Source organism: Butyrivibrio sp. VCD2006, from assembly GCF_000423925.1.
Classification (GTDB): Bacteria; Bacillota; Clostridia; order Lachnospirales; family Lachnospiraceae; genus Butyrivibrio.
In genome coordinates, this window is the sequence record NZ_AUIX01000034.1 from 1 (window position 1) to 57,671 (window position 57,671).

The 57,671-nt window shown below is 40.7% G+C and carries 46 protein-coding genes, 1 other RNA gene and 1 pseudogene (1 of these 48 running past the window's edge); 3 read left to right on the forward strand and 45 right to left on the reverse strand.

The window, feature by feature from the left end:
- The first annotated feature begins 144 nt into the window (after positions 1-144).
- Both G586_RS0111780 and G586_RS0111785 read left to right on the forward strand, forming a co-directional pair.
- Positions 145-1,620 (forward strand): nicotinate phosphoribosyltransferase, encoded by a 1,476-nt coding sequence (locus G586_RS0111780; RefSeq protein ID WP_026527916.1) that lies wholly within the window; start codon positions 145-147, stop codon positions 1,618-1,620.
- Between the two features lie 239 nt (positions 1,621-1,859).
- Positions 1,860-2,216 carry an endonuclease domain-containing protein gene (locus G586_RS0111785; protein WP_026527917.1) on the forward strand — a complete coding sequence of 119 codons (357 nt, stop codon included), beginning with the start codon at positions 1,860-1,862 and terminating at the stop codon, positions 2,214-2,216.
- A gap of 170 nt (positions 2,217-2,386) precedes the next feature.
- Here the strand turns inward: G586_RS0111785 and G586_RS0111790 are convergent, their stop codons facing one another.
- Positions 2,387-3,364, reverse strand: a complete 978-nt coding sequence (locus G586_RS0111790; RefSeq protein ID WP_026527918.1) for a glycoside hydrolase family 43 protein — start codon at positions 3,362-3,364, stop codon at positions 2,387-2,389.
- Positions 3,365-3,767: 403 nt separating this feature from the next.
- Here G586_RS0111790 and G586_RS0111795 point away from each other — a divergent pair, with 403 nt between their 5' ends.
- Entirely contained in the window at positions 3,768-4,643 is an 876-nt protein-coding gene (locus G586_RS0111795) for an AraC family transcriptional regulator (RefSeq protein WP_026527919.1), read from the forward strand.
- A 71-nt stretch (positions 4,644-4,714) separates the two neighbouring features.
- Here G586_RS0111795 and ffs read toward each other — a convergent pair.
- The 44 genes and pseudogenes from ffs to G586_RS25005 form a co-directional block, all read right to left on the reverse strand.
- Positions 4,715-4,814: signal recognition particle sRNA small type (gene ffs / locus G586_RS25635), an RNA gene on the reverse strand.
- Between the two features lie 145 nt (positions 4,815-4,959).
- A complete protein-coding gene (locus tag G586_RS0111800) occupies positions 4,960-5,733 on the reverse strand; it encodes a response regulator transcription factor (protein WP_026527920.1) in 774 nt (257 codons plus the stop codon).
- A 72-nt stretch (positions 5,734-5,805) separates the two neighbouring features.
- On the reverse strand, positions 5,806-7,575 hold the full coding sequence (locus G586_RS0111805; protein ID WP_026527921.1) for a cache domain-containing sensor histidine kinase: 1,770 nt from the start codon (positions 7,573-7,575) through the stop codon (positions 5,806-5,808).
- A 239-nt stretch (positions 7,576-7,814) separates the two neighbouring features.
- Entirely contained in the window at positions 7,815-8,696 is an 882-nt protein-coding gene (locus G586_RS0111810) for a carbohydrate ABC transporter permease (RefSeq protein WP_051204757.1), read from the reverse strand.
- 1 nt (position 8,697) lies between these two features.
- Positions 8,698-9,585: a carbohydrate ABC transporter permease gene (locus G586_RS0111815; RefSeq protein ID WP_026527923.1), complete on the reverse strand. Its 888-nt coding sequence runs from the start codon at positions 9,583-9,585 to the stop codon at positions 8,698-8,700.
- Positions 9,586-9,685: 100 nt separating this feature from the next.
- A complete protein-coding gene (locus G586_RS0111820; protein ID WP_155834119.1) occupies positions 9,686-11,092 on the reverse strand; it encodes an ABC transporter substrate-binding protein in 1,407 nt (468 codons plus the stop codon).
- A gap of 148 nt (positions 11,093-11,240) precedes the next feature.
- Positions 11,241-11,813 carry a hypothetical protein gene (locus G586_RS0111825; protein ID WP_026527925.1) on the reverse strand — a complete coding sequence of 191 codons (573 nt, stop codon included), beginning with the start codon at positions 11,811-11,813 and terminating at the stop codon, positions 11,241-11,243.
- A 211-nt stretch (positions 11,814-12,024) separates the two neighbouring features.
- Positions 12,025-13,134 carry a radical SAM protein gene (locus G586_RS0111830; protein WP_051204758.1) on the reverse strand — a complete coding sequence of 370 codons (1,110 nt, stop codon included), beginning with the start codon at positions 13,132-13,134 and terminating at the stop codon, positions 12,025-12,027.
- A gap of 39 nt (positions 13,135-13,173) precedes the next feature.
- Positions 13,174-13,722, reverse strand: a complete 549-nt coding sequence (tadA, locus tag G586_RS0111835; RefSeq protein ID WP_026527927.1) for a tRNA adenosine(34) deaminase TadA — start codon at positions 13,720-13,722, stop codon at positions 13,174-13,176.
- A gap of 75 nt (positions 13,723-13,797) precedes the next feature.
- The gene (locus G586_RS0111840; protein WP_026527928.1) at positions 13,798-14,889 is read right to left on the reverse strand and encodes a PucR family transcriptional regulator; all 1,092 of its coding nucleotides are present in this window, start codon (positions 14,887-14,889) and stop codon (positions 13,798-13,800) included.
- A gap of 86 nt (positions 14,890-14,975) precedes the next feature.
- Positions 14,976-16,421 carry an Ig-like domain-containing protein gene (locus tag G586_RS24995; RefSeq protein ID WP_051204759.1) on the reverse strand — a complete coding sequence of 482 codons (1,446 nt, stop codon included), beginning with the start codon at positions 16,419-16,421 and terminating at the stop codon, positions 14,976-14,978.
- Positions 16,422-16,542: 121 nt separating this feature from the next.
- Complete coding sequence (locus tag G586_RS0111850; RefSeq protein ID WP_026527929.1) at positions 16,543-17,652, reverse strand: ABC transporter ATP-binding protein; 1,110 nt, start codon at positions 17,650-17,652, stop codon at positions 16,543-16,545.
- A gap of 541 nt (positions 17,653-18,193) precedes the next feature.
- Positions 18,194-18,904, reverse strand: coding sequence for a YesL family protein (locus G586_RS22830; RefSeq protein ID WP_051204760.1), 711 nt, complete (start codon positions 18,902-18,904; stop codon positions 18,194-18,196).
- 99 nt (positions 18,905-19,003) lie between these two features.
- Positions 19,004-19,942: an alpha/beta fold hydrolase gene (locus G586_RS0111865; protein WP_026527931.1), complete on the reverse strand. Its 939-nt coding sequence runs from the start codon at positions 19,940-19,942 to the stop codon at positions 19,004-19,006.
- Positions 19,943-20,058: 116 nt separating this feature from the next.
- Complete coding sequence (locus G586_RS0111870; RefSeq protein WP_026527932.1) at positions 20,059-21,969, reverse strand: hypothetical protein; 1,911 nt, start codon at positions 21,967-21,969, stop codon at positions 20,059-20,061.
- A gap of 16 nt (positions 21,970-21,985) precedes the next feature.
- A complete protein-coding gene (metG, locus tag G586_RS0111875; RefSeq protein WP_026527933.1) occupies positions 21,986-24,043 on the reverse strand; it encodes a methionine--tRNA ligase in 2,058 nt (685 codons plus the stop codon).
- A 320-nt stretch (positions 24,044-24,363) separates the two neighbouring features.
- Complete coding sequence (locus tag G586_RS0111880) at positions 24,364-25,239, reverse strand: methionyl aminopeptidase (RefSeq protein WP_026527934.1); 876 nt, start codon at positions 25,237-25,239, stop codon at positions 24,364-24,366.
- A 141-nt stretch (positions 25,240-25,380) separates the two neighbouring features.
- The gene (locus G586_RS0111885) at positions 25,381-26,982 is read right to left on the reverse strand and encodes an O-antigen ligase family protein (RefSeq protein ID WP_035773163.1); all 1,602 of its coding nucleotides are present in this window, start codon (positions 26,980-26,982) and stop codon (positions 25,381-25,383) included.
- Position 26,983: 1 nt separating this feature from the next.
- Positions 26,984-28,861, reverse strand: a complete 1,878-nt coding sequence (locus tag G586_RS0111890) for a polysaccharide biosynthesis protein (protein WP_026527936.1) — start codon at positions 28,859-28,861, stop codon at positions 26,984-26,986.
- Between the two features lie 96 nt (positions 28,862-28,957).
- Positions 28,958-30,163 carry a UDP-N-acetylglucosamine 4,6-dehydratase gene (locus G586_RS0111895; protein ID WP_026527937.1) on the reverse strand — a complete coding sequence of 402 codons (1,206 nt, stop codon included), beginning with the start codon at positions 30,161-30,163 and terminating at the stop codon, positions 28,958-28,960.
- A 104-nt stretch (positions 30,164-30,267) separates the two neighbouring features.
- Complete coding sequence (locus G586_RS0111900; protein WP_026527938.1) at positions 30,268-31,878, reverse strand: hypothetical protein; 1,611 nt, start codon at positions 31,876-31,878, stop codon at positions 30,268-30,270.
- A gap of 18 nt (positions 31,879-31,896) precedes the next feature.
- On the reverse strand, positions 31,897-32,478 hold the full coding sequence (locus G586_RS25000; RefSeq protein ID WP_026527939.1) for a hypothetical protein: 582 nt from the start codon (positions 32,476-32,478) through the stop codon (positions 31,897-31,899).
- 49 nt (positions 32,479-32,527) lie between these two features.
- Positions 32,528-33,238 carry a hypothetical protein gene (locus G586_RS0111910; RefSeq protein WP_026527940.1) on the reverse strand — a complete coding sequence of 237 codons (711 nt, stop codon included), beginning with the start codon at positions 33,236-33,238 and terminating at the stop codon, positions 32,528-32,530.
- A 15-nt stretch (positions 33,239-33,253) separates the two neighbouring features.
- Positions 33,254-34,672, reverse strand: a complete 1,419-nt coding sequence (locus G586_RS25640; RefSeq protein ID WP_242832008.1) for an AAA family ATPase — start codon at positions 34,670-34,672, stop codon at positions 33,254-33,256.
- Positions 34,673-34,950: 278 nt separating this feature from the next.
- Entirely contained in the window at positions 34,951-35,169 is a 219-nt protein-coding gene (locus tag G586_RS0111920) for a hypothetical protein (protein ID WP_026527942.1), read from the reverse strand.
- Between the two features lies 1 nt (position 35,170).
- Positions 35,171-36,592 (reverse strand): IS1634 family transposase, encoded by a 1,422-nt coding sequence (locus G586_RS22840; RefSeq protein ID WP_155834121.1) that lies wholly within the window; start codon positions 36,590-36,592, stop codon positions 35,171-35,173.
- A 103-nt stretch (positions 36,593-36,695) separates the two neighbouring features.
- Positions 36,696-36,977: a hypothetical protein gene (locus tag G586_RS0111930; protein WP_026527943.1), complete on the reverse strand. Its 282-nt coding sequence runs from the start codon at positions 36,975-36,977 to the stop codon at positions 36,696-36,698.
- 23 nt (positions 36,978-37,000) lie between these two features.
- Positions 37,001-38,050, reverse strand: coding sequence for a transposase (locus G586_RS26995; RefSeq protein ID WP_242832009.1), 1,050 nt, complete (start codon positions 38,048-38,050; stop codon positions 37,001-37,003).
- Entirely contained in the window at positions 38,051-38,434 is a 384-nt protein-coding gene (locus G586_RS0111940; protein WP_026527944.1) for a helix-turn-helix domain-containing protein, read from the reverse strand. It abuts the gene before it with no gap.
- Positions 38,435-38,553: 119 nt separating this feature from the next.
- Positions 38,554-38,646, reverse strand: a pseudogene (locus tag G586_RS27640) (glycosyltransferase); the annotation flags it as partial.
- Positions 38,647-38,676: 30 nt separating this feature from the next.
- The gene (locus G586_RS0111945) at positions 38,677-39,726 is read right to left on the reverse strand and encodes a phosphoribosyltransferase family protein (protein WP_207640724.1); all 1,050 of its coding nucleotides are present in this window, start codon (positions 39,724-39,726) and stop codon (positions 38,677-38,679) included.
- Between the two features lie 191 nt (positions 39,727-39,917).
- Complete coding sequence (locus tag G586_RS22850) at positions 39,918-41,162, reverse strand: DNA-protecting protein DprA (protein ID WP_051204761.1); 1,245 nt, start codon at positions 41,160-41,162, stop codon at positions 39,918-39,920.
- A 78-nt stretch (positions 41,163-41,240) separates the two neighbouring features.
- A complete protein-coding gene (locus tag G586_RS0111955; protein ID WP_155834123.1) occupies positions 41,241-42,566 on the reverse strand; it encodes a hypothetical protein in 1,326 nt (441 codons plus the stop codon).
- A gap of 122 nt (positions 42,567-42,688) precedes the next feature.
- Positions 42,689-42,976, reverse strand: a complete 288-nt coding sequence (locus tag G586_RS0111960; RefSeq protein ID WP_081674338.1) for a leucine-rich repeat protein — start codon at positions 42,974-42,976, stop codon at positions 42,689-42,691.
- 107 nt (positions 42,977-43,083) lie between these two features.
- Complete coding sequence (locus G586_RS0111965; protein WP_026527948.1) at positions 43,084-44,025, reverse strand: GDP-L-fucose synthase family protein; 942 nt, start codon at positions 44,023-44,025, stop codon at positions 43,084-43,086.
- A 22-nt stretch (positions 44,026-44,047) separates the two neighbouring features.
- Positions 44,048-45,139 carry a GDP-mannose 4,6-dehydratase gene (gmd, locus tag G586_RS22855; RefSeq protein WP_051204762.1) on the reverse strand — a complete coding sequence of 364 codons (1,092 nt, stop codon included), beginning with the start codon at positions 45,137-45,139 and terminating at the stop codon, positions 44,048-44,050.
- 204 nt (positions 45,140-45,343) lie between these two features.
- Positions 45,344-46,219 carry a helix-turn-helix domain-containing protein gene (locus G586_RS0111975; RefSeq protein WP_035773165.1) on the reverse strand — a complete coding sequence of 292 codons (876 nt, stop codon included), beginning with the start codon at positions 46,217-46,219 and terminating at the stop codon, positions 45,344-45,346.
- A gap of 145 nt (positions 46,220-46,364) precedes the next feature.
- Complete coding sequence (locus tag G586_RS0111980; RefSeq protein WP_026527950.1) at positions 46,365-51,236, reverse strand: InlB B-repeat-containing protein; 4,872 nt, start codon at positions 51,234-51,236, stop codon at positions 46,365-46,367.
- Between the two features lie 130 nt (positions 51,237-51,366).
- Positions 51,367-51,765: a MaoC family dehydratase gene (locus tag G586_RS0111985; protein WP_035773167.1), complete on the reverse strand. Its 399-nt coding sequence runs from the start codon at positions 51,763-51,765 to the stop codon at positions 51,367-51,369.
- A gap of 32 nt (positions 51,766-51,797) precedes the next feature.
- Entirely contained in the window at positions 51,798-52,586 is a 789-nt protein-coding gene (locus G586_RS0111990; RefSeq protein WP_026527952.1) for a GNAT family N-acetyltransferase, read from the reverse strand.
- A gap of 12 nt (positions 52,587-52,598) precedes the next feature.
- Entirely contained in the window at positions 52,599-53,816 is a 1,218-nt protein-coding gene (locus G586_RS0111995) for an ATP-grasp domain-containing protein (protein WP_026527953.1), read from the reverse strand.
- A gap of 51 nt (positions 53,817-53,867) precedes the next feature.
- Positions 53,868-55,685, reverse strand: a complete 1,818-nt coding sequence (locus G586_RS0112000) for an aminotransferase class I/II-fold pyridoxal phosphate-dependent enzyme (RefSeq protein ID WP_026527954.1) — start codon at positions 55,683-55,685, stop codon at positions 53,868-53,870.
- Between the two features lie 58 nt (positions 55,686-55,743).
- Positions 55,744-57,201, reverse strand: a complete 1,458-nt coding sequence (locus G586_RS22860; protein ID WP_051204763.1) for an oligosaccharide flippase family protein — start codon at positions 57,199-57,201, stop codon at positions 55,744-55,746.
- Positions 57,202-57,225: 24 nt separating this feature from the next.
- A protein-coding gene (locus tag G586_RS25005; protein WP_051204764.1) for a LicD family protein crosses the window boundary here: on the reverse strand, positions 57,226-57,671 show its final stretch. The gene runs 472 nt beyond the window's last position; only the last 446 of its 918 coding nucleotides appear in the window; the start codon falls outside the window, past its right edge — the gene reads right to left on this strand; its stop codon occupies positions 57,226-57,228.

A 57,671-nucleotide genomic window follows, 5' to 3' on the forward strand; every position in this document is an offset into this window, starting at 1 on the left:
TATTATTTGTCAAAAAACAATCTCAGACCGCGTGATTCAAGGGTTTTAATTGGTTTAGTTTATGGTATTTCGATGACTTAATTTGTGGTATGATTGGTCATGGAATTGTTTTCCAAAAAAACTATATAAAAGAAGGAATTTGGTATGGACAGACAAAATCTGACACTATTGACAGACCTGTACGAGCTTACCATGATGCAGGGCTACTTCAAAAACAAGTCCCAAAATGAAACCGTAATCTTTGACGCCTTTTTCAGAACTAATCCGTTTGGCGGCGGTTATTCAATCATGGCCGGACTTGAGCAGCTTATCAACTATATTAAGGAGCTGCACTTTGACGAGGAGGATATCGACTATCTCAGAAGCGTCGGAATCTTCGATGAAGATTTCCTCGATTATCTGCGTGACTTCAAGTTTAGCGGAGACATCTATTCCATTCCCGAAGGAACACTTATTTTCCCCAGAGAGCCTCTTGTTAAGGTTATTGCACCTATCATGGAAGCCCAGCTTATTGAGACAGCAATTTTAAATATCATAAATCACCAGTCACTTATCGCTACCAAGGCAGCAAGAATCTGCTATGCAGCTGAGGGTGACGGAATAATGGAATTCGGACTCAGAAGAGCGCAGGGTCCCGATGCGGGAACCTATGGCGCACGAGCTGCAGTTATCGGCGGCTGCGTAGGTACCAGTAACGTTCTTTGCGGTCAGCTCTTTGACATCCCTGTAAAGGGCACGCATGCTCACAGCTGGATCATGAGTTTCCCCGACGAGTACACAGCTTTCAAAACCTATGCAAAACTGTATCCTTCAGCTTGCATCCTTCTTGTTGACACATATGACACCTTAAAGTCAGGTGTACCCAACGCAATCCGCGTATTCAAAGAGATGAAAGAGGAGGGCATCGACCTTTCCTTCTACGGAATTCGTCTCGACAGTGGTGACCTTGCTTACCTCTCCAAGGAAGCAAGAAAGATGCTCGATGAAGCAGGCTTCCCTGATGCAGTTATCTCCGCATCCAACGACCTGGACGAGTACCTCATCTCATCACTTAAGACTCAGGGAGCAGCCATCACCTCATGGGGTGTCGGAACACACCTCATCACTGCTAAGGACAATCCGTCCTTCGGCGGCGTTTACAAGCTCGCTGCCATCAAGGGTGACGACGGTGAGTTTATCCCCAAGATCAAGCTCTCCGAGAATTCCGAGAAGATCACCAATCCCGGAAACAAGAAAATCTACCGCATTTATGAAAAGGCGACAGGCAAGCTTAAGGCCGATCTCATCTGCCTCGAGAATGAGACCTTTACAGAAGATAAGCAGCTCCTTCTCTTTGATCCCTTAGAACCCTGGAAGAAAACCCTTCTTCCCGCCGGCAGCTTTACTTTAAGAGAGATCATGGTTCCCATCTTCAAGAATGGTGAATGTGTCTACACATCACCTAAGACCATGGACATCCGTGAATACTGCCTCAAGGAGCAGGATACCCTCTGGGAGGAGACACGCCGTCTCTTCAATCCTCACGAGGTTCACGTAGACCTCTCCAGACGCCTCTATGACACCAAGATGAAGCTCCTGGACCAGATGAGCGGACTGGATATGACTAATGTAGAAAATTAAAAGGAAGCCAAGCGAGCAAACTCGCTTGGCTCTTAATTTACCCCATCCCAAAGGGATGGGGATTTATCACCTCCCCCTAGGATATACCCCAAATACCAATACATAAAATACTCACATGCCTTCCCCCTGGGGGGCGCAAATCGTCCGGGGGACGATTGCTCTGCGCCGACCGAAGCGGAGCGAAGACAAGGTGGCACGAAGTGCCGGATGAGGGGTCCAATTTTTCACAGGAGAACCACATGCCTCAAAACTATAATCCCAATCTCAAAAAATATTCTCAAAGCCTTCGAAAGAATATGACAAAGGAAGAACGTCATTTATGGTATGACTTCTTAAAAACTCTTCCTCTTACTATAAATAGACAAAAATCTATAGGTCCTTACATTCTTGATTTTTACTGTGCAAAAACAAAAACCGGCATTGAACTTGATGGTTCACAACATTTTGAATCTAGCGGAATACAATCTGATAAAGAAAGAGATCAATATTTTAAAGAATTAGGAATACAGATTCTTAGATATTCAAATTTGGATATTAATAAAAATTTCGATGCTGTATGTGAAGATATAGCGAGGAAGTTGGGTGTGATAAAGTAGGTCTATTGTATAAAGGGCCCCTCATCCGGCGCTTCGCGCCACCTTCCCCCCAAGGGGAAGGCTTTAAGGCCGCATGGCCCGGTCTTGTCCGGGCCTTTAATTCAAGGTTGCGCCGCCAAGGCGCAATTACCTATTAAATAAAAGAAATGCGCCATAAAGGCGCATTTCTTTTACTTGTGATCATAAGGCTGTATTGTCTCAATAGTTCCATCCTCTGCGATGTTGAGCTTTGTATACTTCACGCAGCGGCGGTGGTTGATGCCACCTGACAGCTCGCAGTCATGGTAGAAGAGGTACCACTCACCATCAATCTCAAGAACAGAGTGATGTGTTGTCCATCCGATAACGGGCTCCATGATACGTCCCTTGTAGGTGAAAGGTCCGTACGGGTTATCGCTTTCTGCATAGCAGAGATAATGAGTTGTTCCTGTGGAGTATGAGAAGTAGTACTTACCATTAAACTTATACATCCAGGGATCCTCGAAGTATCTACGATCCTCATCACCGGCAAGAAGAACCTCACCGTTCTCGTCAAGAATCTTGACATCTCTGGGCTCTTCAGCAAAGGACTTCATATCTTCGCTCATAAGTGCAACCTTGGGGAATACTGCAGGCTCATCCTTAGCAGGCTCTGTGCCGTTGGGATCGAACTCACCGGTTCTGTACTTCTCAAGCTGACCTCCCCAGAGACCACCGAAGTATACATAAATCTTGCCATCATCATCCTTGAAAGAGCAGGGATCGATACTAAAGCTTCCCTCTATGCACTTCTCCTCAGGCTTGAAGGGGCCTTCTGGCTTATCACTCTCAGCGATTCCGAGTCTGAAATTACCTTCATGATCTCTTGCAGGGAAAACAAGATAATACTTTCCATTTGTATAAACTGCATCAGGAGCCCACATCTGGTCTCTTACCCACGGTACATCGTGCATACTCAGTGCCACACCATGGTCTGTAACGTCTCCGCCTAATTTATCCATAGAGAGGATGTGATAATCCTCCATCTGGTACTCATCACCGTTGTCATTGTCCTCTCCGTTGTGAGGAACATCGTGTGACGGATATACATAAATCCTTCCGTCAAACACGTGAGCCGAAGGGTCGGCTGTGAAAATATGTGTAACTAAGGGCTCTCTTTCTTTGCTCATTGCTTACTCCTTTAAAATTATTCTTCATATGGCGCACTTCGCCACCATTTTCTACAAGAAAGATTGTTTTGGCATTTCTTGATATTTCAATTATTGACCTTAATTACGATATCACAGACTGTGCTTTGATTTCTTTTCAATAGTTGTTACCTGCTTGTCAATAATTGCCTTAATTATTTAAGTTTCCTTGACCACAGCTTCAAATGCGGGCGTTCATCAATTAAATTTTTATGCATTTTCCACAACCGCCACACAGTGAAAAGCAATATTTGATACCTAAAGCGCAAGTTTTGATAGTTCAAAAGAGCACATTTTTGTAATAGAATAATCTCTATAATTAACAAATATTGCTAAAGCAATATTTGTTAATATCCTGTAATGATTGGGGGAGGGGAACGACCACATGATTGAAACATTAAACGGACTGGTCGAGACAGTTAACTTCAAGCAAAGTACTTCCATCAAACTTTATGATAATGATAAATACGAAGATTATCCGCCTCACTGGCATGCAGCAATAGAGATCATTATGCCCACGCGCAATCTCTACTACCTTCACTGCGCAGGGGAGGATATTGTACTAAGAGAGGGCGATATCATCATCGTTTGCCCGGGATGCATCCATTCCATCAAGGCTCCCGAGGAGGGCCAGCGCATAATTTTTCAGCCCGATACCACTGAGCTCAGATTCATGCACGAGGTCGAGGCACTTATAAACCTTATGTCTCCTTACATTGTCGTGACTCCCGAGGAATATCCTCAGATACATGGCAGAGCGAGAGACCTTCTTCTGGAGATTAATACGATTTATGAAAAGAACGGATCATTTTCAGAGGTTGATATCTACTGCAAACTCCTTGAGTTTTTATCTCTTATCGGGAAAAACTTCGTGAGCAGCAAGCGCACGGAAGACGTTTCTGAATATGCCCGTGGCGATGAGTACTTCGAGAAATTTATCGAAATTTGCGATTATCTTCAGGAGCACTGCTCCGAGGATCTTACCTTGGATGATATCGCTGACAGAAGCGGCTTTAGTAAATTCTACTTCTCAAGAAGATTTAAGCAGTTTACCAATGTCTCCTTCTACAAGTACGTTAATCAGAAGCGTATTGCCAAGGCTGAGACTTACCTTATGGATCCCCGCAATTCGGTCACAGATGTGGCGCTAAACTGCGGCTTCCCGTCACTGTCTTCGTTCATTAGAATGTTCAAGATAATCAAGGGATGTACACCTACAGAATTCAGAAACATGTATTGGTGTGGAAACAACGCAACCTGAGCATCAACCCACAGGCCGTTTATCATGACGAATAATAATGAATAACGGTCTTGTAAAGGATACACGCAGGGCGGAACTAGGCGACCTTACAACACATGAGAGATTCCGCTTAGTGCTGCTTCGTTCCCGACCTGACACGGTTCGCAGGCTCTCATTGCATAAGACCCAATCCCGCACGAGCATGCACCCGTTACAAGACCGTCATTTATCAATAATAAGCATATGATGCTACATTGTCAACTTTTGTTTTATTGAGCTATTCTGACCTCCCTCGGTAAAAATCCGTCAGAATAGCTCTTTTCCTTTATTTGTCATCTCATGAACTCTTCTGGCATTTTTCCAAAACATAATCCGAATAGCTCATTCCAACATACTTTTTAAAACAGCGTCCGAAATAATTAGGATCAGGAATCCCGACCTCTGCTGCCGTCTGATACATTTTATATCCAAGTCCCGCATATTTTATGGCTTTTTTCATGCGCAGGTCAGTTAAATACTTCGCAAAATTCTTCCCTGTATCCTGCTTGAATTTGCGGGACAGATAGCTTGCACTAAAGCCAAAATTCTGGGCGACAAAAGCAAGATTAAGCTTCGGATCCGTGATATTATCATGCACATACTTCTTGATAAGCTCAGTGGAATCTGCTTCTCCAACCGCAAAATCCGCATCATCACCGGAAAATTCTTCATCAAAATCAGACGCTGACGGAAGCATATTATCAAGCTTTTCCTTTGCTCTCTCAAGAACCTTGGTCACCTCTGCGCGCACCATAGGCTTTAACATGTAGTCAAAAACCGGCAGGCTGACACATTTTCTCGCATATTCAAACTGATCCAAAGCCGTCATTATGATGATAATAAGATTGGGATACCTCTCGGTAGCCGTCTCCGTGAACTCAATTCCATTCATGAAAGGCATTGAAATATCAACAAAAGCAATATCCGGCTTTAAATCATCAATAATATTTATTGCCTCTATTCCGCTGGCAGCCTCACCCACGACCTCCATATCGAGGCTCTTATAATCAATTGCTGCTCTCATAAGTTTTCTTGCCGACTCTTCGTCGTCAATAATCATAACCCTATACATAACTCTCCCCTATATCTCATATAAGCTGCCTATACCTTAAGCGCTTACCACCTTGAGCCTCTTTGGCTCTTTCTACGCACCGACGTGCATCATATCAGGAATAATGAACTCAACCTCCGTGTATTCGCCGATTTCACTTCGTATCCTGACCACGTCCTCTCTCCCGGTGTAATACCTCACTCTCTCTATTGTACCCCATAATCCGAAACTACTCGAGTTTTGCTCATATGTATTACTCTTCGATGTAAGGATCTTCTCAATCTGCTCTTGATCCATTCCGACTCCGGTATCCCTCACGATAAGATGCAGCTCACCATCCTCAAGTCTCGCCGTTATCTTAATTGTACCCTTTTCACCCTTCATTCGGATACCGTGATATATACAGTTTTCAACCATAGGCTGCAGAATCAGTTTAGGAACAATAAAGCTCTCGGTGTCCTCACTTATATCATACTCATCCTCAAGAATATCACCATACCTGAGCTTTTGCAGCGACAAATAATCCTTAACTATGCATATCTCCCTGGATAGTGGAATCTCCCTATCTCCCTTACTAAGGAAGTTTCTGTAAAAGCTACCCAACGTCTCCAGGGCATCGTGCACATTTCCGGCACCCGCATCAAGAGCCATGAATCCGATAGTCTCAATGGAATTATATAAAAAGTGCGGCTTTATCTGCTCCTGCAAAACGCGCATCTCAGCCTTCTGAAGGGTCTTCTCCTTTTCCACAAGCTCATCAAACAGCTCATTAACATGGTCTATCATGCTGTTGTAATCGCCCTCCAGCATATTGAATTCACTATACGGAACCTCAACATCTATCTTCTTAAGCTCTCCGGAGCGCTTGTTTCTCTCCATGGCACCGGATAGCTCAAAGATGGGATCTGTGATGTTTTCTCTTATGAAAATGGCAACAAATATCGCAAGTGCTGTGAAAACAACCAGGAGGAAAAGCAGAATATACAGCATTCTGAAGGGAATTCCCTCATTTCCATAAGGCGAAACGCGAAGAATCACTATGGGAAGCTCGCCAACCTTGCATCCTGACAAAAGGACATCCTCGCCCGAGAGCCTGATATTATGGTGTACAATTTTCGTTCCAAGGAATTCCTCGCCAAAATATTCTGCATAACTGCTGTTTCCCGCAAGAAAAGTTCCGTCACTTCCTAAAATACAGATATTATTATAACCAAGGCTGTTTAGCATATTCTGGAACACAGCCGTTGAAATATTCATCATCAAAAGGCCTGTTCTCTTCTGCGTATCTATATCATTTATTGCTCTTCCGATCGTGACAACTGACCTGCCATCTGCCTTCTCCGCAATCCCGCAGCTATTAAGGGACACAACCGCGCTTCCGCGTCCTTCATAGATTTCTCTGCTCCAGGAGTCAGTATTCATCAGCTCATAGTCGTAATTGTAGGTAAACCTGTTGGTGGCCACCATGATCATATCTTCCCTGAAGACCATTACAGAATCCACACCCTCAGTGGCATTTAAGATATCCATGATACCGTATCTGGCATCATTTATCATTCCTATATCCACCTTAGGCTCCTCGGCCCTTAGAAAATCGATAACCCTTGACTCAATCATTATGAGCCTGGACATAGAAGTATATTTTTCCATGTCAGAAACAATATTACTCGAAAGAGTCTTAAGGACATTGTCGGAATCTCTTATTCCATAATCACGCCGCTCTCTCTCAGTAATTATAGTTGTTGAAATTAGGAATGATGCGATTGCAACAAGAACCACTTCAAAGATCAGCTTCTTTAGACTTAAAGAAAGCGATACTTCTCCCCTATTCTTTTTTAAAAATCCCCAATTAAAGTGCCTCATACCTTTACCTCTTTAGCACCTTATTTTATCATGAAAAAAGACCTCTGAGTATAGAGGGCTTCTCCAACTATCATCATCTACCGTTTTCTTCTTTTCTAGTTAGTAATTCGTCTGAAAAATACGACAAAGGATGTGATGCACAGAGCACATCACATCCCAAGCCTAACAATTCATTTCATTAATATATTAACTCTACCACAAGATATTAAAGGAGATATCCGGCAGCAGAGCAATACTCATTAACCCTTAACCGCACCTGCGATGAAGCTTGCCTGAATCCTCTTAGAAAGGAACAGGTATGCGATCAATGTAGGGAATGTTGCGATAACAAGCGCAGCACCGATAGGTCCCCATTCTGTCGTATGCTGTCCTGAAAGAGCCTTGATACCTACAGGCAGAGTTCTGTGCGTGGAATCAGATATAAATACGTTTGCAAACATGAACTCATTCCAGCACTGAAGGTATGAATAAACACCTACAGTTGATACAGCCGGCTTCATAAGAGGCAGGATAATTCTGAAAAATGTACCGAATAATCCGCATCCATCAATTCTTGCAGCCTCATCAAGTGCATAAGGAATCTCTGACATGAAACCTGTGCAGATAAGGATTGCCATTGAAAGCGAGAATGCTGCGTAAGGAACAATAAGTGTTGAATACTTATTGAGCCAGTGAAGATTTGACAGCACTACATATACCGGTACGATTGATGCCTGGATCGGAATAGTCAGTCCAAGCATGAAAAATGCATTTGTGAGCTTTGCTCCCTTCCACTTGATTCTTGTGATCGCATAGCAAGCCATCATAGCTGACATTATTGAAATTGCAATCGCAATAGTGGTTACAAACAAGCTGTTAAAGAAATACAGGCCCATGTTTCCGGTTCCCATGGCTGTTGCGAAATTGGACCACAGCCACTCTTTCGGAAGGCCGATTACATTTGAACCAAAAATCTCGTCATTGGATTTTAATGCAAATGTAAACATGAAATATATAGGAAACAAATTAATGATAGCCCAGATAAAAAGAATAATATCCGAAAAAATCTTAAATGCCGGGTTTGTTTCCTTAAGTGTATAGCTTTCAGTTTCTACTGGTGCATTAGCTGTTAAACTTCCCATATCAATCTTCCTTTTCCCTAAATGCTGCACTGATCAAAAGCGCAAAAGCAAAGCACAGAATAATCAGCATGACAGAAATCGTACTTCCCATTCCGTATCTGTTTCTTAGGAACAGCATATTTTCCAAAAGGGTACTGGGTACCTCTGTGGACTGGAACGGGCCACCCTCAGTAAGGATTCTTACAAGGTCATAGGTCTTAAGTGAACCTGTTACCGCAAAGATAACACTTACTCTTATGATGGGCTTAATGATCGGAATTACCACGTATCTATCGACCTGCCACTTTGTAGCACCATCGAGCATTGCTGCCTCTCGAAGATCCGTATCAACGCCCTTAACTCCTGCATACATGAGCAGCATATGATATCCAACGTACTGCCAGACTGTAGGAACTATGATACTACCAAGAGCAGTTTTTACATCTCCGACCCAGACATGCTTTAAATTACCCATATTTACTGCATCGAGGAATCTGTTCAAAAGACCGTAATCCGGGTTGTAGATTTTAAGCCAAAGCTGACCGATAACTACAGTTGAAATCAGAACCGGCATAAAGAATATGGATAAGTATACTCTCTCTTTAAGGCTCTCCCTTCTTCCAAGAAGAAGCGCCAACAAAAGCGCAAAGGGGAGCTGAACAAAAACTGAGAAAAATGCCAGAATTAGCGAGTTTTTAAGTGATGTCATAAACTTGATCGAGCCATTGGTAAACAACTCGATGTAATTGTTAAAACCAATAAATGTACCCTCGGAAAATCCATTCCAATCGTACATACTTCTATAAACCGACATCGCGATAGGTGCGATAAGAATGCTCACGAACAGGAGCAATCCCGGAAGAAGAAATATAAAAATTGCGAAACCCTTTTTAAAACTTTCTTTTTTCATACACTAACCTTCCCAGAAAAAATTGATCCTCCCTGCCTTCCAATATTCTTCAGAAGTCAGGAAGGACCAATTAAAGTCTAATCCGACTTAATACTTTTTATTACTGGATATCCTTAGCAAGACCTTCAATGAACTGCTTACCATCGAGGAGGCAACCATAAACCTGATCTACATATGAAAGATATGTGTTAGCAGAATCAGCTGTCATAGCTGTATCACCAAAGAGTACCATTGTGTCTGCATTAGCAACGATGCCTGCAACTGTCTGTGTAAGCTCGTTTACAGAACTTGTGTCGCCATAAGGTGTCCATGCAGGAAGTCCGCAACCATCAAGGTAACCATAGTGGCAGATAAGCTTACCAAGCTCGAATGCATACTCAGCAGCTTCCTCAGCGTGCTCAGAAGATGCAGCAACAGCAAGTGTATCTGAAGGTCCACCGATGAGCTGTCCAAGCTTAGCCTTGTCAGCATTGATTACAGGGAACTCACTAACCTTAACCTTGTCCTTGAAATCTTCGTTAGCAGCGAAGTCTGCACAGTTCCATGTTCCGTTCATGTAGAATGCATACTTGCCAGCCATGAAGTTGTTCTTAACTTCGTCGTTTGTAAGACCGATTCCTGAAGGATCGAAGTAACCATTGTTTACAAGACCCTGGAATGTATCTACAGCATCAGCAACGTCCTGGTTATCCCAAGTAGCCTTACCAGCGAAGATCTCGTTAAGTGTATCAGCGCCTGCGCTCTTCTCGATAACAGACTCAAGATACTCAGTTACACACCATGTCTCTTTACCAGCACATCCGAAAGGAATGATGCCTTTTTCCTTAAGAGCGTCACAGCAAGCGATGAACTCGTCATATGTTCCGGGAATCTCATCGTAGCCAGCTTCCTTAAGAAGATCCATGTTTGCGAAAAGACCAACGATGTTCATTGTAAGCGGCACACCGTAGTGCTTTCCATCATAAGTTGAGTTGCCCATCATAACTTCAGGGAGCTCACTCTTGTAGTTCTCATAAGCATCGTCAAGGCAGTAAACCTTACCAGCCTCTACGAAATCACCAAGGAATGCGCATGACCATGTAAAGAAGATGTCAGGCATTTCGTTAGCGGATACAGCAGCCTTAATCTTTGTCTTGTAAGACTGGTTCTCAAATGCTTCCCATGTAAATGTAACATTGGGATACTTCTCAGCCATATCTGCGATAGCAGCTTCATAAGAATGACGGTTTGAGTCAGACTCAGTTGCGATACACCACATGTTCAGTGAGATAGGCTCTCCATCTGTAGCAGCTACTTCCTCGGTAGCTTCCTCTGTGGTCTCTGCTGTGTCAGCAGTCTCTTCTGCAGCAGCTTCCTCTGTGCTAGCTTCTTCTGTGCTAGCCTCTGCAGCAGGTGCTTCCTCAGCTGTTGTGTCTGCTGCCGGTGCTGCACTTCCCCCGCCGCACCCTACGAGTGAAAATGTCATTACACTCGCAAGCAGCAATGATGCAATACGCTTTACTTTCATAACATACCTCTCCTTTTCTCTTTGGGCAGTTTCCTGCCAATTGATAGAATTTATCTCAAGCACCCCTCCTGTGAAATATATCCCCCTTCACATTTCACGATGCCATTGACCAATATGAAAAACCCCTATTCACGTATTGTGCATTTTATCAATTTTGCTCTGTCTTAGTCATAGGCCAGGGATAATCAACTGTGAGCTCATCCCCGTTAAGTGTGTAATAAAGAAACGCATCCTCTATCGGATCGTTATACATAAGCCTGATACATGACTTCTCATCATCTACGCTGTAATGACCGAAGAAAATTCCTTCTTCACTGAACTCTCCCTCGGGAGTAAACACATAGGACCAACCATTATCCTGAACCCAGGTTCCGATTATGCTTTCTCCATCGCCATTGTTTTCAGTTTCTGCATTTTCAGCACTTTTATCAAGCTTATAGGTTGATTTCTCGTAAAGTGTCATCCCTTCGCCATTCATTTCATAACGAAGCTTTAGCTCATTCTTCGACTTATCTGTCAGAGTGATCCATGAATCATCCTTGGTATATGTATAATTCTCACCCTTGAAAACCGCCTTGCCGTTGTCATAAAGCGCAATGGTTTCTTTATCCGGCTCATGTGTATATGCCCAGCTCTCAATTTTCTTACTTCCACATCCTGTCGGAAGAATCAAAAGAGCCGTAATTGCAATTATTAAAAAAGAATTATTTACTTTCTTCATGCTTTTTGCCTTCTTTGTATCAATTCTAAAATAACTATAAACTCATCTTTGTATATATTGAATGTAAATCTTTTACCTCATTAAGCACATTTTTTACTTTTTGTACACAAACTGTTCATAAATCGGAAAAGCTTTGTGCATATTTTTCCATTATATGCACAAAGCTCTATTTCATTGTTTAATCCTATGTAAACACTGTTTTCCGCTGTTATTAAATACCCTCAAAATCAAATTTGGGAATGAAGCTCTCGGAGTCTGTTCCCTCTCCCTGAAAAAAACCATTTTCAAGCCCAAGGTCAATTGCATAATCAATGAGAGCTTCATAGTCATCCGGATCAACAGGCGCAAGGAGCTCCGGAAAACCACTAAGATCACCATGAGGCGTAAACTGGTTCATAATACTGAGATATACCTTATCCCCAAAAGTGCGGACAACTTCCTCAACAACCTTCTTGGAATCTTCAAGCTGTCCCGGGAGCATGAGGTGACGAACTATGACACCCTTTTTCATGAGAGGGCCCGCGTAGTCATCCTCTGCTTCTGACATGAGGTCGTTGTACATATCAGCAGTCAAGATTCTATCGGTATAATCATCTTCTCTGCAATTATGATAAATAGTTCTCTCACCATCACTTTCTGGTCTAGCATAATCTCCTATAATAATCCCCAGACTATTCTCTCTCCCAAATGATGGCCTTTTATGTACGCTTTCAACGAAGATCGGCTCGCCAACCTGTCTAATCATCTCACCTATAGCATCCATAGACACTTTAAAATACCCGGGAGCCTTGCTGTATCTCACCGCAAGCTCGTCGGAATAATACTTACAATCAGGAAGATAGATATCCACAAGTCCCTCCAGCGCCTTAAGCGTCTCAACATTCTCATAAGCACTGGTGTTATAGACAATCGGAATTCTAAGCCCCTGCTGCCTTGCGCCTTCGATAGCCGGAATGATCAATGGCACAAAATGAGTCGGCGTCACCAGATTTATATTGGATGCCTTCTTTTCCTGCAATTCAAGAAAAATCTCCGAAAGCCTCTCGGTAGAAATTTCTTTTTTTACATCACCGGATGCAATCTCTGCATTTTGACAGAACACGCACCTCATATTACAGCCCGAAAAAAACACGGTCCCCGAACCGTGTTCTCCGGATATGCATGGTTCCTCCCATGCATGAAGATAGGCCCTTGCTGCTGTCAGCTTCGCACCTTGCCCGCAGTAGCCCTTTTCTCCCGCAATTCGATTAACTCCGCAACTCCGTGGGCAAATCTTACAATTCTCAAACACCTTATCCCCAAAACGTTCCTCAATAAGCATCCATCAATTCTCCAACTCTATTTAAACAGAAAGCCTTCCTCAATTTGCTTCCTCGTTTGCCTCAGCAAGCTTTCTTGCTTCCTTCTCGGCCTTATTCCTCTTCCTAAGTTCAGTAAAAAACTCCTTCAAGATATCACTGCACTCCTGTTCCAAGACTCCCTTAGTCAGGCTCACCTGATGGTTGAATTCAGGATTCTCAAGGATATTTATGACTGTTCCGGCACTTCCGGCCTTGGGACTTAATGCTCCCATGACCACTCTTGGGATTCTTGACTGAACAATGGCACCGGCACACATCTGGCATGGTTCAAGCGTCACGTACATTGTGCACTCCTCAAGCCTCCAGTCACCCATTTTCTTACAAGCCTTCTTAATAGCTGTGATCTCTGCATGGCAAAGCACGGATTTATCTGTGTTTCTGCGGTTGTAACCTCTTCCGATAATCTTACCTTCATAGACAATCACGCAGCCTATAGGAACTTCACCCAGTTCAATCGCCTTGCGCGCCTGCTTAAGTGCCGCCCGCATATACTTTTCATCAAGCTTTTCCTCGTCTGTTTTTACTTTTAACTCGGGATATTTACTCATACAAACATTCCTTTAACGCGCAAACAGGCGGGCTCTGCTATCCAAGTCCGCCTGTCTTGTACAAATTCTTATTATTTAAAATCTGTTGGAATCAACATACTTCATATAATTCAGAACCATCAGCGCAATCTTAAAGGTAAGCGCCTCATCGAAGGTCCTGATATCAAGTCCTGTCGCCTTCTGCAGCTTCTCAATTCTGTACACTAGAGTATTTCTGTGAACAAACAGCTGCCTTGATGTCTCTGATACATTCAGGTTATTCTCGAAGAACTTGCTTATGGTATTAAGCGTCTCCTCATCAAGATTCTCTGGAATCTCGCGATCTCCGAAAATCTCATCAATGAAAATCCTGCACAGATTTATAGGAAGCTGATAAATCAGACGACCGATTCCAAGAGTATTGTAGGCAATGACATGTTTTTCAGCGTAAAAAATCTTGCCGACATCAAGGGCCATCTTCGCTTCCTTGTAGGATTTACTAAGATCCTTGATCTCACCAACGATTGTTCCGAAGGAAACTCTCGCATCCAGCATAGCCTCTGTATTCATCATTGAAGCGATAGTTGTGGCAATATCCTCGATGTCACTGTAGGACTCACCTGACTTAAGCGCTTTTATCAAAATCACACTGGTCTCATCCACCGCGGTAACATAATCGCCAGTCTGTGAAGTGTACATACTGCCAAGAAGCTCTGCTGCTCCGCTGTCACGGCCTGCCTTCGTCTCAACAAGGATAATAACTCTGGGAACATTTACATCAATTCTCAGCTTTTTAGCACGGTTATAAATATCGATCAGCAAGAGGTTATCAAGAAGCAGATTCTGGAAAAAGTTATTCCTGTCATATCGCTCTTTATATGCGACAATAAGATTCTGCAACTGACTTACACAGATTTTTCCAACCATGTATGCGTCTTCGCCCTGCCCCTTGGCAAGGAGGATATATGCAAGCTCGCCCTCATCCATGATCTTAAGTAGATGCATTCCGCCAATAACCTGGGAATCCACCTGTGAAGCTGCAAAATCCGAAATAAAGCTTCCGTCAAAGCCCGGCGCCTCTGCGGTTGCAGCCACAACCTTACCCTTTAAATCCATAACGCTCAGCTGAACTCTGGTAATTGCACTCAGCTCGTCTATACTATTCTGAATAATCTGTGCTGTTATCATAACTGCCTTCCTGTTCCTCAAAAATAATTTTTAGATTATATGACAATTCTAAAATACTTTCGGACAGTTTTCAATTATCCTTCAAATTACTTAACCTTTGCCTTTTTAACCTTACTCCACTTGCCAACGTATCCGTTGCTGTCGAGAGCTCTTACGCGAATGTATACTCTGCCGGATTTCTTATACTTAACAGTAATCTTAGTCTTACTTCCCTTAACAATCTTGACCATCTTATTCTTGTTCTTACTAAAATCTCTGTCAGAAGAAACTTGAATCTCATATTTCTTTGCATTAGGCTGCTTTTTCCACTTGATTGTAAGCTTTTTCTTTCCGGAAGCTTTGACACTAAGATCATTTATCTGCTTAACAACCGTTGAAGGAGTCTCAACTGCTGTACCATTGTTGTTACCTGAGCCAACACCGTTTTCATTTGTATTACTTGTAGTTGAATCCGTATTAACTCTTGGCGGAGCAGTAACCTTAATCTGAATAGTACCAAAATTGTTACTTCCATCAATAGCAGAAGCCTTGATAGTAGCTGTACCTTCTGAAAGGCCTGTTACAAGTCCGTTTTCATTTACAATAGCAACCGACTGATTATCTGAGGTCCAGGAAAGTCTCTTATCTGTAGCATCTGACGGAAGAATTGTTGCAGTCAGCTGAATAGTATTTCCAATTTCAACCGATGATATTGTACTGGTCACAAAAACACCTGTAACCGGTTTCGGAGCTGCCTGCCACTTGATTGTATACTTTCCCGTTTGATTATTATAAGGAGAGATCCTAATATAATTCACTCCGGCCTTCATATTTACATCTATATATGCTGTTTTGGGATCACTCGCACTGGCATTCCAAAAACGAAACGAACCTGAACTCTGGAAATCACTGTCCCAAGTAGAAAAGTTCAAATCCTGTGTCATTGTAATGCATGTTACTCTGACTGTCATATCTCTGGGAGCTGTGAACTTGTAAAAATCAATCTGATCCTGAGCCGACATAAATCCTGTAACTGCCGCATTCTCGGCTATTGGCATCGCATTATCAAAAGCATTATTGGGCTCAGTCTCATTATTATTTGCAGCAGTAAAGCTTGCCTTTATTCTATACTTACCATTAGAATTCCAGCGTTCTCCTACTACTATTACATACTGACCGCTTTCTAATGCCAGCTCCATTGAATCTGTTCCAGGACTACTATCAGCACCAGATACACCCTTCCAGCCATAGCTTTCGGTTTGGTCATAATTCTTGATTTCAAAATATGAATTAAAAGTGTTTACGCCATCCATAGCACCCTGTGCCTGAAAAACCACCTTTAACCACCCCGGCTGCGTGAGTGTTACTGAATAGAAACGCGTTGTACCGGCTTCAGGTATACTCCCTCCCAAAAATTGATCATTTATCGGAAGGGTAATAATGTCATCCTCCGCATTTACGGTAGCCATTTCCCCAAGACTACCAACCGGCATTGCAACAGTAAGTGCGGCAGCCAAAATTCCCGCCAATAATTTCTTAAAAACTTTTTTCATCTCTCATTCCCTCTTTTATTTTTTCACACTCTGCATTATACACTTGCAATAATGCCTTAAATAAAATGTGGAAGCCTCAAAATTAGGCTTCCACTTTAATAACTTAATTATAAATTCCAGATTAGTTAGTGATAACCTTCTCTGTCTCTTTATCAAAGATGTGAATCTTCTCAACGTCAAATGCGAACTTAACCTTATCGCCAGGACGAGCTGTTGTACGAGAATCAACTCGAGCTGTTACAGGGAATCCTGCAAGATCGAAGTACAGATAAACTTCTGCACCAAGAAGCTCGTATACGTTGATTGTTGACTCAAATACAGCCTTTGATGTGCTAACAACCATCTCAGAATCATCAACGTCCTCAGGACGGATACCGAATGTAACTGTCTTGCCAGCATAGCCGCCATCGATAACCTTCTTAGCCTTAGCCGGAGGAAGCTCGATTGACTGACCTGCGATCTTGAGGCAAGCCTTATCGCCGGATACCTCAACTTCAGCATCAAGGAAGTTCATCTGAGGTGATCCCATGAATCCAGCAACGAAAAGGTTTGTAGGCTTGTCATAGAGGTTCTGAGGTGTATCAACCTGCTGAACAACACCGTCCTTCATAACTACGATTCTTGTACCAAGTGTCATAGCCTCTGTCTGATCGTGTGTAACGTAGATGATTGTGGTACCAAGTCTCTGGTGGAGCTTAGCGATCTCAGTTCTCATCTGAACACGGAGCTTAGCATCAAGGTTTGAAAGAGGCTCATCCATAAGGAATACCTTAGGATTACGAACGATAGCACGACCCATAGCAACACGCTGTCTCTGACCACCGGAAAGAGCCTTCGGCTTACGATCAAGAAGGTTTGTAAGATCAAGGATCTTAGCTGCATCCTTAACCATCTTGTCGATCTCAGCCTTCGGAACCTTACGAAGCTTAAGGCCGAATGCCATGTTATCATAAACTGTCATATGAGGATACAGAGCGTAGTTCTGGAATACCATTGCGATATCTCTGTCCTTAGGCTCTACATCGTTAACTACGCGATCACCGATCTTAAGTGTACCTGAAGAAATATCTTCAAGACCTGCGATCATACGAAGTGTTGTTGACTTACCACATCCTGAAGGTCCAACGAAGATGATGAACTCCTTGTCCTGAATATCAAGATTGAAATTCTTAACAGCTTCGAACCCGTTAGGATAAACTTTGCATACATTTTCAAGTGTTAAACTTGCCATTTCCTTTGTCCTCCTCTGTGCAAATAACTAAGAGCGTCTCGCTCCTAACAAAGACAAGTATAGCCAAAGCGTTTTGCTTTGGCTATGCAACTATTATACAAAGATTTCAGTAATCGTTGTAAAAAATGCTATTTAATAATTTGTTTATAAATTCAAATGGAATTGTTGCACAAAGAAAATAAAATCTTATGTGCAAATTGCTCCCCTCATCCGGCACTTCGTGCCACCTTCCCCCCAAGGGGAAGGCTTTAACCAATAAGAAACTTCATATATAATATGCCTTTCCCCCAAAGGGAAGGCTTTAACCAATAAGAAACTTCATATATACTATGCCTTCCCCCTCTGGGGAAGGCTTTAACCCAATAAGAAACTTCATATATACTATGCCTTCCCCCCAAGGGGAAGGCTTTAACCAATAAGAAACTTCATATATACTATGCCTTCCCCCCAAAGGGAAGGCTTTAACCCAATAAGAGGACTTCATATATAATATGCCTTCCCCCTCTGGGGGAAGGTGGCAGCGAAGCTGCCGGATGAGGGCTTACTTCCTGTCCCTTGCCTCCTGCATCCTCTTAATCGCAGCCTGAAGCTCCTCATCGTCATCATCTGTGCGCACTTCCTCGTCAGGTGTCTCAACCTTGGGCTCGAAGCGCTTGAAAAGACCATCATATAAATATGCCATCAAATATGCCGGGCCTGTAAAGCCGAACATAATAAGAATCGGCACGATTTTTATATCAAAGAAGTAAATAAGTACAAGCGGAACGATTGAAATAACAGCCATGGCAACGGTTCTGGGCAGTCCTAATATTGCAAACATGCACGCATTTTTCAATGTATTCCCGATAGGATTGTCGAATCTGGACTGCAACGGGAAGATGTAAAGTGAAACCATGTAGAGAATCAGAGAAATTCCGAACATTACATATGTATAAACTGCCGGAAGTGCTCCGCCGTTTGCTCTTATCCATAAAAAGTCCACAACAATAACTGCAACGATAGCGAGCTGTATGATCCATAATACAGTAGCCTGCTTGAAGTTCAGCTTAAATGATTTCCAGAAGCCCTTAAGTACATAAGTCTCTTCATTTCTTACCATTTTCAGAAGCACATAGTGCATTCCGGTAAGGGCAGCGCCTCCTGTAAGCGGTACCATTACGAATAAAAGTACAGCCAGATTAAGTATCATAAGATCAGCTACTCTGTTAAGAGCCCTCATTAAAGGGCTATCAAGATCAAATAATTTTCCCATAAAAATAACTCCTTAAAAAACACAGGAAAGTAATTTCCTACTAATAAAAAAATGCCCAAGCATTACTATAGCATGCTTGGGCGAAAATTGTACATTATTTTATTGCTTAATTGTCTTCTTGATCCATTCAAGCTGATCATTAAAGACTTTTTCTCTTCCGATTTCCTGCTGAAGCTCGTGTCTCATTCCATCGTAGAGCTTGATTTCAAGATTCTGAAGTCCTACCTGATCCTTCCAGATTGAGTAGAGGTGCTCGACGCTCTTACCATACTCACCTACCGGATCTTCCTTACCTGCTGTAAGTAATATAGGAAGCTTCTTCGGAATATCATCCATCTTACCGATATCCTGAACTCTTGAGATAACCTCGAAGAGTGTCTCAAAACCATTTATTGTAAATACAAAGTTATCCTTGGGATCGCTCTCGTATTTCTTAACGCTCTCTTCATTGTGGGAGAGCCAGTCAAACTTTGTCTTGGGGCTTGAGATTCTGCTATTGTAAGCCTTGAACGCCATGTTGTTCATGAAGTTCGAGCGATGCTTCTCACCAAAGAAGGCACCGAGAACCGCACACATTGACTTGCCGGATTTGATTGTTCCGGGTGACTGCCAGCCTGTTCCCTGGATAATAGCACCCTGAATACCTGTACCATATCTTGTGAGATACTCTCTGGCTACAAATGAACCAAAGCTATGTCCCAAAAGGATTACGGGAAGTCCGGGATACTCTTCCTGTGTCATTTTCTTAAGTCTGTGGGCATCACGGAGGATAACCGTTGCAGGATCATTTTTACAAAAATATCCATATGGCACCTTAGTGGATACTGAATCGCCATGTCCAAGGTGGTCATTTCCGATTACCATGACTCCATTACTTGCCATGAAATTAGCGAATTCGTCATAGCGGTCAATGTATTCCTGCATACCGTGGATGATCTGCAAAATAGCTATAGGCTTCTCATCCGGAATCCATCTGATCGCATGAATAGTGGTCTCGCGGTCTCTAGATTTGTAAGTAAGTTCCTCTTTGCGTGCCATAATACCCCCTTATATGCATATACAATATACCTTCTTTCATCATTTTACCACAAAATCGCACCACGTATTCTTAAAAAATCGTAAAATTCTCTATTTTTTGTGAGTTTTCAGTCAATTCACATACTTTGCGCTATAATGTAAAATCTGTCACCATCAGGCATATCTGTAACAAGCACCAGGAAGCAGTCGCCAAGCTTAGCTTTATCCCCTATCTTCAGCATTCCTTCCTCTGAGCCACCCTTCTCAGTAAAGGATGTGATAACCTTAAATTCCTGACTTTCACCATCCTTATCCAATTTGATTATTGACTCATCCTTTATAGAAGCTTTATCTGAATATTTTAAAATTCCTGCAAACTCGCCGTTTCCATCAGTATTTCTTGCATAAATAATAATAGTAGAAAGGTCACCTGACACCTCATCTACAATTGAGGGAAGTCCATTCTTATCCTCATTTCCGTTAAAATCTCTATAGAGATACTCATCCATGCGCTCTTTGCAGAACATAACCATGCTATCGATATTAGCGTCGTCACTAGAAACAAGTCCATAGAAATCGGGATTTTCTTCCCTTAACTCGTCAAAGCTCATCTGAGTATAGTCAGGCTTATTATCTGCTTTACTAGTAGGCACTTCTACTTTTGTAACTAAACTTCCATGTCCCACTGTGGAGCTTCCGCCATCAACTGTGCTGTCATCTTTTCCTGAAATGCCTACTCCGGTATTGGTAACATCAACCTCAACCGTATTTGAAGAATCCAGACCTACACCCACATCTTCCTTCCTGGATGTAACTGTTCCCTTAACGTTCTTATCACCCTTTTGGGATGAGCCGGAACCTGACGCGTCCTCGTCCTTTGCAAGAGGAGCATCTACTTCATAATAAACCTTACCTGTATCCTTAGATGCAGATGAACTGCTACTTCCTGTACCAATGCCGGAACTGCTTCTGGAGCCAGTGCTAGTACCTGAACCAGAACCTGTACTAACACCGCTTCTGCTACTTGAACCACTTTCAGGAAGTTCCGGTATCAAGCTGTCCGGAATCCTTCTTGAAGTCGCATTCGAACTTGAAGAAGATGTTCTCTCGGTATCAGATGTTGAGCTCGTACCTGCAGAATTCTTTATAATATCCGATAAAGAACTGTTTCCGGATGAAGAACCTCTTGAAGATGAAGAAGAACTCTCACTATCCGATGCTGAACCATTCGAAGACGAAGATGTATTTTCAGAGCCGGAAGCAGTTGCACCTTCGCCGGAATCCTTTGTAGAAATTACCGGCAGTTTTCCCTCGGGCAATTTATCCTCTCCCTCAGTTGTCTCTCCGGTATTGGACTCATCAGCATCAGAAATAGAAAAACCTGTAGCAGCAATTTTCTCTACATAATCATCAAGCTCCTTGGTATGGTCAGGATCTACAGCCTCAGATTCCTCAGTTTGATCAGACTCTGTAGCCTTGGATTCTTCAGCATCATCAGAGCTCTCAGCAACTGTCGGATCACCCAAATCCCCATAATCAAGCGTACCATCAGCCCTAAGGACAGGTCTAAGGACCTTCTCAGTCTCAGAATTCGCTTCATTTGCAATCTCTTCATTTGAATTCACATCTTCTGAATCCAAATCTTCATCAGCCACCACAATCTGCTCAGCACCATCAGTAGCTTGTCCGGCATTTTCAGTAACCTCGCCCTCACCCTGCGTGCTACTAAGAACAGGTCGTTTTGAGGTGTTTTTCTTAAATATGTTTACACCTGCTATAGCTCCAATAAAGAGAAGAAGCGCAATGGCCACAGCCAGAATCGCCTTTTTTCTCTTTCCAAAGAGATTTTTAAACAATAAATCTATGTAGACAACAAGTGAAAACCAAATCTCATACAAAAACAGAGCCGCAACAAACACTGCGAACCCTGCCTTATTGGCAAGCCCCTGCCCGGATGCTGCCCTGCGAGCCTTGGAGACAAGACTATTCTTGGCTCCAAGCATCGCTACATGACTCATTTTCACTTCATCAAATGTATAATTCTGCATTCTTTACTACTTTCTATTAACAAATCTCTGCGCCTGAAGGCATTGCCTTCTCGGGAGTCATAAGAGCAAGGTTACCCTCTGCATCCTCAGCACAAAGCAGCATTCCCTCAGACTCTACACCTGCAAGCTTAGCCGGCTTAAGGTTTACAAGAACCATTACCTTCTTACCAACCATCTCCTCAGGAGTGTAGTATTTGCGAATACCTGAAACGATCTGCTTTGTCTGGCTTCCGATCTTAACCTGTGAGCACAGAAGCTTCTTGGACTTCGGAACAGCCTCGCAGGAGATTATCTCACCAACCTGGAACTGCATCTTCATGAAGTCATCAAAAGTGATCTCATCCTTTGCGGGAATATCGATACCGTCTGAAGACTCAGCGTCCTCAGTCTTATCCTCTGCGCCGCCAAGAACAATAGCGTTTGCCTCTTTGAGCATACCTGCCTTTGTAAGATTTTCCTTAGCCTTCTTCTGAGACTCAAGGAATTCTGCCTTCTGCTTCTCAGTGATCTTAGCTGCCTCAGCGAGAACCTCATTAAGATCCTTTCTGGCAAAAGTCTGCTCGGGAGCATCTGTCACCTTAGTGCCGCTCACATACTTACCAAACTCAGAGAGTGTATCGAAATCACGGCTCTTAGTATTAAGCATTCCGAAAATCTTCTCAGCTGTTCTGGGCATGAAGGGCTCAAGAAGGCTTGTTCCGATAGTAATACCCTCAACCAGGTTGTAAAGAACTGTTGAAAGTCTGTCAGACTGAGCCTCGTCCTTTGCAAGTGCCCATGGCTCTGTCTCATCAATATATTTGTTGCATCTCTTGAATACTGCGAAAATCTCTGTCAGAGCATCAGCAACCCTGAGCTCATCCATCTTTTTCTCAACCTTATCATAAGCACCTGTCACAACTGCCTTGAGGTCCGCATCAACGCCGCCCTCAACACCCTTGTCGGCAACAACACCGTCAAAGTACTTGTTGGACATAGCGATAGTTCTGTTAACAAGGTTACCAAGTGTATTTGCAAGGTCTGAGTTGTAACGCTCAACCATAAGCTCCCATGTGATCACGCCGTCGTTGTCATAGGGCATCTCGTGAAGCACGAAATACTTAACAGGATCAACACCGAAAAGACTTACGAGATCATCAGCATAGATAACGTTACCCTTAGACTTACTCATCTTCTCGCCGCCCTGAAGGAGCCAGGGATGTCCGAATACCTGCTTCGGAAGCGGCTCGCCAAGTGCAAGAAGGAAAATCGGCCAGTAAATTGTATGGAATCTGATAATATCCTTACCTATAAGATGAAGATCTGCAGGCCACCACTTTTTATAATCAGCGCTGCTCTCGTCAACATCGTAGCCGATACCTGTGATATAGTTTGTGAGCGCATCAAGCCATACATATACAACATGCTTCTCATCGAAGCTTACAGGAATTCCCCACTTAAATGAAGTTCTTGAAACGCACAGATCCTGAAGTCCCGGAAGAAGGAAGTTGTTCATCATCTCATTTTTACGGGATACAGGCTGTATAAATTCGGGATGACTATTGATGTGGTCAATAAGCTGCTGAGCATACTTACTCATCTTGAAGAAGTAAGCCTCCTCCTCAGCGGGATGCACATCGCTGCCACACTCAGGGCACTTGCCGTCTACAAGCTGAGACTCTGTGTAAAATGCCTCACACTCTGTACAATACATTCCTTTATAGGAACCCTTATATATATCGCCCTGATCATAGAACTTCTTGAATATCTTCTGAACCTGCTCAACATGGTCCTCGTCAGTTGTTCTGATGAAACGGTCATATGAAGTATCCATAAGATCCCAAAGATGCTTGATTGTGCCTGCCACGCCATCTACAAACTCCTTGGGAGTTGCGCATCCTGCCTCGATTGCTCTGGTCTCGATCTTCTGACCATGCTCATCTGAACCTGTCTGGAAATGAACATCATATCCGTCTTTTCTCTTATATCTTGCAATAGCATCTGCCAGCACGATCTCGTAGCTGTTGCCGATGTGCGGCTTGCCTGAAGTGTAAGCTATCGCTGTTGTAATGTAGTATTTTCCTTTGTTTTGCATTCTATCTCCTTTTCCCCTCATCCGGCAGCTTCGCTGCCACCTTCCCCCCAAGGGGAAGGCTTATGAGGTGAATATCTTCTTGATTTATGTTTCCCACAAGGGAAGGCTTAATTATATATGCCTCCCGGAAGGGAAGGCCTAATAATATATGTCTCCCGGAAGGGAAGGCCTAATAATATATGTCTCCCGGAAGGGAAGGCCTAATAATATATGTCTCCCGGAAGGGAAGGCCTAATAATATATGTCTCCCGGAAGGGAAGGCCTTATAATATATGCCTTCCCCTTGGGGGGAGGTGCCCGAAGGGCGGATGAGGGGTTCCTCACCAACAGAGTATGTCACACCCCGTCTCCGTAACCACAATCTCGACTTCCCACTGCGCTGAAGGTGAGCCGTCCTCTGTGTAAACCGTCCAGTCATTATCGGCATCCACAAAAATCTTATCTCCGCCCATATTTATCATAGGCTCGATCGTAAATACCATGCCCGGAACCATGATCATCTCTGTGCCCGGCTTACTTACAAAGCTGACAAACGGCTCCTCGTGGAACTCATTGCCGCAACCGTGTCCGCCAATCTCACGAACGACAGTGTAACCATTTTTCAAAGCATGCTGATGTACCGCATTGCCCATATCTCCAAGCGGAGTCCAGGGAATTACGTTCTTAACACCGATCTCAACAGCTTCCTTAGTGACATCCACCAGCTTCTTCCAGGCAGGATCAACATCACCTATGCAAAACATTCGAGATGAATCTGAAAAATATCCATCAAGAATAGTCGAGCAATCTACATTAATAATGTCGCCATCCTGCAAAATATCATCAGGAGACGGAATTCCGTGGCACACCATATCATTAATGGAAGTGCACACGCTCTTGGGGAAGCCCTCATAATTGAGGGGAGCAGGGATACCGCCCATCTTCCTTGTGACATCAGCGACAATGTCATCAATATCCTGAGTGGACATTCCCGCCTTTATCTTGTCAGCCACCTCATCGAGGCAGGCCATGTTTATCTTCGCACTTTTCCTGATGCCCTCTAAATCCTTCTCTGTTTTCAGAAGAGATCTTGAAGGTACGATTTTTCCCTGTCTCTGAAGAGCTATGATCTTATCATCAAAAGCCTCGTGGCAAGCCTTGTACTTCTTGCCGCTGCCACACCAACAGAGATCGTTTCTGTCTAATTTCTTATACATTATGATATTCTGACCTTTCTACTCCTACCGACTTAACATTTTTATGAAAACACCTAGTATCTCTATTTTATGCTAAAAGTCCACCTTTAAGTATGCATTCAAGAGCCCCCGTTGTCAACGAGTCAAATTGCCCATAAAATTTCATTTATTCTTGGAAAGTGCCATTACAACGAACAAATACATGAACGAAGTCGCATACACATGCTGAAAAAAGAAAATTGCACAAGCCATATAACCGGCAAGAGATAGAAGAGCCATTAAGGAAAGCCTGTCCTGCTCTGCTCTTTTCCACAAAGAAGCAAAGGAAGTGCCAAGAAAAGCCATATACGACAGGCATCCCAATAATCCATTTTCTATAAGGAAGTTTAAGAACTCATTGTGCGCTACTTTAAGCTTGTACTTCCCGTACATATCAGCAAGAGCCTGGGAAAAATCCGTGAACGAATATATATAGGACTCAAATCCGCCCTGGCCCACTCCTACAAGTTTTCTGAAAAACGGTAGCCTCTTAAAGCCTATTGCAGCGCAGCGCCAGTTAAGGCCTCTGTGTGTTCCCCAGTCATAATCGAATCTAAGCATGCGGATGTTTGAAAGAAAACCGGCATGTTCAGGAGCGTTTGTGACCAGGATCATGGCTAGTATTATAAGGACTAATGATGCCAGCAAAATAGTGAGCATGATTCTGAAAGAAGCTGTTAGCATCTCGCATAAACTATCAGCATTGCTAATGACAGCCATGTCTCCATTTTTCGCCAGCGACTTTCTACTAGCAGCGCCATCCCCACTCTCTTTACTTCGAGAAATCCCCCACAACACTGCAGCCGCCGCTATCACATATATCCCGGCATGCCTTCTAAGCAGCGAATTCACTGCATCTCCTTCATCAACAAACACGAACAGATCATGAAAAAGTACAAAAACCAAGAGCCAGACCACTTCGGTTACAGCGCCGAACACTATAAGAAGAGATGAGAATCTTCTTGTCATCTCTCTACTTCTCGCACATACGCCAAACATTATAAAAAGCTCTGTCGCCATGACAGGCAAAATAGTGTCACTTCCGATAACCCAGGCTCCCATGAAAACCACAGCATTTACCGCAAGAACTATCATCCTGCGAAGATAATCCTCTTCAAATGTATACCATCCCATCACAACTCCCATAAGGCACGCGATATACATAGTTGCCCAGTTGGTCTGTCCGAGGGTTGAGATAAATCCCGGGTATTTATTTCCCATGTCCAATGGATAAATATCGAATCTGTTCAGAATTGTCAGAACACTTGTAAGGCCTGCGCCAAGAGCAGCAAAAGCCCAAATAAAATCATTATCGCGATAGTAATAATACACAAGAAGCGCCGTCGCAAGAAAAAGAATCTGTGAAAGCAGCCCCATATGCCAGCTACCGTTTCCGACCCATGAAACACCTCTATCCACAGAAAAAACAAACGATACAATATTGGAAAGAGTATGTAAAAATAGACAGATTATAGGCAGTGCGGGCAATTTTCCGAGATTCTCTGCCTTCCTACAGATAGTCTCAATAACCGCAAACGTTCCGCCACCGACGATGAAGCCAATCGCTATTCTCTTATATGCCTCATACTTCGCATTTGCTATATCCGCATATCCGTCACGATAATAAAACGGCAGAACCAAAAGCATCGCAGCAAGAAAAAAGAATGCCACAATCTCTCCGTATCCATGAATAGCCTCCGCAGTTGTCACATTCTTTTTATTCAAATTACTCTTTTCCCCCATCCGGATGATATGTATCAACCACCTTCGCCACAAGAGCCTTGATATCCTTGTCATTCTTCTTGGACGCGGCATCAAGCTCCTCAAGCTGCTTTGAAAACAGCTCATCATCCATCTCTATTGGCTTACCAATATAAATCATGTTATTGGCAGTCTTCTTTTTACCCTCTTCATCCATGAGAATCTCCTCATACATCTTCTCGCCGGGACGAAGACCGGTATAAACAATCTTAATATCCACATCAGGCCGAAGTCCTGACAGCTTAATCAGGTTCCTCGCCATATCATCGATTTTCACAGGCTTTCCCATATCCAGGACAAAAATCTCGCCGCCCTTTGCATAGTAACTTGCCTGAAGCACCAAAGATACAGCCTCAGGAACCGTCATGAAAAATCGAACGATATTTTTATCGGTAACTGTTACAGGACCGCCCTTTGCAATCTGCTCCTTGAAAAGCGGAATAACAGAACCGTTAGAGCCCAGTACATTACCAAATCTTACAGCAGAAAAAACCGTATCCGGATATTTCCTGTCCATCATCTGAATGATCATCTCACAGATACGCTTAGTAGCGCCCATCAAAGACGTAGGATTGACCGCTTTATCCGTCGAGATCATAACAAAACGCTTTACGCAGTAATTACCTGCTGCCAGAGCAGTCTTGTACGTACCCATCACATTGTTCTTGACCGCTTCATTCGGACTCTTCTCCATAAGAGGCACATGCTTATGCGCAGCCGCATGGAAAATAACATCCGGCTTGTACTCCTTAAGCACACTGCGAACCCTACTGGTATTGCGGACAGAACCAATAAGTGCCTGAATATCCAGCTCCGGGTAAGTCCTCTTAAGCTCCTGCTCTATCTGATAAGCATTGTTCTCATAAATATCGAAGATAATAAGCTGCTTCGGTTCAGCTGCCGCAATCTGCCTGCAAAGCTCGGATCCGATGGAACCGCCTCCACCTGTGACCATAACAACCTTATCTTTAATATATGAAAAGATCTCGGAATTATTAACCTTGACCTCATCCCTCTCAAGAAGGTCCTCAATGTTAACATCTCTTAGCTTGGAAACACTTACTTCACCTGAAACAATCTGCAAAAGTCCGGGCACCGTCTGCAGCTTACAGCCGGTATCCTTACATATATTAAGAATCTCTCTTCTGTCCTCTACAGGTGCAGAGGGAATCGCATAGATAATCCTGTCAATCTCATATTTCTCGCAGAGCTTAGGAATATCATTTCTACCGCCGCCGATTTTCACCCCCTGAAGGTATCTGCCCCAGGTGGTCTCGTTATCGTCCACCAGCACTCTCACTTTATAGGTCTTAACAAGCTTCAAATCTGTAAGAAGCTCCCTTGCTGCGTTCCCGGCACCTATGACCATGACATTATCCCGCTTAACATCTGCCGCAACACCAATATCAAAGAACCGCCCATTACTACCCTTGACAACTCTGTATGAAAACCGGATTCCCAGACAGAGAATCACATTCAGAATGATAGCGATGAACAGACAACTCCTGGGGATATTGAAACGATCCACCCTGTTTAGAGCAAACATAACAACAGCCAGCACAAAATAAGCAAGCATCGTGCGGTAAACCTCCGCCAGAGATGCAAATCGCCATATACTGTGATAAAGCCGGAAAATATAATAAACCGCCACCGTGATCACAACCGCCAGTGGCAATAGATAGAGAATATTCCCCTTATATAACCCGGGAATCTCCCTATATTTGAAATCAAAACGCACAAGCAGCGCGGTCACATAAGATATGACCACGCTGAGAATATCCGCCATGAGAATCAAAAGCACGCGCGCATAATAACGCTTCGTGTTCTTATAAAAATTCCCCATACAAAACTGCTCCCCGCATAAATTCTTCTCTAAGGCAGGTGTCTTCGACGATCAACAATGTAATCTCCAAGCCCCTAATACGAAAACACCGCTATATCACATTCTACCATCAAGAAACTTTCCTGTCTCCTTGTGATTGAAGTTAGGAATCATCTCATTGAAAAGATCGATGATCTCTCCTCTCTCCCAGCTGCCGGCAGCCTTCATAGATTCAATCCGGCGCGAAAAGTCATCAAGCTTTTTGCTATCATAGCTAAGCTCATTCTTGATGATACCGATGGACTCAAATCTATCCATGTCAAGAATCTCGTTATCCGTGTAGAACTCCTCAAAATCCTTCTCACCGGTGGTATCGCTGTTAAAGAAATACACAGGCCACTTACGCTGAGCCTTGAGCTCCGCAACCCTGTCCCTTGCCTCCTGCTCAGTAGCGCACTGCACGGGCTCATACCCAAGATTCTCCAAGTACTTCTCAGCAATACTGCTGAAGGTAACAAGATTAAGTTCCTCATCCAGCTTAGGGAAGTAGATATCTCTGTTTTCACCGGTAAGGCACGAAAGCAGACACAGTTCACCGGACTCCTTGGGAGTAACAAAATATCTTCTCACATCACAAGGAGCTGCAAGCGGCTGATTTTTCTCAATTCTTCTATTAAAACCATATAGGAGACTTCCGTCTGAAAATGCCACATTGGCAAATCTTGCAGTAGAAACAGGCATCTCCTCACTTCTGCGATTAAGAAACATCTCCATTATTCGCTTTGACGCACCCATCATATTCACGGGATTGGCAGCCTTATCAGTAGACACGCAGAAATACTTCTTAGCACCCATCTCATACGCCATCTTCATAGTCACATCAGTATTGAAGATATTCGTGTCAATCATCCTCATTAACGTATATGGATCCTTCTCAGACCTTACATGCTTAAGCGCAGATGTATTAAAGATGTAGTCATATCCGCCTATTCTGCCATTTTGCGCATTGATAAACGCCTTGAAAATATCACTTCCACAGTCGAGGGCGAAGGTTGCAAACTCACCGCTGCCATAACCCACCGATGATCTGATATCTCTAACAAGCTCAACCATGTTGTTCTCACTTATATCAACAACATGCAAAACCTCGGGATCGCGCCTGAAAATCTCGCGACAGATAGCAGAACCAATAGTACCTGCGCCGCCTATCACAAGAAATCTCGAACTCTTTATAATCTCTGTAAGCTCACCCTCAAGACGCGCTATATCGCCTTCAAAAAGAGGCTGAGTACGCCCCACCATTCCTAAAATTTTATCGCTCATTTTATCAATCCCTTCTAATGATATTTTTATTGTATATCATTCACTTCGATTAATCTTTGTAAAATGGCAATTAGTAAATTATTCTTCGTCTAAATCTGGCCCTGTCAGTGTGTGAGATAATACTGTGCATAATCTGTCAGGGAATATGAGTCTACGCGGTATAGTATGTCCGCAATGCTTCTAAAATAAATATAGAGATAAAGTCCGCATATTGTCAGATACGCAAGCCTTCTCCTGTTTTTATTAAAAACAAGGATGATGAACAAATATAGGAGCCAACTTATAATTCCAAAGATTATGAGTGCTGATGGCAAATTCGAGATCACATCTCTGGTGAGCTTAACTCCTGTCATATCAAAGCAGATATTCATTGACATGATGGAATGGACATAGCTGTCAACTCCTGACATCACAGGTGCAATTACAAGAGCAAAGAAAATCGTCAATGCAGCAAATATAGATGCTGACAAGGGAGTTAGCAGTTTATTCTTTCTATCTGCCGAATCGATAGTTTCTGTATCTTGAGATATCCTTGCAAGTGCATAAAAACCTATGAAAAGCATAATAGGAAGCGTGCTCTCAAGATATCTACCAAAAACAAGATGGTCGCTTCGTTCTACTGCTGTTCCATACCAGTAACCATAAGCCGTTTCAAAAAAGAATAATAAGCCAAGCAGAAATGATCCAAAGTAAAATATGCTTCCCAGTAGGCAAATATTTTGCAGCTTTGGTGAAAAGAACCCTTTCTTTTTCAGACCGAATCCGCACATAGCACATACTACAAGGCCTAGAAGCGTTATCCCTATGCCGGATGCCGCGCTATTGAATAACCATCCCATTATTGATTTTAATAGGACCGGAAGCCCTTTAGCCGAAAACATTTTACGGTAGATTTCTAAGTCAAAAAAGGATGAAAGAAGGTTATACTTAAGGAGCTCTCCTCTGTACACATATAGCTTTAACCATGCATTAAATACCCTGTCGAGAATCAGTGCCAAAGCGAGGTTGATGATAAACATTACCGGATGGATTAGTTGTACTCTTCTACTTATTCTAAAAATGATAAGAAAAAGTACTGTCCCAAGAACTATAACTATTCCGCGCTGGTGACACATAAATGCGTATACACTGACCCATGCAAGTAATGCGCTAAGAAGTCTCTGCTTATTTAAAAGCCTCCCCTTAGGTTCATCGGATTCAGATGAACTGACATTCTGTAAGGCAGCTACTATCCCTTCAAGTTCCATGACAGTCAAAATAATCAACCAGGGAATAAGAAAAAGCACCGGCTCAGCCCAGGTAAGCTTGGCATATAGCAGCGTCCCCGGCATACACCCCGTTATAAGGGATATGAAAACCGCATCCTCATTTGCCATTTTCAGGTGCTTTGTACTCAGCTTATATATAATGACAGGAATAAATGCAGTAACAATGCTATTTGCCATTAGAAGAAACTTATAACGAATAGCAGGATTCTTTATTAGCAAAAATATTGGAAGGAAATAAATAGTCTGCCCATATTTATAGAAGAACCCCTTTTCAACCAAGATATCTCCCCAGTCATGCCCGGTTAGATAAGCTGCAGCTCCCATGGTTCCAAGCGCATCCTCCACCTGCGGAGCAGACAGAAAAAAAGCTGGAATAGTCGAGAGGGCAAATGCAATGATATAAAGATAAAGAATTATATTTGAATTATTAGATTTTGTTTTTATCACTATACTCCTTCATTCAGATCACTTCTTAAGTATTTCCTCTGCCATCTTAACTGCTTCTTCCCATGACAAATCAAGCTTCTCTTTCATAAGATACTCAGCTAGACTTTTAACGTCTTCATTTTTAGCACATGTCTTTCCCTTCTCAATACCTTTTTCTTCTATCTCATCCAGAACGTTACACATACTTACACGCTCCCTTCCCTTTACTTGCTCATATGTTTCAACAAACCTGTTATCATCAGTCAAAGCGCTCATCAAACTTAACATCTCCTGAACAAGTAATACTGCCTTATTCCACCACTTCTCATAGCTATAGTATAACACAAGGGATACTAGCGGATAGCGTTTATTCTTAGCTGAAGGTCGTAACTGCGCCCAGTATCCTGCTCCATCGTAATTGATAACCCTGATAGGCATATCATCATCCACATCCGTCTGGTTCTCGAATCCTACTGCCGCCAATCTGATATGACTATTATTCCAATACTTGAGTACATCTCGTTCCTGACTTCGCACCTTACCATGCGCGGTATAATTACTATACGGAGTTGCCTCTGAAAGCGACTCTGGAACAATAACCTCTTCTCCATCGGATAACATATTGAAAAGGTCGCAACCCCTAACATATTAGAGCATTGCGACCTTTATTTTATAGCAAATCATCTGGCCTAGGATGCTGTATGAAGTATACATGAAGATTAGTATGCCTCTCTATAGAATGCAAATCCTCCTTGATATAACTCCAAGAACCAGATAAGGAGTCCGGAGTGCCATTTACGACATCAGCCTTTAGAAAATCAATAAATTTCTCTTCTTTGCCAATGAATCTTTCATAAAAAGCATCGGCATAATCCTGTTTCTTATCTGCATCAAGATTGCGTTCGTTGTATAGGGCATGATCAAGATTGCATGACAAAAAATACATTTCATAGGGCAGACCTTTTATATCCTTCATGGACAAAAGAAAGCTTATGATTCCTGACTTCTTATTATTTCGTTCTTTAACTTTTTCAATATCTTTACAATGAATGCCATCATCCTGATAAACAAATCGGTAAGTCTCCCCTTCAAAAATGGTTGAATCAGGAATAAATGTTCCGTCAGTATCAAAGATCTGTACCACTTGAAAAATGTCACTTTTTTGAAGCTTCTGATCTTTTATAAACCTGTCTATAACATCGTATATTCTATCTTCAACGTTTTTCGTATCAACATCTGGATCACTTGATATATCACCATTTGTGAATTTGAAAACAATGTTTTTAGATCTTCTGTAAATCTTCTTAAAAATTTTTTCGAGGGCTGTCTTATCCGATGGACCCTCGACAATAAACAAAACAGTTTTCTTTGCTTCTCCCATTTCGAAACCTCCCTATTAGTTTGCTTTATGAAGGTCTTCCTCAAATTGTGGAGAAAATTGGAGAGTCACTCTATTATTGGGATTCCCAGCTTTTCTGAACGCATAACCCATTGCTATTAAATCATCTTCGTCATATAAATCTTCCTTTTGTCCTCCGACTGTAAGAGCGCGGATATAGTAGTCACGTTTGTTGTGATTTTTTTCTATCCCCACCATTCTGATATATCTATTATCGGGGTTGGTCGTTGAGCATATGATATTTTTTGCATCGAGTTTCTCGAGAATGCGCAGATTATGAGATGTAAAAATAAGCTGACCCTTCATCTCCTTATGCATTAATCCTAATAGCTCTCCAAGTAAGTATTCAAAAATACCAGAATCAAGCTCATCAACCACGAGGCAAACACTGGATTCGTTAAATGCCGATATTAAATAATTAAGGATTGAAATGATTCGCTTAATACCTTCAGATTCATATCTGAAAGGAAACTTCTTTCCGCCTCGTTTTGAATATATGTTAACTTTAAACGCTTTTTTTCCATCTGGTTTTTCAAATTCTGCAGTTTTATCAAGCTCAATTTGCAGATCAGGAATAATTGATTTCAATGCAGTATTAATTGCATCTATAGTCATTGTAACCTGATCGTAGAGTTCTTTGTCTATGTCTGATTCACCTGCGATGTAAAGAGTAACCCTAGACTGAGTGATTGTATTTTCTGTAGTGCTTCTGCCATTAATTGGGATTACAATATTTGAATTGATCTGTCCCAATTGTTCTATACGTATTACATTTAGGTCTACCATTCCAAATTTCATAAGACCATGAATAATATTGCTGAAATTAATGGCTTCTTCGTCAGACTTCATTGACTTACAAGAATCGGAAACAAGCGTATTAAAGAATACGGAAATATGACGTTGAGAGCAAATCAATGCGAGCTTCTGCATTGCCCACAGGAAAGGAATTGATTTGAGTTTAGCTGCATGGTTCGATTTTACTGTTAAATCCTCCTGATCCAAAAGATCTACTGCATCATAGTTTGGATTTTCAAAGTCAATATCACGCTCACTTTTCCAAGCGGACCCTCTTAACCAATAGACAAGTGTCTCTCGAATAATCTCAATTTTCTGGATTTCTTCATTCACACGTAAATAGACGGCATACTGTACTTTGTACTTGGACTGCTTTGTTTCTATATAAAAGTCAGTAACAAGCTTTGTCTGTTCTTCTTTTGAGATGATGCCGGCAAAATCATAGGGAATTGGCACTCCCATTAATACATACTTCAGTATATCAAGTGACTCTACCAAAGCAGTTTTCCCAGAGCCATTCTGTCCATAAATACCCACAACATCTGTTTTATCTGCTTTTCCATTGGTATTTATGCTTCCATGATTTATGTAAGTAATTTCGCCAAAATTTACATTCTTCAAGTAATTAATCTCCGAACGCATAATTCTAACGCTATACCTATTATCCATTTTTCACCTCAAATATTACTTTTTGTACTATTTGCATATTAGTTAATACCTAATTCGAGGAATTCCTCTTATACAATAATAATATAAATCCGACAAAATGTCCAGATTAATTTGAAAAACAAGCTGTTATTTGGTATGATAATTGTATGTGAACTTCCTATCATTTTAACTCTCGTTGCCACTTTCGGATATTACCCTCAAAATAACTCTTCATACAGGGTTGATATTTTCTAATCTTCTTCATCTTCGTTCCCATTCATGAATTCCAGGATCTCCTTCAGTGACTTTTTGCTCTTCTCGAAAGCTTTTACAAGCTCCTTGCTCTCAAGCTCCCTTCGCTTTGTCAGGAGCCTGTCCAGCTCCTCGAGCTCTGCTTCATATTTATCTTTAGCCTTAAATACAGCTTCTTCCTGCTTCTTTATCTTATCTTCTAAACTTATCCTTGCCATGTCAGTCCTCCTTTGCTCCGTTAGTGGTATTGGCATTCTTCAGATCATCACTTAACGCCTTTCCCATAGTTTTTATGTCTGCAGCATTCATTCCAAATGCCTTCAGTATGGTCTTCTGGGTTGCACTTACTGCATGATCTATCCGATATGTCCTGTCGGAAGACTTTATCATCTCTATCTTCTCAAGTTCCTTTAGAGCTGCAGGAACCGTCATGTAATTCTCTTTCTGTCCACTCTCCTTCACCTCATCCTTAAGGCATGTATATATCTTATTGCGGATTATGAGAGCTATGAATTCTATAAAAAGCTTGGTCTCCAGGGATTCATTTCCATATACCCTTTCTGCCCTGCCTCCCATATATGACTTATCGCCACGGAAAAGCTTCTCGGAAGCATCCCTGCTCTTGTACAGGTTTATTGCTTCCTCTGCTGTCATTGACTCTGATGTGATAAGGACAAAGTATCCGCAGAGTACGATCTCCCTGTCTATGACATCCGTACGCTCACGCCATGTGACCAGACGTTCATCCTCCTTGCCCTTATTTATCATTTCAAGGTCAAAGTATTTCTCGATGTTAGGACTTGGCGGGATCTTCTTGCCCCTGTTCTTCTCAAGGAATTCAACTATCCTGTCTATCTTTCTTTCTACATTCTCTCTTTCTGCTGCATGCTTTCTGTCCTTGTAGAATATATGGAAATATCTGTCCTTCTCATCAGATGGAAACAGCTGCATCTTAACTGTCATTCCATTGACTTTATAAGTTCTTATGCTGTTAGCCCTGCTCTGCTCAAAGCTGCCTCTATGTTTTAAAACCAGGTCACTCACAAGGTCCTTCATGCCCTTGACCATGATCACAAATCCATAGCCATGTCGGTCCATGTAGTGAATGTTTGTCTCGCTGAAATATCCCCTGTCGAGGATGAATCCTATATTTCTGTAGCCATATCCCTCCACTTTTTCCAGCATGTACTGGAGCTGTGAAACATCATTGATGCTGCCGGGATAATCCTCATAGAAAAGAGGTTCATTATTGTTCCTGTCATAGGCTATGGCATAATTGAAGATTGGTTTATCCTGCTTGTCTTTTTCATGACCGATCTCAGCAAGGTCTATATCACCTGCCTGACAGTGCTTGTTAGAAGAATCATATGAAACATATATCTTCTGCCTGTGATCTCTGCCCGCATTCCATTCATTAAGAAATGCTATCCTGGCATCTGTCATATCCTGCCCAAGGAAAGAGGATACCTTGGAATCGCTGTATATATGCATGCCCTTTGTAAAGAGTGGATGTCTGTAAGCATAGTCAGGATAATACTGTCCTGCATTATTCTCAGTAAGGATACTGTAGGTCGCAAGATCAAGGAACAATCCTGCATCCTTCCCGACAAGACGGTTCACCATCTCATCCAGGTTTCCCACTCAAAATCAAGTGAAGTCCGCATAAAACCTGGCTTTTTCAGCATTTTTATACTCTCATTTTGGCTGCCGAGAGTTAATTACCGCGGAAGTTCACATTTACCTGTCAGATTCTGTTAACAGCACACGGTACCAATGTTTCAGCATACACCATATATTCAGCCTTTAAAATCAAAAACTTCTCACGTATATCCGCAGGTAATGATTCCTCATACTTCCATTGCCTGAGCTGTGCTATAATCTTTGATTCATCATATGACAACTTTAGACCTTGGTTAATTGGTGAAACGATATTATTGATATCGTAAGGAAGCTCAAGCTTAGAAACAATCTCATCAACACACAATCCCTGATTATGTAATTCCTCTACTCTCAATTTTACGTTCATAATATCCACTGAAAAATAATCCTTTACATCTCATCGAAATAGTAGTTTCTGTAAAAGGCTTCCTCTTTTTTTGTAAACCGTTTTAAATATTCCTCCAGGCTTTTACCTTCGCTTCTTAAATCACCAGGACTCATAGCCAATACCGGATTATTATCCATTATAGCCTGTATTCGTTCAGCCTCATTCTTTGTACTTACATATCTTTGGTTCTTACTGTTAAGTTTCTGTTCTGTCCTTCTGAGCCTTCCATCCTTCAAAAGAGGGTTAATTAGCTTTTCTCTGACATATCTTTCTGATTTTATTCCTAGGACCTTCTGAATCTCTGGCTTTGAATGCGGAACATCACAGAATGCTATGATAATCTGAACTTTATCATCTCCATCACTTACTCCGCCACCTTCTCCGCCACTTTCTCCGCCACTAGTGGTGGAGTTTCTTGTGATTGTGTCATCTTCTTTCATGTCCTTCTGAATCAGCATCTCCTGTTCTGCATGAGAAATCTTACCCTCAACAAACATCCTGTATTGTTCATGTGGATTATTGCGAAAGCAGGCAAGTACACGGGATGTATCCACAAGATCTGCAATTAGCTCTCTGCATTTACTCTGACTTTTCCCCTTAATTGGAGCCTCACTATCCATAAACAATTCATAGCTTGAAAACACATATTTCAGAGGTTCTCTTACCATCTGCGCCTTTACAGGATTAAGATGAATATATCTACTCACCTCAAGAAAATATCTTTCATCTTCAATAAGACATGCCGTATATCTGTCTTCAAACAAATGCCCTGTATAATGATATTTTCTATTGAAGTTCATCGCATATGGGTGAAGAATCCTTTGCATTATCTTCCACAGCTCCTTATCGCTGGTTTCTATAGCCATATGAAAATGATTGGTCATAAGACACAGCGAATGAATCTTAAATGGATATATTTCCTTTGTACGACTTACTCCTTCAAGAAATAACAGATAATCATCATCATCTTTGTAAAGGGTAAGCCTTCTGTTCCCCCGACTCATAACATGATAGGTTGCCCCGGGATACCAATTCCTTTTTGGTCTTGACAATTACGTTCCCTCATTTCCGCCTGCTTTTTCTGTGTCTGCATCCAGTCCGGCATACGCTTCGGCATACCCCATAACTCTTTCGCGAAACATAGGCTCAAGCCGATTATAATATGCGATAAGTCTCCCCATATCAGTATCCTTTTTCACAGTATAATAATCCCTGCTTTCTTCTCTGCTTCCCGCCGGATCTATTCCCGAAAGAAGCCAGTCAGGTGTTACCCCTAACGCCTCACATATTGGCATAATTTTCTCGGATGAGGGATTTGTTTTATTCTTTTTCCATTCACTAATGGTACTGGGTTGTATTCCCGTTTTCTCGGAAAACTCCTTCTGTGTCATGGATAATTGAGCCAACCTCTCAAAGATTCTTTCGCTTATTGTCATCGTTGCAGCCCCCTACGATATTATGTTTTATATTTCAATTATATGAACTATACCTCAAAAGAAAATGCCTGTCAACAAAAATGCAAACATATGTTTGTTCATATGTTATTAACATTTCCTTAACAGTGACAGGCACCAATGTCAGAATATTTATTTAGTATATCTTGATTCTTGTCCGTAGATCCGTCATTTACGCAGATGATTTCTATTGCCTTAAGCGTCCGATTTTAGACGCTTAAAGATTATAAGATATAATCTTTCTCAGTTACATCAATTCTACATTCAACCTGAGTCTGTATCCGTCTCTTGGCCTCTCTAAAACTCACCCCTCTGCAATTTGGTCCAAAGCAGCTATAAAAAAATGATCCATCGTTGCTATTCACCATCATTTTCATCTTATTGCCGCAATCCTGACAGTATAACTCAGGTGCATCAGAAGACCAATATGTTCCTCCCAACTGATTAATTCCGAGTACAATGCATATAACTTCTCCTGCGCCCTTTGCCTTAAGTTCACGAATACATGCCTTAAGTGTAGAACCAGTTGTAACAATATCATCGATCAAAACTACAGTTGCACCATCAATTCTATTACTCAATACAAATGCATCTTTCACATTTGATTCGCGCTCCATTTGTGATGAAGCTTTTTGTATAGGATAATTACTTATACAATTAAAAGATGCATTGAGATTTTCAATTTCATTATCACTAGCAAGTTCTTCTATGATTTTTTTGAAGCGGTCCTCCTGCCCTGGTCTTGCCGGTACAGAGCAAATCATATCTATCTTGTGATTTCGCTTTAACGTGTTTATTGTCGTTTTATAAAGGCTTAAAAATACTCTATTGTATACTCCGTAGGCCTTCCCCTTGCTCTTATTTCTGATGATGGCAGTTGAATACGGATGAAGTTGATTCATATAATGAGAATACCCGAAATATCTGCCCAGCATGCACATTAAATATGTTTCTCCATCCACATTAAATTTTACCGGTATTATAAGTCCTTCCCTATCAGAATCAGGGTAAACAACTACCTCACCAAGAAATCCCTTTGTTCCTTTTTTCAGCAAAGCTGCAAGCGCATCAAAGCCACTGCATATAAGATCTGCAGCACGGCTTGCTTCCTGATAAGTTACTTCCTCCGTCACCCATACAACACCGCTCATAAAGCTCAAAGCATTGTCAAGGAATCGCGTTTCTTTCGTAATATATGCTATCTCAGTAGTCCTGAGCGCTAGCATATCCAACACCTTTGCATGAGATGCGCTGCTAGGTGCAAACAATTTCAAATAACCTGGTAAATATAAAACATTCTTTTCAGAATATAACTTTTCATACTCTATCTTATTTTCTTTATCAGATGTTATAAACACGCACTTGAAATTTTCAGTTAGTTCTTTCCACCTTGATTTACTGACATTATAAAAGCTATCTGCATCAATAACCAAGCCCTTTAATTGTGTAACGCACCGATACATATTCAGTCCTCAACCAATATAGGATCATTCCACTCTGAAATGAAGCTCTTTGTTTCCTGCTCTGCTGTTTTTCCTAGATCCTCAAGATAATCCACCAATGTCTGTTGTACAGGTTCTTCCCTCTTAACCTGAAAAATGTTATTTTCCGCAAGGCGCTCCAACACATCTGATGGCTTTCTGACAGGAATTGCCCCGCGCTCTACGTATTTAGCCGGCCAGGTTACTGTTTCCAAATGCAAAGCGGATTCCGGAATAAGGATCTGTCTTCCCTGCTTTAACGCAAAATCCGCCTGTTTAAGAGCACCAGAGGTCTCCCCTGCTTCCATTATGACTGTTGCTAATGATAATCCACTCATAACGCCATTTCTTAAAGGGAAAAACCATCTTTCCGTTTTACTCGCAGGTGAAAACTGAGAAACAACCAGTCCCTTTCTCTCGATTTCAAGCTGAACCTCTTTATTTTCAGATGGATAATACTGATTCAGATTTGTTCCAATGACAGCTATTGTATTAAACCCCATCCGCAAAGCCTCTGCATGAGCTGAAATATCAATACCCTTAGCCAATCCTGAGACAATCGTTATTCCATTTTTGCCAAGAGCATCTGCTAGGCTTCTTGTATTGGACTTTGCATTTTCAGAAGCCTGTCTTGAACCAACAAGCGCAACCGTCCTCTCTTCAAAAAGCAATGACTTCTTTCCTCTAATATATAAGAACCTAGGGGCGTCTTTTGTCTGCATTAATAAAGGAGGATAATCATAACTTCCTCTTTTAATTATTTCATCATTTTCTCTTAATGTTAGAAAAGCCTTATATGCTTTTTTATATTCATCGAAAAGATAAAAAGGATCAATTTTAAAGAAAGCTGCATAAGCCTTATATGCATCCTCAGAGTCCATCAACACATCAATAGCATGATCTTTTGAAAACTCATCAAATAATGGTTCAAGCTTTTTTTCTGTATAATTCAAGGCATTCATAAGGGTAGCAAAATTAAGTGCTTCTATTTTTTCTTTTGTGTCAAACCTAAACATCCCTTTATCCTCCCCTTGTCTCACTTCTGTAAATATTCTCAATTCTTCTTTTCTCTTGTTTAACTCATCAATATGATAAACTGTGCCGGAAGAATTCTTCTTTAATGGTTTAATTTTCCCATCCTGCACTAGTTTATTAAGCCTCTGCACGGTTATTCCCAAATACTCTGCTGCTTCCTTCGAAAAATATAATTGTTCTGCCAGATTACTCATTTATATATGTCTCCTGATCGCAAAAGTACTATAAGAGTTTAAGATTGTCAACTCTCATAAATATTCTTAATCTGTATATCATGATCTCGGGTTATACACTTCATACAGATAATCTATCTCCTGCTTCGCCGCGAAACAGATTTGATAATTATTCAAAATCTCTTGATTTACAAGCTCATATCCATAACCTGGAGCAAAGACATTACCCGTAATAATATAATCCTTCTTGTAAAAGCTTTGGCGAAATAATCCCATCGACACAAATATTATCTTATTCGCACCAATATACTCTAGAAGACAACGAATAGCATTAAAACCATTTCCATAATTCATATAATCATCGAATATACAAATGTTAAGCTTACCTTCAGCCCTTAATTTTTCAATCTTTGATTTATATGCTCCGTTTAAACATAAAGTTTCAAACTCATGAGTCCCGCCTATTGTAGATCTACCTCTCTGACTTCCACCATGTTGCTGAGGCTTTGACCTATGACGAACAAGCAAGTTCTGTTCTTTCATTGAAAAATCTTTCAATCCAGTCGGCAACATAACTTTCTTGATAAATCTAATTTGCTCAACAAATCCATATAACTCCGGATTGATTCTGCCACTTGACGAAGGAACAACCCCAAATATTGTAATGTTATCAAATGTCTTATCTCTTGTCATGTTGGCCAGGAAATAATACAAGAGAATTTGATAATAATTTCTGCTGGCTCCTTGTTTCAAAAGATTCTGAAAGTTACATAGCATTTGCCTTTCATTTTCATTCACCCCACCCACCATTGTTCGTGCATCATATAAGGCAATGCATTTTGATATAGAATCAACGTTGATCTCAGCGTACCAGTTCTCATTTTTTACAACTATAGACAGAAGTTGAAGTAACTGTTTCGGATTTCCAACTTGAACCCCATACTTCCCGACTTTCGCTTCTATCGGAAGCCATACCGGAGCAATTAAAAGTATTTTGTTGTTAACAGCCAACTGAAAATCAACATCCTTAGTACCTATCATCACGAAAGCATTGCTATCCTTTGAATGATCATTTATAAAGTCCCTTGCTACCTCTCGAGATATAAAATCAAATTTATCGTACCCTCTCTTTTCGCAAAATTTTTTTGCCTTATTGACCTTTTCTGGATTTCGACTCAAAAAAATCACCCTATTATTTAACAGAGCAAGTTTGTTCAACATATCAAGAACCGTATCCCTAAATTTAACAATCTGCATATTGTCATATCCCTCAAAACCCTTTATCAATAAATCAATATTGCAGAACAATTTTTTTTGCATAAGCTCCTTCCATCCTAAGCATTTAACATTATCAACTCTTAACAAAATAATATCATACTTATAGCTTAACTGTAAGCGGATTATTTGACGCTTACTATCTCTCATATTCTTTCAATATCAAAATCCGTCTTAAACCTATGTCTCAGTCATCCCCCTCACCCTCATACAAATTCAACTCGGCAAACAGCCTACACACGCTGCCACCGAGTTGAATCAAAACGACTTATTTATCTCTCCACTACCGTCCCGCTCTTCGGCAGTCCCTTCTCAGTAAAGATCTTCTTATATTTCTCCACCTTGCTCTTAGGTACCTTAACGACAACCTCCTTAGCCAAACCGCTAAATGCCTTCTTGCAAACGCGGTTCTTGGTAAATTTTGTGACCTTTACTACAATGGTCTTAAGGTTCTTACATCCATAGAGCGCCTTCTTACCAATCTTCTTCACATTCTTCCCAATAACAACCTTCGTTATAGTCTTGTTCTTCTTGAACGCATTATCAGCAACGGAAGTAATCTTGCAATTTACATACTAATGTACAACCAGTACAACCTACCCGACAACTAAAACTGTATCGATATGCACTATTACAAGCGTCCTTATCATGTTAATACATACCACTCTTATCTCTCTGCCCTCATTGGATTTGTCAAAAAGTCTTGATAAGCCAACCTTATACCATCCTCAAGTTCAGTCTTATAAGTCCATCCCATTGCTTTCGCCTTGCTCACATCAAGAAGCTTTCTTGGAGTACCGTTTGGCTTACTTGCATCCCACTCTATACGACCTTCATAACCTATAACTTTCGCCACAAGCTCTGTTAGTTCTTTAATGGTCAACTCTTTGCCTGTTCCAGCATTAACTGTTTCAGAACCACTATAATTATTCATAAGGAACACACAGAGATTTGCAAGATCATCTACATATAGAAATTCTCTCAATGGACTACCATCGCCCCAGCAAGTAACACTCTCTGCTCCTGACTCCTTTGCCTCATGAAAACGACGAATCAGCGCAGGCAATACGTGACTGTGTCCCGGGTGATAATTATCGTTTGGACCATAAAGGTTCGTCGGCATAACCGATATGTAATCTGTACCGTACTGCCCATTCAGATACTCACAATATTTCAATCCGCTTATCTTTGCCAGTGCATATGCTTCATTTGTCTCCTCTAATGAGCTTGTCAACAAGCAGCTCTCCGGCATGGGCTGTGGTGCAAGTCTTGGATAAATACAGCTACTGCCTAAAAACTCTAACTTCTTGCAACCATTCTGCCATGCAGAGTGAATAACATTCATCTCAAGAATCATATTGTCATACATGAAATCAGCCTTAGCAGTAGCGTTACCCATTATTCCACCAACCTTAGCAGCCGCTAAGAAAACGTACTCAGGCTTTTCCGTTCCGAAAAACTCCTCCACAGCATCCTGGCGAGTTAAGTCCAGTTCCTTGTGCGTACGGAGCACAAGGTTATGATATCCCTGACGCTCCAATTCTCTTACTATCGCAGATCCGACCATCCCGCGATGACCGGCCACATAAATTTTAGCATTCTTCTCCATAGGAATTACTGTATTACTCATCTTACTTCACCACACCCTTTTCAAGATATTCTTCAAGATTTGTTGCCATATGTTCTTCAGCTCTTTCTACAGCAACCTTTTTCATATCATGTTCAACCATAATACGTACCAACTCCTCGAACGAAGTCTTTGTTGGGTTCCATCCAAGCTCACGTTTAGCTTTTGAAGGATCACCCCAAAGGTTGACCACATCTGTAGGACGATAGAAATCTTCTGAGACTTCTACAAAAATACGTCCTGTCGCCTTATCCACACCAACCTCATTCACACCTTCGCCCTGCCATTCCAGTTCGATGCCTGCATGATGGAATGCCAGCGTTGCAAATTCACGAACACTATGCTGTACTCCAGTTGCAATTACAAAATCTTCCGGCTTGTCATTCTGAAGAATCAGCCACATGCATTCTACATAATCCTTTGCATAGCCCCAGTCACGTAAAGAGCTCAGATTTCCAAGATACAGTTTATCTTGCTTACCCTGTGCAATACGAGCTGCTGCCAATGTGATTTTCCTTGTTACAAACGTCTCTCCACGTCTCTCTGACTCATGATTAAACAGAATACCCGAGCAACAGAACATATTGTATGCTTCGCGGTATTCCTTTGTGATCCAAAAACCATATTGCTTTGCTACGGCATAAGGGCTATATGGATGGAACGGTGTTGTCTCAGACTGTGGCACTTCTTCAACCTTTCCGTAAAGCTCAGACGTAGATGCCTGATAAATACGGCAAGTAGCAGCCAACCCTGTGATTCTCACTGCTTCGAGAATGCGAAGAACACCAGTTGCATCGATATCTGCTGTGAACTCGGGAGAGTCAAAAGAAACCTGGACATGGCTCTGTGCTGCCAGATTGTATATTTCATCAGGTCTGACCATACCGATAACTTTAACCAAAGATGATGTATCACCTAAATCTCCATAATGCAGATGAAATCTGGGATTCCCTTCAAGATGAGCAATACGCTCGCGAAAATCCACCGATGAACGACGTATTATGCCGTGCACATCATATCCTTTTTCAATCAGGAACTCAGATAAATATGATCCATCCTGGCCTGTTACTCCTGTTATCAGTGCTTTTTTCATTATGATTCAACCTCCGAAATGAAAAATTCTCTTACATTAAATACAGTGGTCGCATACTCTTAAAAACTTCTCTGCAAAACTTCGCAGTAACCACTGATAGTGACAATATTACCCATTCACCGTAGCAGTTTGAATTCAGAATATAGGCTTCCACTTACAATATATTGGCTTTTTGGAAAAAGAAATAAAAATCGAGAGCAATGGTTCTCACCACTGCTCCCGGTATTTACTTGGCGGTACACCCTCAACTTCCTTAAAGCGCTGACTGAAATAGTGTGGTGCTCCAAAGCCACACTCATATCCTATCTCTTCCACATTCTTTTCCGAGAATCTGAGGAGCTGCTTTGCTTTAGTAACGCGTACCGACAGGATATATGAGGAGATTGATTGACCAAACTGATCCTTGAAACTCTTGGACAGATAATACTTATTAATAAAAAACTGCTCTGAAAGCTCATCCAGTGTAATTTTGTTTGAATAGTTGAAATCAATAAAGCTCTTAACATTTACCAACAACGATTTCTTCTTTGGCAAATCTTCCTGATTCTCTGGATGCCATGATTCCGACATGATGTAAACCATGAGTTCTGATAATTGCTGATTTATCAGCATATCTCTCATATAGTCCGTTCCTGCAGCTGTGCTGAAGATTGTCTGCCAAAGAGTATTTATTCTCTCTACATCTTCAGGTACAAACACCGGTCGCCCGCCGCGCTCTTTATACTTTTCATAAACAGAACTTACCGTTGGTCCGTAGAAATGGATCCATCTGAGAGTCCAGAGATTACATGGATCAGTTGTATGAGAATAAGGAAAACTACAATCAACAAACACACATGAGCCACTTGATAATGCATATTCCTTATCTTGATATAGTAGTACTCCTGAACCATCAGTAACTATAAAAAACAGATAAGACGTGAGCCCGAGTCTGCTTGATGTATGGCCTTTCTTAGCTTCCAATTCTCCAATTTCCTGAAGATGAAGAAGCGACGAACGCGCAAAGGATGATGCTGTATAAAGGATACGGTTAGAGTTAACCACGGAAGCGATGGAATCGGTAAAAAGTTCGACATTGTTCATAACTTAGTTGTTTTAGACCTTTCAAACTGACATCAACTGTTCTATTTGTCTGGCACCTTGCCACTCTATTAGTATACTACAGATTCATCTAAAGCATGAAAACCATCTACCAGCAAACAACCAGCAGATGGCTCCATCTATTTCCTTATCTCTCCACTACCGTCCCGCTCTTCGGCAGTCCCCTCTCAGCAAAGATCTTCCCATATTTCTCAACCTTGCTCTTAGGCGCCTTAACGACAACCTCCTTAGACACACCGCTAAATGCCTTCTTACCAACGCGGTTCTTGGTAAGTTTTGTGGTCTTTACAACAATGGTCTTAAGGTTCTTACATCCATAGAACGCCTTCTTACCAATCTTCTTCACGTTCTTTCCAATAACAACCTTTGTAATTGTCTTGTTCTTCTTGAACGCATTATCATCAATGGATGTGATTTTCACTACTGTGCCATCCTGCAGTTTCACACTACCGGGAATTGTCACAGACTTCTTATCACTGTCCTTGGAATAGATAAAAGCAGCTTCCGGAAGCTCTCCATTCTGTCCAACAAAAGTAATCTTGCAACTTACATACTTATTGACAGCCGGTACAACCTGCCCGACAACTAAGGCACTCTGTGCTGCTTTATCACCGGTATTTGATCCGCTTTCAACCGGAACCACCGTTCCACCGGCATTAGTTCCACTATCATGCTGTTCCGACGTATCTCCAGTAATCGTTCCGCCATCTCCGGCACCTGAACTTCCACCCTGGCTATTCCCTGATCCATTCTCACCAGAAGTATTACCTTCACTACCAGAATTTCCACCTTGTCCCGGATCAGTTCCCGGACTATCACCTCCCGGATTATCCTCAGGCGTATCAGTTGGAGAAGATTCGTCTCTACTCCATCCTGCATACAATGTCAGATCCTTAGCAGGCATAGTACCAAATGAAAATACCTCAGTACACTCTGCATTAGCATACCAGCCTTTGAATACATGACCTTCCTTAGTAGGCTCTGCCGGCGTCGGTATCTGCTCTCCATAAGCGACATTTACTGGCTCAATCTCACTGCCACCACGAGTGTCAAATGTAACAATATATCCATTGATCTCCCAGCCTGCATAAAGTGTCAATTCTCCTGCAGACATAGGGCCAAACGCAAATAGCTCAGTACACTCCGCATCGACATACCAACCTTTGAACACATGCCCTTCCTTAGTAGGTTCTGTAGGTACAGGTATCTCTTCTCCGAACACTACTTCAATAGGTTCAACATCACTTCCGCCGCAAGAATCAAATGCCACGCCATATTTATTGATTGTCCAACCTGCGTATACAACAATATCCCTAGCAGGCATAAGCTCTTCACCGGCAGCAAATGCAGCTGTGCATTCCTTATCAGTAAACCAACCTGTAAATGTATATCCCTCTCTCTCGGGAGTCTCTGGCACAGTAATAGCAGATCCATATGCAATCATTACAGGAGCAACTTCATTACCTCCGCATGAATCGAATGTAGCAGTATATTCATTAACTTCCCAACCTGCATAAAGTGTCACATCCCCTGCAGGCATGGTTCCAAACTCATAAGGAATCTGACATTCTGCATCTGAATACCATCCAATGAAGGTATGTCCCTCCTTCTGAGGATCCTCTTCAGGTGCCACAACTTCAGAACCATACTGAGCTACTATATCTGTTATTTCATTTCCGCCATTAGTATAAAAACTGATTACATAAGTGTTTACATTCCATCCTGCATAAACAGTTATCCCTCCAAGTGGCATAGTACTAAACGCATATGCCTCTGTAAGAAATTCATCAGAATACCAGCCTGCAAATGTATAACCTTCCCTTACAGGATCTTCAGGAGCCTCTACAGCCATCTCATAATCTGCAGTAAGTGCATCTACTGTGCTGCCGCCATTAGTCACAAACCTTATTACATACTGATTAGCTGTCCAGCCTGCATATAAAGTCAGATCTCTTCCCGGCATCTTTCCAAATGTAAAGACACTCTCACAGGATGAATCCTCATACCATCCTGTAAATACATATCCCTCTCTCGTGGGCTCAGCAGGCACAGCAAGTTCTGTTCCATAGACAACATCCGTATATCCCTCAATATCAGATCCGCCATTACTGTCGAATGTCACAGAATAACTGTTAATATCCCACTTTGCATACAAAATGGTAGTACCAAGCGGCATGGTATCAAACATATACTCAGTAGCTAATGCCCTGTCAGAATACCAGCCTGCAAATGTATAGCCTTCTTTCTCCGGTGCACTTGGTGCTGATATTTCCGTCTCATATCCTGCCATAATGTAAGGCACATAATTACCACCATTAGAAACGAAACGCATCATGTATTCTTTTGGAGTCCACTTAGCATAAAGTGTATAGTCTCCAGCCGGCATAAAACCAAACGGGAACCTCACAAGATAGGTATTATCCTTATACCACCCAGCGAAAACATACCCTTCGCGTTCCGGAGACTCAGGAGCTGAAATCTCAGAACCATACTCACCCGTAATAACATCTTCAACAGCTGATCCTCCACAGCTGTCAAACTTCAATGAATAGCTATTAACGTCCCATCTAGCATAGGTCGTATTACTACCTTCATTTATAGCATCAAATAAAAACTCATTCTGGAAATCCTTATCAGCATACCAACCGGCAAAGGTGTAGCCTTCCCTATCAGGATCTTCAGGTCTTGCAATTTCACTTGGATCCTCAGTTATTATGGTAGGAATCACCGTTCCACCATTTGAAACAAAATTGAGAGCATAGACATGGCTACTCTCATCAACATCATGCCATCCCGCATATAACGTTATATTTCTTGCAGGCATCTTGCCAAACTTGAATAGAGATGTGCAGTTCTCATCTGTATACCAGCCAATGAAAACTGATCCTTCTTTAACAGGATCATCAGGTTCTTCTATATTTGCCCCATACTGATATGCCTTAGCTGCAATCTCTGTACCACCCTTACTATCATAGGTAATAGTATATGTCGAATTAGAGATATCACTACTTTGAATAACAGTCTTATAATTTGTGCAGACCAGCTTGCCATCAGCATCTCTACCAATAACAGCAATCACATTTCTCTTGCCCATGGGCTCTGTAAGCATATCCGGACTTATTGCAAACGAGTATCCTTCCTCATTTGCAACAGCATTCCCAACATACTTACTGTTTATATAAATTTCATATTTTTCAGCAGCTGCTTTTGAAGAGTCTATCAAAAGTTCTGTTTTTACCTTGTTTCCAAGGATACAATCTGCCGGAAGGTGCTCAGATACTACATCTTCCACCCCCCCTATAACATTAAATGCTAATTTATCTTCCTGCTTTAAATATGAATCGCCCCTACTGGATTTAATACCCGAAAAAGATGATGATAATGTTTCATTCGTTGAAAAGGTACTATCAAGCCATCCTAGTCTATTAGAAAAATAAGTCTTAAAGATTTCTGCATCAGTTTCAAAATTTCTTCTTTTATATTTCTCCACAAATACATCTTCAGGATATTTCAGATCATTAGCATTCCCTGCTTCGCGAATCATATTTACACTAATATCAAAAAGCCCGCTGTCTGAAATGAGCTCATCCAAATAATCTCGCTTATTCCAATATAACTCTGCAGCCTTTACCTGAAAAAATGGATCATCTACAAAGTCTTTCCAAAGCGTTCCAGTTGAAAGCTTCCACCCTGATGAATTCTTTCCTACTGTATAACTTCCACATCCCCAGTCAAAGTCCCACACCGGACCAAATATCAGCTTTTCAGCTTTATCGAGATAAGCATATCTGCTTTTATAAACCGCATCATTATTGCCAAGCGTCTCCATAGTAAGCCAGTATTTTACCATAGAATCAAAATCAGCATAATCAGAATAATGCTTACCCTTATTATTGCATCCCGAATCAGAAGTCAGTGCGTTCTCATAGCTCTGCCAAAAGTTTGCTGAGAATGTCATCATGTCCTCATTACTTCTCAGTTCCTCGGGCTTCTTCAGCATAATCTTAAGACCATTATCAGTCATAAACTTCGAAACTTCATCATATTCTTCTGATGATTCGAATAAATATCCCCCCGTTATGTCTAGAATTTCTTCATAATCATCCAATTCGTATTTCTTGTCATTATAAATAAACTCCCCTGTACTCACCCATTCAAAATCCGCACATAGCAGCTCTTCTATGGCGTCCTGATCTTCATCGCTAAGTTTATCAGCCTTTTTTATACCCTTCGCAACACTTTTAGCCAGGTTTTCCCAATCAAAAATATCAACTCGAGTCTTATCTATTCTAATATTCTCTGAAAGCATGTATAATCCGGAATATTCATCATTGATAACAACATCTACCCAGATCATCTCCATGTTCTCAAGCCCAAATTCCTTTGATATCACTGACCCAAGCTTATTTCTCATAGCACACTGATCCAAATAATTCGAAATCAAAACCCAGTGCTTATTTTCGCCCATCCCAAACAAATCTGATTTTTTATTCAATTTAATCTTGTATGGCTTTTGTGGGAACGCCGCTGAACTATTCCCCCTAACTCTTATAGTGATTTTCCCATCATACTTAGCATCATATCGATCATTTCCTTGGATAAACATCGATGCATTTCTATCAGTCTTGTCGAGAATTGCTCTTCCATCATCGGTATTAATATAAATTACTGGTATATTACTAAAGTAAAGTTTATCCTGTGCTATTTCATTTCCCTGGGAATCAAACCCCTTTACAGAAATCCATTTCTCCATATCAGATTGGGACGGAATAAACTCATCCCCAGTTTCAATCTCCGTTCCGTCAACATACCATTTAAGGCTAGTCACAGAATTAGACTTAGTCACTTTAATTGCTTCTCCGACCTGTACATTTTCGTTGTTAATACTCAAATCACCTTCTGTAGCATATGTTATACTTCCATTCATAAACACAAGGTATCCTATGAAAACAACTAAAGACATCCTGACTATACACATTTTAAGCCTTTCGCCCCTCATTAAACTTCCCCCTTTACTTCTTGTGCATGTTTTTATTACAAAACTAAAATAAAATTACCTATCGTAAAAACGCTAATTATCATTGATATTACATTAACCATTGCCAATATCATTTTGAAAATATACTACATTAATCGCAGTATTTCACTATTGCATATCCTTCTGTAACTATTTCATCCTTGCTATTTGTGATAACTGTATCCAGCTTATATATACCCTTCTCAAAATTTATTACTTCAGAAACAATCACATTAGCCGTAACAGTATCTCCAATAAATACTGGTTTCTTAAACTTTAAATCCTGTTCCAAATAAATAGTGCCTGGTCCTGGGAACTTAGTTCCTAACACCGTAGAAATGAAGCTCCCGGTGAGCATCCCATGTACAATTCTAGATCCAAATATTGAGTTTTCTGCTTCAATCGCATTAATATGAAGAGGATTAAAATCACCAGTAATACCTGCAAATAAATATACGTCACTTTCCGATATTGTTTTAGAAAAAAAGGATGTATCTCCTACCTTTAACATAACCTTCTCCACCTGGAATCATAAAAATAGTCTTAAATCAGAACTTCCCGATTATACTGAAGAATTTTCCCTACAATAGCAAATCCATTTTTCTCATGAAATACTCGTGAATAATCTTCAACAATAATTCCACAAGTTTGTTTGCCCTCATTCTCTAACTCTTGGTATATGCTTTTAAGCATAACAGAACCAAGCTTCTTCCCTCTCTGAGAATCTGAAACAAGCAATCCTCCACAAATTGCAAAATCATTTAATTCAGCATATGAAGAAACGCATGCAACTATTTTGCCATTGTCCTCAATGTATTTAGTTCTACCATAATTATCCTTCATCCTTTCTTGAATTTGTTCACACAATGCATTTGGAGATTCATACCTATCAGCCCATTCCGTGCACATAAATTCAGCAATTCTAGGAATATCAGACATTTCTGCATTTTTCACCATAGTGATATCGATATCTTGAAAACACTTTGGCGCCATAACTAATACTTCTTTGTTATTATATTTATTAAAACTAGGAATTCGTTTGTTTGCATAAGAAGGAAAAAACATAGTCCTAGGATTTAATTCATTAACCAGGGCTTCTACTTCATAAAAATCAGCAAATGTATCTCTGAAATATACATGCAGGCATTCATAGTACATAAAAGCAGTAGCAACAATACTATTGTCTTTGTGAAAAGCAAATACCATTGTGTGCTCGTTATTTTTTCCATATTTTATTAAATTTGCATACAAAAATGGACAATTAAAATAATCATCCTTAACAAATGCTTCAATCATTCCTAAATCACTAATCGAATCGACCCTAGTAAACATATATCATTTCTCCTATACTATGTTATTAGTTTCAAGTGTCTTTTTGCTCACTTTGAAATCTATCATATCAATGCATTCTTGGCACCGAGTTAATGCTTCTTTTGTAGTATTCCCTTTGCAAACGACATATCCAAATCTTGCTGAGTTATCCGTACTTTTTGAATAGAACTTCCCTTTTTCACCAATGATTTCTATCTTTATCACACCTTCTCTTTTTTCGGCCAATTCTACATTATAAATATTGTCTAATATTCCCTCTTGAGCCGTAATAAACCGAACACCAACACATTCACCGCTATTCGAATAATTACTAACATCTGGCTTTTGTCCAAGTGCCAGTTCTATTGTTGCTTTAGCCATATTTATACCTGTTACAGAAGTGTCTAACAGATATGTAGTAATACAATCAGCCCCCATTCTCGCTCCTAATTCAACCATCTTAGGACCTTCTTTTGTTATAATTATTTCAACATGAGCTGGACTATTCTCTAATCCTATTGCCAATACTGCTTTGGATGCTAGTATCTTAATCTTCTCTTTTACGGGATCTGATAATATAGATGGTTGCGAATGACCTACCTCAAAAAAATGTGGTGAGCCAGATGTTATTTTATCAGTTATCTGTATTATATGAGGAATTCCATCAACAACTATTACTTCTACACTGACTTCAGGCCCGCTCATATATTCCTCAACCAATACATCTCCCGACTGCCCTGCTTCAGAACTGAATCTTAATGCATCTCCCAGCTCATCTTCATTATTAACAATTTTAACTCCCCTTCCACCTGCTGAATCAGTTGGTTTTGAAATAACCGGATATGGTATAGATAATTTAAAATCATTAATATTATCCTTACTTATAACTTGAAATTTAGGGTGCATAACACTATTTGACTCAAATGCCTCTAGCATTTTAACCTTATTTGTCGCTTTTAATGCAACATCAACTGAGTACCCTGGCAATCCCATCTCTTGGCAGATAAATGCACCAGTCATAACAGGTGTGTCACAAGCTCCTATAACAATACCATCAGGCTTAAACTCCTTAGCAATTTCAAGTACTGCCATCTTATCCCTAACACTGCAAATAAAAACTTGATCAGCATATTCAAATGCTGGCGCATCAGGATTTATATCTACTATACCTACAAATAGTCCCATCTGCTTTGCTTTTTTTACAATTGGCACTTGGAATATTGGTGCTCCTAATACTAGTACTTTCTTCATAGCTTTATCACTTTCATAATGACTCTTTCACACAATTCGACTATAGTACTTTTATCTAACCGTCCCCAGTACTTCTTTCATAGCTGAAAGCAGTTTATTATTATCTTCCTCATCTCTAATTGCTATTCTTAAATATCGTTCAACACCAAGTTTCGCAGACAACTCTTTAATTAAAATATTATATTTAACCAACAGTGTTTTAAGCACTTCTTTAGGTGAAATCCCTTCATCTAGTTCCACCATCACATAATTTGCTTGACTTGGTATCACTCTTATCCCATTAATATTAGCCAATTCATCCTGAAAACGTTTCCTTTCTTTTCTAAAAATATCTAACGCTTTTATATAGTCCTTTTTGTATTTTTCCTCAATTTGCATATAAAACTCAGCAAATGAGTTAATGTTCCAAATAGCCACGTCCTTCTTCAGCAGCGCTATGGTTTCTGTATCACCTGATGCTAATACTCCTAACCTCAGTCCTGGAACACCATAAGACTTTGATATGCTTTTCATTACATACAAATGTGGATTGCGTTCCAAAATCATCTGATCAATCAACGTTGCATCTTCTTCATCCGCAAAATCCACAAAAGATTCATCAATAATAAGTCTAATCTTTCTTTCTTCAGACCAAGACACCAATCGTAACATTTCATTCTTCTCTATATAGTTTCCACTTGGATTATCTGGATTCACAACTACTAAGCTATCAATGTCCTTATCTCCAAAGAAAGCAATTAAATCGTCTACAGTATATGAATAATCTGAATTAGTTGGTACAAAATCTATGGAGTATTCTTTATCATACCTGTTAGGATACTCTTCAAATGTAGGACGAACAAATCCCACATTTCCACGAAGTGTATTCATTAGCGCCTTAATCAATTCAGCAGCGCCATTACCAACAATTATATTTTCCTGATGAACGCCAAAGTTCTTTGCTGCTAATAAACTGTTAACTCTCATACCTGAAGGATACTCTGTTAACAATGTATCAAAATTTGCTCTCATTTCATATTTCATTCTCTCCGGAGGAAAATATGGATTCACTAAATAAGAATAATCCAGCAGCTTAGGATATCTCCAATATCCTCCAAATCGAACTTGCATAAGTCTAACTTTCTCATCATCGTTAGGCATAAATATAGTCTCTGCTATATCCAAGTCTTGAATATCATCAATCTCATACCATTTTTGCCCAGATAATCTTTTAGCCTTTATTTCCGGATCATCTAACATTGTAATTACTCTAAGAACTTGCTCATAGTATTCATTCTCACCTAATGCCGATTGGTAGGCATTTAAAAATGGCACATAGTGTGTTTCTGAAAAGTGTTTGCTAAATTTATATATATTTACTGTCTTATAATACTCCTTTATTTCATTAAATTTGAACCTTTTCCCTGGAACAAAGGCTTCTATACTGTCATCATCCCCAAGCTTCACGCAAGTACCATCCATCCATGATTCATATTTGTCCACCAACGCAAGGGTTTCTCTCTCATCATTCAACAACTCATCAATAACAGCATCCTCAAATATAAGATCTGATTCGAATAATAGAGTATCCTCAGTACATAACCAATCCTTCGCCAATGCTAGAGAATATATGTTATTTGTCTTATCATATATAGGATTATTAATATATGTTATAGCAGTTTTTATATTTAAACCGCTTATATAATCTATCAGTTTTTGACCTTCGTATCCTACAACAATAACTATTCTTGACAAATTCTTACTGTCAAGCTGAGAAAGCATCCTCTCAATCAATGTAACGCCATTAACTTTTATCATACATTTTGTATTGTTTTGTGTTAATTCCTTTAAACGTTTTCCCATTCCAGCTGCTAAAATAATTGCTTGCATTTTTTCCTCCCAATGTTAATGTGTGTTAAGTGCATACTAAAATACCAAGACATGCTTTTTATTTTTTTATTACTCCGTTCAATCTTTCTCGAAATTGGCCATAAAGATATATCATAGACGAATCCTTTATTTTCAATAAAAAAAGTGCATAAAAAGATGCTCCTAATACAGATTCGACTATTAAAGTCACTATATTATTTACAACTTGAATATTATCCACTATTGCTATAAGAAATGCCATTATTATTCCTGCCAATATTTTCTTATATACACATTCAAAAATTGTTTTTATTGGCAAATAGCCATCACATTTCCAAATATATAAAACAGTAATAACCGATTCAGCAATTATTGAACCAATCACTGCCCCAGTAGCTCCCCAAGTTGGTATCAGTGCCAAGTTAATGCAAAGATTGACCCCCGAGCCAATGATTATATATCTTGAGCTTTCTAAACGCTTACCAACTGGTGTGTAATACTGACAACCTAAACAATTTGATACACCAATTATTACAATTAGTGGAGTCATGAGTCTCAATAAGCCAATTGCTGGTTCATATCCTTTTCCAAAAAAAACTGGAACAAATCTTTTTGATATTGCAAAGATTCCAAAGGAACTTCCTAAGGATAAAAACATTATGAAATCAAAAGAACGTTGTATTTTTTCGCGAATTTCATTATGTCTTTGTTCTTTAAATAAATAAGCCATCCTAGCTCCCATAACGGAGTTTACCGAAGAAAAAGCTACGGTTTTTGCTATATTAATAATCTTTGTGCTTTGTTCATAATAGCCGTTAGCATAATTGTCTTTAGTGATTACTCCTATAAGTGTTTTATCAAGAACCGTATATACTGATGTCGCTATAGTTGGAATAAAGTATACAAGTGTTTGTTTTAAGTGTTTTAAAACTTTTAAACTAGATAATTTTACGGGTCCGAGCATAGATGGTAAATATACCCACATCGAAATACTGCCCAAAAGTTGTGCTACGGAATTAATAAGAATATAAATAATTAGGTCATTCTTATCTTTTACAAGTAAAAATAAAAAGACGCAACCGAGTGTCTTAATTACAACATTTCTTCGTACTATTTCTTTTATTTTTTCAACTCCCGTGAAAAACCAAGAAATGTCAAATCCTACACTTAATAAAATTGGAAATTGTGCCCAAAAATAAGGACGATAATTATTATCTATAATACATAAACCCACCCAAAACGAAGAAGCCATAAGAGTTGTCAATGCTGAAAGCAGTTCTATTTCCCAAAACGTTCTGCTTAATTGTTCTACTGAATCCCTATTTCTAGCGCATTCTCGTATTCCGTAACTATTTGTTCCAAGCGCAGCTATCATAGTAAAATACGACATTATTGAAGCGCTGTAGCTATAAATGCCAATACCATCTGCTCCTATTACTCGTGATATATACGGAGCAGTAGCTAAAGGTACAATAATCATATAAATATCATATAATGATCGATATAAATAATTATTTTTCAAACTTGCTTTTGACATAACCTTCCCCAATAAACAGCATATTCATGATATGCTATGCCAATTTAATTTTAAATACTCAGTGTAAGGAGTAAATGGATCAAAAAAAACTTCTCCATGTAATGTTGGCGCTTTAACTGGTGTCATATAATTATTACCGTAATATACTGATAAAACCTTTTTAAATTCATAGGGAACAGGAAATGAAAATCCTTCAAAATCTAAAAAACACTCCGAATTAAACCATTCTCGCTTTAGCATACAAAGCTTGCTTTTGTCTCTCCTAAATCCAATTTTATCAACATAATCACTGTTATCTCTTTTTATTAGCATCTCAAACTTATCGTATAAGCTTTTTGAATCGCCATATTTCGCACAATAGAACCTTGTTCTAATATCCCAATAAGCTTGTCTAAATAGATTGTCACAATTATTATTCATCTTTCTTAAGATTTCAAGTATCTCAACTTGTGAAGCCAACTGTTTATCAA

Excerpts from the sequence above, each read along its gene's own strand:
- G586_RS0111780 (WP_026527916.1), top strand. The coding sequence starts at position 145 with ATGGACAGACAAAATCTGACACTATTGACAGACCTGTACGAGCTTACC.
- G586_RS0111785 (WP_026527917.1), top strand. The coding sequence starts at position 1,860 with ATGCCTCAAAACTATAATCCCAATCTCAAAAAATATTCTCAAAGCCTT.
- G586_RS0111790 (WP_026527918.1), bottom strand. The coding sequence starts at position 3,364 with ATGAGCAAAGAAAGAGAGCCCTTAGTTACACATATTTTCACAGCCGAC.
- G586_RS0111795 (WP_026527919.1), top strand. The coding sequence starts at position 3,768 with ATGATTGAAACATTAAACGGACTGGTCGAGACAGTTAACTTCAAGCAA.
- G586_RS0111800 (WP_026527920.1), bottom strand. The coding sequence starts at position 5,733 with ATGTATAGGGTTATGATTATTGACGACGAAGAGTCGGCAAGAAAACTT.
- G586_RS0111805 (WP_026527921.1), bottom strand. The coding sequence starts at position 7,575 with ATGAGGCACTTTAATTGGGGATTTTTAAAAAAGAATAGGGGAGAAGTA.
- G586_RS0111810 (WP_051204757.1), bottom strand. The coding sequence starts at position 8,696 with ATGGGAAGTTTAACAGCTAATGCACCAGTAGAAACTGAAAGCTATACA.
- G586_RS0111815 (WP_026527923.1), bottom strand. The coding sequence starts at position 9,585 with ATGAAAAAAGAAAGTTTTAAAAAGGGTTTCGCAATTTTTATATTTCTT.
- G586_RS0111820 (WP_155834119.1), bottom strand. The coding sequence starts at position 11,092 with ATGAAAGTAAAGCGTATTGCATCATTGCTGCTTGCGAGTGTAATGACA.
- G586_RS0111825 (WP_026527925.1), bottom strand. The coding sequence starts at position 11,813 with ATGAAGAAAGTAAATAATTCTTTTTTAATAATTGCAATTACGGCTCTT.
- G586_RS0111830 (WP_051204758.1), bottom strand. The coding sequence starts at position 13,134 with ATGCTTATTGAGGAACGTTTTGGGGATAAGGTGTTTGAGAATTGTAAG.
- tadA (WP_026527927.1), bottom strand. The coding sequence starts at position 13,722 with ATGAGTAAATATCCCGAGTTAAAAGTAAAAACAGACGAGGAAAAGCTT.
- G586_RS0111840 (WP_026527928.1), bottom strand. The coding sequence starts at position 14,889 with ATGATAACAGCACAGATTATTCAGAATAGTATAGACGAGCTGAGTGCA.
- G586_RS24995 (WP_051204759.1), bottom strand. The coding sequence starts at position 16,421 with ATGAAAAAAGTTTTTAAGAAATTATTGGCGGGAATTTTGGCTGCCGCA.
- G586_RS0111850 (WP_026527929.1), bottom strand. The coding sequence starts at position 17,652 with ATGGCAAGTTTAACACTTGAAAATGTATGCAAAGTTTATCCTAACGGG.
- G586_RS22830 (WP_051204760.1), bottom strand. The coding sequence starts at position 18,904 with ATGGGAAAATTATTTGATCTTGATAGCCCTTTAATGAGGGCTCTTAAC.
- G586_RS0111865 (WP_026527931.1), bottom strand. The coding sequence starts at position 19,942 with ATGGCACGCAAAGAGGAACTTACTTACAAATCTAGAGACCGCGAGACC.
- G586_RS0111870 (WP_026527932.1), bottom strand. The coding sequence starts at position 21,969 with ATGCAGAATTATACATTTGATGAAGTGAAAATGAGTCATGTAGCGATG.
- metG (WP_026527933.1), bottom strand. The coding sequence starts at position 24,043 with ATGCAAAACAAAGGAAAATACTACATTACAACAGCGATAGCTTACACT.
- G586_RS0111880 (WP_026527934.1), bottom strand. The coding sequence starts at position 25,239 with ATGTATAAGAAATTAGACAGAAACGATCTCTGTTGGTGTGGCAGCGGC.
- G586_RS0111890 (WP_026527936.1), bottom strand. The coding sequence starts at position 28,861 with ATGGGGAATTTTTATAAGAACACGAAGCGTTATTATGCGCGCGTGCTT.
- G586_RS0111895 (WP_026527937.1), bottom strand. The coding sequence starts at position 30,163 with ATGAGCGATAAAATTTTAGGAATGGTGGGGCGTACTCAGCCTCTTTTT.
- G586_RS25000 (WP_026527939.1), bottom strand. The coding sequence starts at position 32,478 with ATGTTATCCGATGGAGAAGAGGTTATTGTTCCAGAGTCGCTTTCAGAG.
- G586_RS0111910 (WP_026527940.1), bottom strand. The coding sequence starts at position 33,238 with ATGGGAGAAGCAAAGAAAACTGTTTTGTTTATTGTCGAGGGTCCATCG.
- G586_RS0111920 (WP_026527942.1), bottom strand. The coding sequence starts at position 35,169 with ATGGCAAGGATAAGTTTAGAAGATAAGATAAAGAAGCAGGAAGAAGCT.
- G586_RS0111930 (WP_026527943.1), bottom strand. The coding sequence starts at position 36,977 with ATGAACGTAAAATTGAGAGTAGAGGAATTACATAATCAGGGATTGTGT.
- G586_RS0111940 (WP_026527944.1), bottom strand. The coding sequence starts at position 38,434 with ATGACAATAAGCGAAAGAATCTTTGAGAGGTTGGCTCAATTATCCATG.
- G586_RS22850 (WP_051204761.1), bottom strand. The coding sequence starts at position 41,162 with ATGAGTAATCTGGCAGAACAATTATATTTTTCGAAGGAAGCAGCAGAG.
- G586_RS0111955 (WP_155834123.1), bottom strand. The coding sequence starts at position 42,566 with ATGAGAGATAGTAAGCGTCAAATAATCCGCTTACAGTTAAGCTATAAG.
- G586_RS0111965 (WP_026527948.1), bottom strand. The coding sequence starts at position 44,025 with ATGGAGAAGAATGCTAAAATTTATGTGGCCGGTCATCGCGGGATGGTC.
- G586_RS0111975 (WP_035773165.1), bottom strand. The coding sequence starts at position 46,219 with ATGAACAATGTCGAACTTTTTACCGATTCCATCGCTTCCGTGGTTAAC.
- G586_RS0111980 (WP_026527950.1), bottom strand. The coding sequence starts at position 51,236 with ATGAGGGGCGAAAGGCTTAAAATGTGTATAGTCAGGATGTCTTTAGTT.
- G586_RS0111985 (WP_035773167.1), bottom strand. The coding sequence starts at position 51,765 with ATGTTAAAGGTAGGAGATACATCCTTTTTTTCTAAAACAATATCGGAA.
- G586_RS0111990 (WP_026527952.1), bottom strand. The coding sequence starts at position 52,586 with ATGTTTACTAGGGTCGATTCGATTAGTGATTTAGGAATGATTGAAGCA.
- G586_RS0111995 (WP_026527953.1), bottom strand. The coding sequence starts at position 53,816 with ATGAAGAAAGTACTAGTATTAGGAGCACCAATATTCCAAGTGCCAATT.
- G586_RS0112000 (WP_026527954.1), bottom strand. The coding sequence starts at position 55,685 with ATGCAAGCAATTATTTTAGCAGCTGGAATGGGAAAACGTTTAAAGGAA.
- G586_RS22860 (WP_051204763.1), bottom strand. The coding sequence starts at position 57,201 with ATGTCAAAAGCAAGTTTGAAAAATAATTATTTATATCGATCATTATAT.